The 56,574-nt window shown below is 72.1% G+C and carries 49 protein-coding genes and 1 riboswitch (2 of these 50 running past the window's edge); of the genes, 33 read left to right on the top strand and 16 right to left on the bottom strand.

From position 1 onward, the window contains the following. Positions 1–1,894: the 5' portion of a DNA gyrase/topoisomerase IV subunit A gene (locus ACZ6ZI_RS11445; protein ID WP_469518822.1), read on the bottom strand. 563 nt of this gene lie to the left of the window's left edge; the window shows 1,894 of its 2,457 coding nt (coding positions 1–1,894); it begins with the start codon at positions 1,892–1,894; its stop codon lies off the left edge, out of view. A gap of 236 nt (positions 1,895–2,130) precedes the next feature. Here ACZ6ZI_RS11445 and ACZ6ZI_RS11450 point away from each other — a divergent pair, with 236 nt between their 5' ends. The 4 genes from ACZ6ZI_RS11450 (at position 2,131) to ACZ6ZI_RS11465 (ending at position 7,061) form a co-directional block, all read left to right on the top strand. Then, a complete protein-coding gene (locus ACZ6ZI_RS11450; RefSeq protein WP_363052574.1) occupies positions 2,131–3,486 on the top strand; it encodes a M16 family metallopeptidase in 1,356 nt (451 codons plus the stop codon). Between the two features lie 20 nt (positions 3,487–3,506). Then, a complete protein-coding gene (locus tag ACZ6ZI_RS11455; protein ID WP_363053036.1) occupies positions 3,507–4,874 on the top strand; it encodes a M16 family metallopeptidase in 1,368 nt (455 codons plus the stop codon). 285 nt (positions 4,875–5,159) lie between these two features. After that, positions 5,160–5,316, top strand: a riboswitch (cyclic di-AMP (ydaO/yuaA leader). 13 nt (positions 5,317–5,329) lie between these two features. Next, complete coding sequence (locus tag ACZ6ZI_RS11460; protein WP_469518824.1) at positions 5,330–6,130, top strand: M23 family metallopeptidase; 801 nt, start codon at positions 5,330–5,332, stop codon at positions 6,128–6,130. Between the two features lie 265 nt (positions 6,131–6,395). Then, a complete protein-coding gene (locus ACZ6ZI_RS11465; protein WP_469518826.1) occupies positions 6,396–7,061 on the top strand; it encodes a GntR family transcriptional regulator in 666 nt (221 codons plus the stop codon). A 333-nt stretch (positions 7,062–7,394) separates the two neighbouring features. On the opposite strand, the gene ACZ6ZI_RS11470 is transcribed toward ACZ6ZI_RS11465, so the two are convergent. Further along, positions 7,395–7,676, bottom strand: a complete 282-nt coding sequence (locus ACZ6ZI_RS11470) for an HPr family phosphocarrier protein (protein WP_351815341.1) — start codon at positions 7,674–7,676, stop codon at positions 7,395–7,397. 210 nt (positions 7,677–7,886) lie between these two features. Here ACZ6ZI_RS11470 and ACZ6ZI_RS11475 point away from each other — a divergent pair, with 210 nt between their 5' ends. The 8 genes from ACZ6ZI_RS11475 (at position 7,887) to ACZ6ZI_RS11510 (ending at position 19,452) form a co-directional block, all read left to right on the top strand. Continuing rightward, on the top strand, positions 7,887–10,697 hold the full coding sequence (locus ACZ6ZI_RS11475; RefSeq protein ID WP_469518829.1) for a bifunctional acetate--CoA ligase family protein/GNAT family N-acetyltransferase: 2,811 nt from the start codon (positions 7,887–7,889) through the stop codon (positions 10,695–10,697). A 38-nt stretch (positions 10,698–10,735) separates the two neighbouring features. Then, the gene (locus ACZ6ZI_RS11480; RefSeq protein WP_363052582.1) at positions 10,736–11,341 is read left to right on the top strand and encodes a DUF5998 family protein; all 606 of its coding nucleotides are present in this window, start codon (positions 10,736–10,738) and stop codon (positions 11,339–11,341) included. Beyond that, entirely contained in the window at positions 11,341–12,546 is a 1,206-nt protein-coding gene (locus tag ACZ6ZI_RS11485; RefSeq protein ID WP_469518831.1) for an alkaline phosphatase family protein, read from the top strand. The genes ACZ6ZI_RS11480 and ACZ6ZI_RS11485 overlap by 1 nt, the downstream gene beginning before the upstream one ends. A 101-nt stretch (positions 12,547–12,647) precedes the next feature. Further along, entirely contained in the window at positions 12,648–13,298 is a 651-nt protein-coding gene (locus tag ACZ6ZI_RS11490; protein ID WP_469518833.1) for a thymidine kinase, read from the top strand. 82 nt (positions 13,299–13,380) lie between these two features. Next, positions 13,381–14,535, top strand: a complete 1,155-nt coding sequence (locus tag ACZ6ZI_RS11495) for a hypothetical protein (protein WP_469518835.1) — start codon at positions 13,381–13,383, stop codon at positions 14,533–14,535. Next, positions 14,532–17,339: an ATP-binding protein gene (locus tag ACZ6ZI_RS11500; RefSeq protein ID WP_469518836.1), complete on the top strand. Its 2,808-nt coding sequence runs from the start codon at positions 14,532–14,534 to the stop codon at positions 17,337–17,339. The genes ACZ6ZI_RS11495 and ACZ6ZI_RS11500 overlap by 4 nt, the downstream gene beginning before the upstream one ends. Positions 17,340–18,142: 803 nt before the next feature. Further along, positions 18,143–18,673, top strand: a complete 531-nt coding sequence (locus tag ACZ6ZI_RS11505) for a hypothetical protein (protein WP_469518837.1) — start codon at positions 18,143–18,145, stop codon at positions 18,671–18,673. 14 nt (positions 18,674–18,687) lie between these two features. Further along, positions 18,688–19,452: a hypothetical protein gene (locus ACZ6ZI_RS11510; protein ID WP_469518838.1), complete on the top strand. Its 765-nt coding sequence runs from the start codon at positions 18,688–18,690 to the stop codon at positions 19,450–19,452. Between the two features lie 46 nt (positions 19,453–19,498). Here ACZ6ZI_RS11510 and ACZ6ZI_RS11515 read toward each other — a convergent pair whose 3' ends face one another. Next, a complete protein-coding gene (locus ACZ6ZI_RS11515) occupies positions 19,499–20,713 on the bottom strand; it encodes a serine hydrolase domain-containing protein (protein ID WP_469518840.1) in 1,215 nt (404 codons plus the stop codon). Between the two features lie 316 nt (positions 20,714–21,029). Between ACZ6ZI_RS11515 and ACZ6ZI_RS11520 the strand changes: the two genes are divergently transcribed. Next, a complete protein-coding gene (locus ACZ6ZI_RS11520) occupies positions 21,030–21,713 on the top strand; it encodes a hypothetical protein (RefSeq protein WP_469518842.1) in 684 nt (227 codons plus the stop codon). Positions 21,714–21,740: 27 nt separating this feature from the next. On the opposite strand, the gene ACZ6ZI_RS11525 is transcribed toward ACZ6ZI_RS11520, so the two are convergent. After that, entirely contained in the window at positions 21,741–22,181 is a 441-nt protein-coding gene (locus ACZ6ZI_RS11525; RefSeq protein WP_469518844.1) for a nuclear transport factor 2 family protein, read from the bottom strand. Positions 22,182–22,271: 90 nt separating this feature from the next. Here ACZ6ZI_RS11525 and ACZ6ZI_RS11530 point away from each other — a divergent pair, with 90 nt between their 5' ends. Then, positions 22,272–22,841, top strand: coding sequence for a PadR family transcriptional regulator (locus tag ACZ6ZI_RS11530; protein WP_469518846.1), 570 nt, complete (start codon positions 22,272–22,274; stop codon positions 22,839–22,841). After that, on the top strand, positions 22,828–23,607 hold the full coding sequence (locus ACZ6ZI_RS11535; protein WP_469518848.1) for an SGNH/GDSL hydrolase family protein: 780 nt from the start codon (positions 22,828–22,830) through the stop codon (positions 23,605–23,607). Before ACZ6ZI_RS11530 ends, ACZ6ZI_RS11535 begins: the two co-directional genes overlap by 14 nt. Here ACZ6ZI_RS11535 and ACZ6ZI_RS11540 read toward each other — a convergent pair. Next, entirely contained in the window at positions 23,604–24,431 is an 828-nt protein-coding gene (locus ACZ6ZI_RS11540) for a VOC family protein (RefSeq protein ID WP_469518850.1), read from the bottom strand. The two genes, ACZ6ZI_RS11535 and ACZ6ZI_RS11540, sit on opposite strands and share 4 nt — an antisense overlap. Positions 24,432–24,608: 177 nt before the next feature. Between ACZ6ZI_RS11540 and ACZ6ZI_RS11545 the strand changes: the two genes are divergently transcribed. Further along, positions 24,609–25,463, top strand: a complete 855-nt coding sequence (locus tag ACZ6ZI_RS11545) for a sulfurtransferase (RefSeq protein WP_469518852.1) — start codon at positions 24,609–24,611, stop codon at positions 25,461–25,463. 191 nt (positions 25,464–25,654) lie between these two features. Here the strand turns inward: ACZ6ZI_RS11545 and sepH are convergent, their stop codons facing one another. Next, positions 25,655–26,674: a septation protein SepH gene (gene sepH, locus ACZ6ZI_RS11550; RefSeq protein ID WP_469518854.1), complete on the bottom strand. Its 1,020-nt coding sequence runs from the start codon at positions 26,672–26,674 to the stop codon at positions 25,655–25,657. Between the two features lie 532 nt (positions 26,675–27,206). On the opposite strand from sepH, the gene ACZ6ZI_RS11555 reads away from it, so the two are divergent. Further along, positions 27,207–28,103, top strand: coding sequence for a hypothetical protein (locus tag ACZ6ZI_RS11555; RefSeq protein ID WP_469518856.1), 897 nt, complete (start codon positions 27,207–27,209; stop codon positions 28,101–28,103). Between the two features lie 7 nt (positions 28,104–28,110). Here ACZ6ZI_RS11555 and ACZ6ZI_RS11560 read toward each other — a convergent pair whose 3' ends face one another. Together ACZ6ZI_RS11560 and ACZ6ZI_RS11565 are read right to left on the bottom strand one after the other, a co-directional pair. After that, positions 28,111–29,448 carry a D-arabinono-1,4-lactone oxidase gene (locus ACZ6ZI_RS11560; RefSeq protein WP_469518858.1) on the bottom strand — a complete coding sequence of 446 codons (1,338 nt, stop codon included), beginning with the start codon at positions 29,446–29,448 and terminating at the stop codon, positions 28,111–28,113. Further along, positions 29,390–30,655 (bottom strand): MFS transporter, encoded by a 1,266-nt coding sequence (locus ACZ6ZI_RS11565; RefSeq protein WP_363052616.1) that lies wholly within the window; start codon positions 30,653–30,655, stop codon positions 29,390–29,392. The genes ACZ6ZI_RS11560 and ACZ6ZI_RS11565 overlap by 59 nt, the downstream gene beginning before the upstream one ends. Positions 30,656–30,838: 183 nt before the next feature. Here ACZ6ZI_RS11565 and ACZ6ZI_RS11570 point away from each other — a divergent pair, with 183 nt between their 5' ends. Next, positions 30,839–31,999: a ferrochelatase gene (locus ACZ6ZI_RS11570; RefSeq protein WP_469518861.1), complete on the top strand. Its 1,161-nt coding sequence runs from the start codon at positions 30,839–30,841 to the stop codon at positions 31,997–31,999. Positions 32,000–32,010: 11 nt separating this feature from the next. Beyond that, on the top strand, positions 32,011–32,829 hold the full coding sequence (locus ACZ6ZI_RS11575; protein WP_469518863.1) for an inositol monophosphatase family protein: 819 nt from the start codon (positions 32,011–32,013) through the stop codon (positions 32,827–32,829). A gap of 184 nt (positions 32,830–33,013) precedes the next feature. Here ACZ6ZI_RS11575 and ACZ6ZI_RS11580 read toward each other — a convergent pair whose 3' ends face one another. Next, positions 33,014–33,181 carry a hypothetical protein gene (locus ACZ6ZI_RS11580; protein ID WP_363052620.1) on the bottom strand — a complete coding sequence of 56 codons (168 nt, stop codon included), beginning with the start codon at positions 33,179–33,181 and terminating at the stop codon, positions 33,014–33,016. A 271-nt stretch (positions 33,182–33,452) separates the two neighbouring features. On the opposite strand from ACZ6ZI_RS11580, the gene ACZ6ZI_RS11585 reads away from it, so the two are divergent. From ACZ6ZI_RS11585 to ACZ6ZI_RS11600, 4 genes are all read left to right on the top strand, one after another. Continuing rightward, positions 33,453–34,106: a response regulator transcription factor gene (locus tag ACZ6ZI_RS11585; RefSeq protein WP_030036265.1), complete on the top strand. Its 654-nt coding sequence runs from the start codon at positions 33,453–33,455 to the stop codon at positions 34,104–34,106. Between the two features lie 5 nt (positions 34,107–34,111). Further along, positions 34,112–35,359 carry a sensor histidine kinase gene (locus ACZ6ZI_RS11590; protein ID WP_469518865.1) on the top strand — a complete coding sequence of 416 codons (1,248 nt, stop codon included), beginning with the start codon at positions 34,112–34,114 and terminating at the stop codon, positions 35,357–35,359. Positions 35,360–35,754: 395 nt separating this feature from the next. Next, positions 35,755–36,051, top strand: coding sequence for a DUF4193 domain-containing protein (locus ACZ6ZI_RS11595; protein ID WP_249768165.1), 297 nt, complete (start codon positions 35,755–35,757; stop codon positions 36,049–36,051). A gap of 10 nt (positions 36,052–36,061) precedes the next feature. Beyond that, positions 36,062–37,000, top strand: coding sequence for a hypothetical protein (locus tag ACZ6ZI_RS11600; RefSeq protein ID WP_469518868.1), 939 nt, complete (start codon positions 36,062–36,064; stop codon positions 36,998–37,000). Positions 37,001–37,096: 96 nt separating this feature from the next. Here the strand turns inward: ACZ6ZI_RS11600 and ACZ6ZI_RS11605 are convergent, their stop codons facing one another. Beyond that, a complete protein-coding gene (locus ACZ6ZI_RS11605) occupies positions 37,097–37,567 on the bottom strand; it encodes a DUF3093 domain-containing protein (protein ID WP_469518870.1) in 471 nt (156 codons plus the stop codon). 57 nt (positions 37,568–37,624) lie between these two features. Here ACZ6ZI_RS11605 and ACZ6ZI_RS11610 point away from each other — a divergent pair, with 57 nt between their 5' ends. The 7 genes from ACZ6ZI_RS11610 (at position 37,625) to ACZ6ZI_RS11640 (ending at position 44,335) form a co-directional block, all read left to right on the top strand. Beyond that, complete coding sequence (locus ACZ6ZI_RS11610; protein ID WP_469518871.1) at positions 37,625–38,209, top strand: PaaI family thioesterase; 585 nt, start codon at positions 37,625–37,627, stop codon at positions 38,207–38,209. Beyond that, entirely contained in the window at positions 38,209–38,745 is a 537-nt protein-coding gene (gene dut, locus ACZ6ZI_RS11615) for a dUTP diphosphatase (protein ID WP_363052631.1), read from the top strand. The genes ACZ6ZI_RS11610 and dut overlap by 1 nt, the downstream gene beginning before the upstream one ends. A 1-nt stretch (position 38,746) precedes the next feature. Continuing rightward, positions 38,747–39,529, top strand: a complete 783-nt coding sequence (locus ACZ6ZI_RS11620; RefSeq protein ID WP_469518874.1) for a DUF3710 domain-containing protein — start codon at positions 38,747–38,749, stop codon at positions 39,527–39,529. Positions 39,530–39,730: 201 nt separating this feature from the next. Continuing rightward, positions 39,731–42,373 carry a DUF4118 domain-containing protein gene (locus tag ACZ6ZI_RS11625; RefSeq protein WP_469518876.1) on the top strand — a complete coding sequence of 881 codons (2,643 nt, stop codon included), beginning with the start codon at positions 39,731–39,733 and terminating at the stop codon, positions 42,371–42,373. Next, the gene (locus tag ACZ6ZI_RS11630; protein ID WP_363052637.1) at positions 42,370–43,056 is read left to right on the top strand and encodes a response regulator; all 687 of its coding nucleotides are present in this window, start codon (positions 42,370–42,372) and stop codon (positions 43,054–43,056) included. The genes ACZ6ZI_RS11625 and ACZ6ZI_RS11630 overlap by 4 nt, the downstream gene beginning before the upstream one ends. A gap of 25 nt (positions 43,057–43,081) precedes the next feature. Further along, positions 43,082–43,501: an OB-fold nucleic acid binding domain-containing protein gene (locus ACZ6ZI_RS11635; protein WP_125816976.1), complete on the top strand. Its 420-nt coding sequence runs from the start codon at positions 43,082–43,084 to the stop codon at positions 43,499–43,501. A gap of 3 nt (positions 43,502–43,504) precedes the next feature. After that, positions 43,505–44,335, top strand: coding sequence for a DUF3159 domain-containing protein (locus ACZ6ZI_RS11640; protein WP_469518878.1), 831 nt, complete (start codon positions 43,505–43,507; stop codon positions 44,333–44,335). A 160-nt stretch (positions 44,336–44,495) separates the two neighbouring features. Here the strand turns inward: ACZ6ZI_RS11640 and ACZ6ZI_RS11645 are convergent, their stop codons facing one another. Both ACZ6ZI_RS11645 and ACZ6ZI_RS11650 read right to left on the bottom strand, forming a co-directional pair. Then, complete coding sequence (locus ACZ6ZI_RS11645) at positions 44,496–45,158, bottom strand: potassium channel family protein (RefSeq protein WP_363052641.1); 663 nt, start codon at positions 45,156–45,158, stop codon at positions 44,496–44,498. Then, entirely contained in the window at positions 45,155–45,823 is a 669-nt protein-coding gene (locus ACZ6ZI_RS11650; RefSeq protein WP_363052643.1) for a potassium channel family protein, read from the bottom strand. Before ACZ6ZI_RS11650 ends, ACZ6ZI_RS11645 begins: the two co-directional genes overlap by 4 nt. A gap of 210 nt (positions 45,824–46,033) precedes the next feature. Between ACZ6ZI_RS11650 and ACZ6ZI_RS11655 the strand changes: the two genes are divergently transcribed. From ACZ6ZI_RS11655 to ACZ6ZI_RS11665, 3 genes are all read left to right on the top strand, one after another. Continuing rightward, on the top strand, positions 46,034–48,088 hold the full coding sequence (locus tag ACZ6ZI_RS11655) for an APC family permease (protein WP_363052645.1): 2,055 nt from the start codon (positions 46,034–46,036) through the stop codon (positions 48,086–48,088). A gap of 111 nt (positions 48,089–48,199) precedes the next feature. Further along, positions 48,200–49,531, top strand: a complete 1,332-nt coding sequence (locus ACZ6ZI_RS11660; RefSeq protein WP_469518881.1) for a class I SAM-dependent RNA methyltransferase — start codon at positions 48,200–48,202, stop codon at positions 49,529–49,531. Positions 49,532–50,111: 580 nt separating this feature from the next. After that, positions 50,112–52,235, top strand: a complete 2,124-nt coding sequence (locus ACZ6ZI_RS11665) for a DUF2075 domain-containing protein (RefSeq protein WP_469519573.1) — start codon at positions 50,112–50,114, stop codon at positions 52,233–52,235. A gap of 56 nt (positions 52,236–52,291) precedes the next feature. Here the strand turns inward: ACZ6ZI_RS11665 and ACZ6ZI_RS11670 are convergent, their stop codons facing one another. From ACZ6ZI_RS11670 to ACZ6ZI_RS11685, 4 genes are all read right to left on the bottom strand, one after another. Next, on the bottom strand, positions 52,292–52,420 hold the full coding sequence (locus ACZ6ZI_RS11670; RefSeq protein ID WP_469518883.1) for a DUF6408 family protein: 129 nt from the start codon (positions 52,418–52,420) through the stop codon (positions 52,292–52,294). 198 nt (positions 52,421–52,618) lie between these two features. After that, the gene (locus ACZ6ZI_RS11675) at positions 52,619–54,481 is read right to left on the bottom strand and encodes a DNA/RNA helicase domain-containing protein (RefSeq protein ID WP_469518886.1); all 1,863 of its coding nucleotides are present in this window, start codon (positions 54,479–54,481) and stop codon (positions 52,619–52,621) included. A 363-nt stretch (positions 54,482–54,844) separates the two neighbouring features. Beyond that, positions 54,845–56,071: a metal-dependent hydrolase family protein gene (locus ACZ6ZI_RS11680; protein WP_469518888.1), complete on the bottom strand. Its 1,227-nt coding sequence runs from the start codon at positions 56,069–56,071 to the stop codon at positions 54,845–54,847. A gap of 290 nt (positions 56,072–56,361) precedes the next feature. After that, positions 56,362–56,574, bottom strand: partial view of a cytochrome P450 family protein gene (locus ACZ6ZI_RS11685; protein WP_469518890.1) — the 3' end only. The gene runs 957 nt beyond the window's last position; only the last 213 of its 1,170 coding nucleotides appear in the window; the start codon falls outside the window, past its right edge; its stop codon occupies positions 56,362–56,364.

The raw sequence follows: 56,574 nt of genomic DNA on the forward strand, positions 1-56,574 counted from the left end.
CGCCCTGCTCGGTGCCGAGGGCCAACCCCTGAGAGGACTCGTCGAGGGAGGTCAGGCAGATCACCGTCTCGTCGGCCTCCAGCCCGGAGACGAACTCCGAGACGGGCGCCCCGCCCGCCAGGTTCGGCGCGGCGTGGGTGTCCGGCAGCTGCGGCAGGTCGATCACCGACAGCCGCAGCAGCCGGCCGTACGAGGTCACCACGCCCACGTCCGCCCGGGCCGTCGCCGCCACCTGCGAGACGATCACGTCGTGCTTCGCGCGGCCCGCGCCCTCCTCCTGCGGCAGCGGCTCGCCGTTCGCGGTGCGGGCCAGCAGGCCCGTCGAGGACAGCAGCACGCGGCACGGGTCGTCCGCGACCTCCAGCGGAACCGCCGCGATCGAGGTGCCCGCCGACTCCAGCAGCACCGTGCGGCGCGGGGTGCCGAACTTCTTCGCGACCGAGGCCAGTTCCGAGGAGACCAGCTTGCGCAGCTCACTGTCGGAGTCGAGGATGCCCGTCAGCTCGTCGATCTCGCCGGTGAGGCGGTCGCGCTCGGACTCCAGCTCGATCCGGTCGAAGCGGGTCAGTCGGCGCAGCGGCGTGTCCAGGATGTACTGGGTCTGGATCTCGCTCAGCGAGAAGCGCTCCATCAGGCGCTCCTTGGCCTGCGCGGAGTTGTCGCTGTCGCGGATGATCCGGATGACCTCGTCGATGTCGAGCAGGGCCACGAGCAGGCCCTCGACCAGGTGCAGCCGGTCGCGGCGCTTGCCCCGACGGAACTCGCTGCGCCGGCGCACGACCTCGAAGCGGTGGTCGAGGTAGACCTCCAGCAGTTCCTTGAGGCCGAGGGTCAGCGGCTGCCCGTCGACCAGCGCCACGTTGTTGATGCCGAAGGACTCCTCCATCGGCGTCAGCTTGTAGAGCTGCTCCAGGACGGCCTCCGGGTGGAAACCGTTCTTGATCTCGATGACCAGGCGCAGGCCGTGCGAGCGGTCGGTGAGGTCCTTGACGTCCGCGATGCCCTGGAGCTTCTTCGAACCGACCAGGTCCTTGATCTTCCCGATGACCTTCTCGGGGCCGACCGTGAAGGGCAGTTCGGTGACGACCAGGCCCTTGCGGCGCGGGGTCACGTCCTCGACGGCCACGGTGGCACGGATCTTGAAGGTGCCTCGACCGTTCTCGTAGGCGTCCTTGATCCCGGACAGACCGACGATGCGACCGCCGGTCGGCAGGTCGGGACCCGGGACGAAGCGCATCAGCGCCTCCAGGTCCGCCTCCGGGTGACGGATCAGGTGGCGGGCCGCCGCGATGACCTCGCCCAGGTTGTGCGGGGCCATGTTGGTGGCCATGCCCACCGCGATGCCGGAGGCGCCGTTGACGAGGAGGTTCGGGTAGGCGGCGGGCAGCGCGACGGGCTCGCGCTCCTGGCCGTCGTAGTTGGCGGTGAAGTCGACGGTGTCCTCGTCGATCGACTCCGTCATCAACGACGTGGCGTCGGCCATCCGGCACTCGGTGTAACGCATGGCGGCCGGCGGGTCGTCGTTGCCGAGCGAACCGAAGTTGCCGTGGCCGTCGACCAGGGGCAGCCGCATCGAGAAGGGCTGGGCCATGCGCACGAGGGCGTCGTAGATCGACGCGTCACCGTGCGGGTGCAGCTTGCCCATCACCTCGCCGACGACGCGCGCGCACTTCACGTAGCCGCGGTCGGGGCGCAGGCCCATCTCGTTCATCTGGTAGACGATGCGCCGGTGCACCGGCTTCATGCCGTCGCGGGCGTCGGGCAGGGCGCGGGAGTAGATCACCGAGTACGCGTACTCGAGGAAGGAGCCCTGCATTTCGTCGACGACGTCGATGTCGAGGATCTTCTCCTCGAAATCCTCCGGCGGCGGGGTCTTCGTGCTGCGGCGGGCCATCGCTGCGCGGCTCCTTAACCAAGAATCGGGGTGTACGGGGGTTCGTACGATCCGGACGGTCTGTCCGAACGGGCCGTCCGAACGGGGGCGACGCGGACCATTGTGGCCCGAGGCGCCGACAACGCCGACTCCGACCCAGGCGGGAGCCCGGGAACTTCTCCGGTGGTCGGCGCGCTTGCATACAGTGGCAGGTCGATACGAAATCTCTGCATCGCGAGCGAAGGGACCACATGCCCATGGGTCACACGGCAACGGCTCAGGCGGGCTCCGGCGGCCTGACAGCGACCGAGCACCGGCTGGCGAACGGCCTGCGCGTGGTGCTGTCCGAGGACCACCTCACCCCGGTCGCCGCCGTCTGCCTCTGGTACGACGTCGGCTCGCGCCACGAAGTCAAGGGGCGGACCGGTCTGGCTCACCTCTTCGAGCACCTGATGTTCCAGGGTTCGGCGAGCGTACCGGGCAACGGGCACTTCGAGCTCGTCCAGGGGGCCGGAGGCTCCCTCAACGGCACGACCAGCTTCGAACGCACCAACTACTTCGAGACCATGCCGGCCCACCAGCTGGAGCTCGCCCTGTGGCTGGAGGCGGACCGCATGGGTTCGCTGCTGGCCGCGCTGGACGAGGAGTCGATGGAGAACCAGCGCGACGTCGTCAAGAACGAGCGCCGGCAGCGCTACGACAACGTCCCGTACGGCACCGCCTTCGAGCGGCTCACCGCCCTCGCCTACCCCGAGGGCCACCCGTACCACCACACCCCGATCGGCTCCATGGCCGACCTGGACGCCGCGTCCCTGGAGGACGCGCGCAACTTCTTCCGTACGTACTACGCCCCCAACAACGCCGTCCTGTCGGTGGTCGGCGACATCGACCCCGAGCAGACCCTGGCCTGGGTCGAGAAGTACTTCGGCAGCATCCCCGCGCACGACGGCAAGCAGCCGCCGCGCGACGGTTCGCTGCCCGAGGTCATGGGCGGGCAGCTGCGCGAGGAGATCGTCGAGGAGGTCCCGGCGCGCGCGCTGATGGCCGCCTACCGGCTGCCGCACGACGGCACCCGCGACTGCGACGCCGCCGACGTCGCCCTGACGATCCTGGGCGGTGGCGAGTCCTCCCGCCTGCACAACCGCCTCGTGCGCCGCGACCAGAGCGCCGTCGCGGCCGGTTTCGGCATGCTGCGCCTCGCCGGCGCGCCCTCGCTGGGCTGGCTGGACGTGAAGACCTCCAGCGGCGTCGAGGTGCCCGCCATCGAGGCGGCCGTGGACGAGGAGCTCGCCCGCTTCGCCGAGGAGGGCCCCACCGCCGAGGAGATGGAGCGCGCCCAGGCACAGCTGGAGCGCGAGTGGCTGGACCGGCTGAGCACGGTGGCCGGCCGGGCCGACGAACTGTGCCGCTTCGCGGTGCTGTTCGGCGACCCGCAGCTGGCGCTGACCGCCGTCGGGCGGGTCCTGGACGTCACCGCGGAGGAGGTGCAGGCCGTGGCCGCCGCCCGACTGCGCCCCGACAACCGCGCGGTGCTCGTCTACGAGCCGGCGGCCGGATCCGCGAACGACGAGTCCGACGAGGACGAGCACGAGAACGAGGGGGCGGACCAGTGAGCGACACCGCAGCCGTGACCATGACCTTCCACCCGCGCCCGGAGGCCGGCGAGGCCAGGCCCTGGGCCTTCCCGGCCCCGGAGCGCTCCACCCTGGCCAACGGCCTGACGCTGCTGCGCTGCCACCGCCCCGGCCAGCAGGTCGTCGCGGTCGAGGTCAACCTCGCCGCGCCGCTCGACGCCGAGCCGGCCGGCCTCGACGGCCTGGCCACGATCATGGCCCGGGCCCTGTCCGAGGGCACCGACAAGCACAGCGCGGAGGAGTTCGCGGCCGAGCTGGAGCGCTGCGGAGCCACCCTCGACGCGCACGCCGACCACCCGGGCCTGCGCGTCTCGCTGGAGGTCCCGGCCTCCCGCCTGGCCAAGGCTCTCGGCCTGCTCACCGAGGCCCTCGCCGCGCCCGCCTTCGCCGACGGCGAGGTCGACCGCCTGGTGCGCAACCGGCTCGACGAGATCCCGCACGAGCTGGCCAACCCGCAGCGGCGGGCCGCCAAGGAGCTCTCCAGGCAGCTCTTCCCGGCCTCCCTGCGCATGTCCCGCCCCCGCCAGGGCACCGAGGAGACGGTCGCGCGGATCGACTCCGGGGCCGTACGCGCCTTCTACGAGGCCCACGTGCGCCCCGCCACCGCCACCGCGGTGGTCGTCGGCGACCTGACCGGCATCGACCTCGACGCCGTGCTGGCCGACACTCTGGGCACCTGGACCGGCGACACCGCCGAGCCCCTCCCGGTGCCGCCCGTGACCGCCGACGACACGGGCCGCGTCGTCATCGTGGACCGGCCCGGAGCGGTCCAGACGCAGCTGCTGATCGGCCGGATCGGGCCGGACCGCCACGACATCGTGTGGGCCCCGCAGGTGCTCGGCACGTACTGCCTGGGCGGCACCCTCACCTCCCGGCTGGACAAGGTGCTGCGCGAGGAGAAGGGCTACACCTACGGCGTGCGCGCCTTCGGCCAGGTGCTGCGCTCCACCGCCGACGGCAAGGGCGCCTCGATGCTGGCCATCAGCGGCTCCGTCGACACCCCCAACACCGGCCCGGCGCTGGCGGACCTGTGGCAGGTGCTGCGCACCCTCGCCGAGGGCGGCCTGACCGACGCCGAGCGGGACGTGGCGGTGCAGAACCTGGTGGGCGTGGCCCCGCTGAAGTTCGAGACGGCGGCCTCCGTCGCCGGCACCCTCGCCGACCAGGTCGAGCAGGAGCTGCCGGACGACTACCAGGCCCGGCTGTACGCGCGGCTGGCCGAAACCGGTACGGCGGAGGCCACTTCCGCGGTCGTGAGCGCCTTCCCGGTCGACCGCCTGGTCACCGTCCTCGTAGGCGACGCGGCGCAGATCGAGGAGCCCGTACGGGCCCTCGGGATCGGCGCCGTCACCGTCGTCACCAACTGATCCGGCGGCGGTCCCGCGAGGCCGCCGGGAGACGCCAACGCGGCGTTTCCCGGGGCGCGTCGAGTCCGATTCGACCGTGATTTCGGGTCGTACACCAGCCGTGTGACAAAGAGCCCCCGCCGGAGCCTCCGGCGGGGGCTTTTTTGTCCGTTTGGTGGCGTGGTTGCGTGTATGCGGTGTGGCGTACGCAACAAAAAGGCTCGTCTGTTTGGTGATTGGCTGATGATCCGCCTAGCGTCGGCCGTGCTGTCCGTCAGTTGATACGCGCCGCACCCCCGCGGCACCGGGCAGCGATCGCCGAGTCCCCGTCAGGCGCGAGCCTGGGGAGCCGGGGACCCATCAGTCCCTGGGGTGAATCGGACCGCCTCGCAAGAGGGGGCCCGTAGGAGACCTTCCTGCTCCGAACCCGTCAGCTAACCCGGTAGGCGAGAAGGAAGGAAAGGATCACCCCCTTCATGGCGATTGGCAGTCGTGCAGCCGGTAAGCACCGTGGTTCCAGCCGTCTGAGCCGCAAGACCGCCGGCATCGCCGGCGTGGCCGCCCTCGCCACCACGGGTGTGGTCGGCAGCATCGCGGCCCCGGCCTTCGCCGCGGACAACTCCGGCCCGTCCATGGAGGACACCGGCCAGAACGCGATCGTCGTCGCCGACGGTCTCCAGGACGACCTCGAGGTCCAGGCCGAGTCCCAGCAGGTCGCCGCCGAGGCCGTCGCCGCCCAGGCGCAGGCCGAGGCCGAGGCCAAGCAGCGGGCCGCCGAGGCCAAGCGCGTCGCCGAGGTCGCCGAGGCCAAGGCCAAGGCCGAGCGCGAGGCCGCCGAGACCAAGGCCAAGGAGGAGGAGCGCAAGCGCTCCAACGCCTTCGTCGCCCCGGTCAACGCCGCGGTCACCACCTCGTACGGCGCGGGCGGCGGCATGTGGTCCTCCGGCAGCCACACCGGCATCGACTTCGCCGTCGGCCAGGGCACCTCCGTGCACGCCGTGGGCGCCGGCACGGTCGTCGAGGCCGGCTGGGGCGGCGCGTACGGCAACAACGTCGTCATCCGCCACAACGACGGCACCTACACCCAGTACGGGCACATGTTCTCGCTGAGCGTCTCCGTCGGCCAGCAGGTCGGCGCCGGCACGGTCATCGGCCTGTCCGGCAACACGGGCAACTCCAGCGGCGCGCACCTGCACTTCGAGGCCCGCACGGGCGCCTCGTACGGCTCGGACATCAACCCGCTGACGTACCTGCGCAACCACGGCGTCGGCATCTGACCCGCACCGCGCACCCACGCACCCGACGGAAGGCCCCGGCTCATCGAGCCGGGGCCTTCCGCGTTCCCGGTCCGTGTTCCCGGCGGCCGGTCGCCGATCCCCGCAGCCGGTGGCCGATTCCCGTCCCGGTCCCGTCCCCGGTCCCGCGGAATGTTTTTCGAATTTCCGGCCCGCCTCGGAAATCCTCGCGCATTGCAATAGAGTCGCAGCACGGTCACGATCCCGGCGAGGGTGCCGGTCGTCGAAATGCAGCGGAGGTCCGGCCTTGCGTATTCCTGCGCACGCGGTATGCACAGCGATCCGCGACGACATCGTCTCCGGTTTCTTCGCGCCCGGCGGCCGGCTCACCGAGGAGGTGCTCGCCCGTCGCTACGGGGTCTCCCGCGTCCCGGTACGCGAGGCACTGCGCACCCTGGAGTCCGAGGGCTTCGTCACCACGCGCCGCCACGCGGGCGCCTGCGTGGCCGAGCCGACCGAACAGGAGGCGGCCGACCTCCTGGAGCTGCGCGTGCTGCTGGAGCCGCTGGCGGCCTCCCGGGCGGCCCGGCGGCGCACCGAGGGCCACCTGAAGGTGCTGCGCGGGCTGGTCAGGCTGGGCCAGGAGCGGGCCAGGCAGGGCCAGGGCGAGGACCTGCGGGCCCTGGGAGGCTGGTTCCACGAGACGCTGGCCCAGGCTTCGGGCAGCCCCGGGCTGATCGCCCTGCTGACCCAGACCCGGCACAAGATCGCCTGGATGTACGCGGTGGAGGCCCCGGCCAGGCCCGTGGACTCCTGGGCCGAGCACGGGGCGATCGTGGACGCCGTGGCGCGCGGCGACGCGGAACGGGCCCGCGCCCTGACCGCGCAGCACGCCGCCACGGTGGTCCGGGCGCACCGGCCGCGGGTGAGGACTTCGCAACGTGCCGTAAACACGGCGAGCGGTCGGAATTAACGCGGGCCGTATACAAAGGGCGGAGCGGGATTCCCGTCGAATTCGACGGTCCGGAATTTCGGGAAGGGCCGGCGGGTATTTCCGCTTTCCGCCTCCCGCCTCCCGCCTCCCGCCTTCCGCCTTCCGTGCTTTCCGTGCGTTCCGCACTTTCCGCGCTCCCGTGTTCTCGGGCTGCCGCGCCTCGGCAATCCGGGTTCCCCGGAGCCGGATCGCCGGATCCCCGGATCGGGGGCGCCCCCGCGCGGTCGTGGAACGCGAAGGCCGCAGCCCCCGCCGTCACGGCGGGGGCTGCGGCCTTCATGCTCGTGGTGGCGGACCACCGGACCCGAAGGGTCAGACGGTCTCCGGGAGCTCCTCGAGGCCCTCGGCGACCAGCTTCGCGAGACGGTCCAGGGCCGCGTCCGCGCCCTCGGCCTCGGAAGCGAGGACGATCTCCTCGCCGCCCTGGGCGCCCAGGCCCAGGACCGCCAGCATGGAAGCGGCGTTGACGGGGTCGCCGCCCGCCTTCGCGATGGTCACCGGGACGCCGGAAGCGGTCGTCGCCCGGACGAAGATCGAGGCGGGACGAGCGTGCAGGCCCTCGGCCCAGCCGACGTTGACGCGGCGCTCTGCCATGGTGATGCCCTTCAGGTTCTTACGGTTGTCTAGACCAGTCTCTCACGACACCCGGAATGCTCGGACCGACCTTCGGCCCGGATCCACCGCCGTTCGACCCTCCCCAGCTTGCCCTGGTTCGCCCCGGGTCGCCGGGTTCGCCGCGCGCGCCGACCGGGCCCCGCCCGTCGTACTCGTACACACGGTCGCCCCGCCCCTTAGGGTGACCCCATGACCATGCCGTCGGACCCCTCGTACCCGGCCCACTGGGAAGCGGACGTCGTGCTGCGCGACGGCGGCACGGCCCGGATCCGCCCCATCACCACCGAGGACGCGGGGCGGCTGGTCAGCTTCTACGAGCAGGTCTCGGACGAGTCGAAGTACTACCGCTTCTTCGCCCCCTACCCCCGGCTCTCCGACCGCGACGTGCACCGCTTCACGCACCACGACCACGTGGACCGGGTGGGGCTCGCCGCGACCATCGGCGGCGAGTTCATCGGCACGGTCCGCTTCGACCGCATCGGCCCCGACGGCCGGCCCGCCTCCGCCCCCGCCGACGAGGCCGAGGTCGCCTTCCTCGTCCAGGACGCCCATCAGGGCCGCGGGGTGGCCTCCGCCCTCCTCGAACACATCGGCGCCGTCGCGCGCGAGCGGGGCATCCGCCGCTTCGCCGCCGAGGTGCTGCCCGCCAACACCAAGATGATCAAGGTGTTCACGGACGTCGGCTACCAGCAGAAGCGCAGCTTCGAGGACGGCTCCGTCCACCTCACCCTCGACCTCGAACCCACCGCCGAGTCGCTCGCCGTCCAGCGCGCCCGCGAACAGCGCGCCGAGGCCCGCTCCGTGCAGCGGCTGCTCGCCCCCGGATCCGTCGCGGTGATCGGCGTCAGCCGCTCCGGCTCCGGCGTCGGCTCCGCCGCCCTGCGCAACCTGCGCGATGGCGGCTTCCACGGCCACCTCTACGCCGTCAACGAGGCCCGCGCCCCCGGCATGGAGGGCGACCTCCTCGACGGCGTACGGGCCTACCGCACGCTCGCCGACATCGCGTCCCCCGTCGACCTCGCCGTGGTCGCCGTCCCCGCCGACCGCGTCCCCGACGCGGTGGCCGCCTGCGGGGAACACGGGGTGCAGGGCCTCGTCGTCCTGTCCGCCGGATACGGGGAGAGCGGCCCCGCCGGACTGGAGCGCCAGCGCCGACTCGTACGCCAGGTCCGCTCGTACGGCATGCGCCTGATCGGGCCCAACGCCTTCGGGGTGATCAACACCGCCCCGGACGTGGAGCTGAACGCCTCCCTCGCCCCGGTCCCCGCCACCGCGCGCGGCCGCATCGGCCTGTTCACCCAGTCCGGCGCCATCGGCATCGCCCTCCTGTCGGGCCTGCTCAGACGCGGCGAGGGACTGTCGTCCTTCGTCTCGGCCGGCAACCGGGCCGACGTCTCGGGCAACGACATCCTCCAGTACTGGTACGACGACGAGGCCACCGACGTGGCCCTCATGTACCTGGAGACCCTCGGCAACCCCCGCAAGTTCACCCGCCTCGCGCGCCGCACCGGCGCCGTCAAGCCCGTGGTCGTCGCCCGCGGCGGCCGGCACACCCCGGCCGGCCACGTCGTCCCCGGCACCCGCCTCCCCGAGGCCACCGTCTCCGAACTGCTGCGCCAGGCCGGCGTCATCCGCGTCGACACCGTGACGCAACTGGTCGACGTCGGGCTGCTGCTGGCCGGGCAACCCCTGCCGGCGGGCCCGCGCGTGGCGATCCTCGGCAACTCCGAGTCCCTCGGCGTCCTCACCTACGACGCCTGCCTGACGGAAGGGCTGCGCCCGCTGCCCCCGCTCGACCTGACCACCGCCGCCTCCCCGGCCGACTTCCGCGCCGCCCTCTCGGCGGCCCTGGCCTCGCCGGACTGCGACGCGGTCGTCGTCACCGCCATCCCCTGGGTCGGCGAGCGCGCCCTCGCGGACGACCTGGCCGAGGCCCTGCGCCAGGCCGTGGCCGAGGTCCCGGGCAAGCCGGTGGCCGTCGTGCACGTGGAACTCGCCGCCCTGGTCGAGGCCCTGTCCGCCGCCGGAGCACCCGCGCCGGCACGCCCCGCCCCGAGCCCCGCCCCGACGCCGCGGACCCCCGAGCCCGCGTCCCCCGAGCCCGCCCCCCCGACGGACCGCGCCCCCGCCGGGCGGATCCCCGCCTACCCCGCCGCCGAGCGGGCCGTGAAGGCCCTCGCCGAGGCCGTCCGCTACGGGGCCTGGCGCCGCGCCACCGCCGAGGCCGGCCAGGTCCCCGAGTACGAGGACATCGACGAGAGCGGCGCCGCCGCCCGGCTCGCCGCCCTCCTGGCCGGGGTCGAGGAGGGGGCCGTCCTCACCCTGGACGACGCCGACGCCCGCGAGCTGCTCGCCCGCTACGGCATCCGCGTCCGCGCCACCCTGCCCGCCCCGAGCCCCGACGCCGCCGTCCGCGCGGCACGCGTCCTCGGGTACCCGGTCGCCCTCAAGACCACCGCCCCGCACCTGCGCCACCGCGCCGACCTGGGCGGCGTACGCCTGGACCTGGCCACCGAAGCCGACCTGCGGCGGTCCTACGAGGAACTCACCGAGGCCCTCGGCACCCCGGCCGAGCTGCTCCCGGTGGTCCAGGCGATGGTGCCGCGCGGGGTGGACACCGTCGTCCGGGCCGTCATGGACCCCGCGGCGGGCGCCGTCCTCTCCTTCGGCCTCGCCGGGGTCGCCTCCGAACTGCTCGGCGACACCGCGCACCGCCTCGTCCCCGCCACCGACCGCGACGCGGCCGCCCTGATCCGCTCCATCCGCACCGCGCCGCTGCTGTTCGGGTGGCGCGGCAGCGACCCCGTCGACACCCCGGCCCTGGAGGAACTGCTGCTGCGGTTGTCCCGCCTCGTCGACGACCACCCCGAGGTGACCGGGATCTCCCTGGAGCCCGTCGTCGTCGCCACGGAAGGACTCTCCGTGCTCAGCGCCACCGTGCGCATCGCCCACCCGCCCGCCCGGACCGACCTCGGCCCGCGCACCCTCCCCAGCTACTGAGCACGGGGCAGGTCGGGGGACCCCGTACGGGCCTTAGGATGGACCCCATGGCGAAATCCGGTACGACGACCCAGGGGCTGCGCGCGGCGATCGAGCGCAGCGGCTACTACCCGGCCCTCGTGGCCGAGGCGGTGGAGGCCGCGGTGGGCGGCGAGCCGATCTCGTCGTACCTGGTCCACCAGGAGACCACGTTCGACTCCAACGAGGTGCGCCGGCACGTCACCGTCCTGGTCCTGACCGGCAACCGCTTCATCGTGAGCCACACCGACGAGCAGGCCGCCGACGCCGGCTCCCCGTCGCCGTACGCGACGACCTCGACCGAGTCGGTCAAGCTCTCCAGCATCTCCTCCGTGGTGCTAAGCCGCGTCGTGGCGAACCCGGAGTCCTACACGCCGGGCCGGCTGCCCCGCGAGGTCGTCCTCACCATCGGCTGGGGCGCGGTCTCGCGCATCGACCTGGAGCCCGCCGCCTGCGGCGACCCGAACTGTGACTCCGACCACGGCTACACCGGCAACTCCACCGCCGACGACCTGAGCCTGCGCGTCAGCGAGGCAGGCGACGGCCCCGAGACGGTCCGCCAGACGCTCGTCTTCGCGCAGGCCCTCTCCGAAGCCACCGCCGCCACCTCGGGCCCCACCCGCTGATGTCGTACTCCGCGCCGCCGAACTGGCAGGACGAACCGGAACTCCTCGACCTCGCCGGCGCCCCGGTCCCGCACTACGGGACCGGCTCGCTCGCCGACCTGCTGCCGACCCTGGCGGCCGGTCAGGGCGTACCCGGTCTCGCGGCCGGCATCGCCGAGCTGACCCCCGCGGACCGCAACTGCGTGTTCCTGGTCGACGGCATGGGCTGGGAGCAGATCAAGGCCCACCCCGACGAGGCCCCGTATCTGACCTCGCTCCTCGCCGGCTCGCGCGGCGGCACCGGTCGCCCGATCACCTCCGGCTTCCCGGCGACCACCGCGACCTCGCTGGCCTCCGTCGGCACCGGGCTGCCCCCGGCCCGGCACGGTCTGCCCGGCTACGCCGTGCGCAACCCGGCCTCCGGCGAGCTGATGAACCAGCTCCGCTGGCAGCCGTGGACCCAGCCGAAGCCCTGGCAGCCGTACCCGACCGTCTTCCAGCTCGCCGACGCGGCCGGGGTGCACACCGCCCAGGTGTCCTCGCCCGCCTTCCAGACCACCCCGCTCACGAAGATCGCCCTCAGCGGCGGGACCTTCCACGGCCGGATGACCGGCGAGGAGCGGATGGACCTCGCGGCGATCCAGCTCGCCGCCGGCGAGCGCTCGCTCGTGTACACGTACTACAGCGAACTCGACGGGGCCGGCCACCGGCACGGCGTCGACTCGGACGCCTGGCGCGGCCAGCTCATGTACGTGGACCGGCTCGTGCAGCGGCTCGCCGAGCAACTCCCGCCGCGCACGGCCCTGTACGTGACGGCCGACCACGGCATGGTCGACGTCCCCTTCGACGAGGACTCCCGGATCGACTTCGACGAGGACTGGGAGCTGGGCGCGGGCGTGGCCCTGCTCGGCGGCGAGGGCCGGGCCCGGCACGTCTACGCGGTACCGGGCGCCGAGGCCGACGTCCTGACCGTGTGGCGCGAGGTGCTCGGTGACCGGTTCTGGGTCGCGAGCCGCGAAGAGGCCCTGGAGCTGGGCTGGTTCGGCGCGCCGGGCGAATGCGACGAGCGGGTGCTCGGCCGGATCGGCGACGTGATCGCGGCGGCCCAGGCGGACGTGGCGATCACCGCCTCCCGCAACGAGCCGAACGAGTCGGCCCTCGTCGGCATGCACGGGTCGATGACCCCCGCCGAGCAGCTGGTCCCGCTGCTCGAAGTCCGCACCTGACCGGCACCGGACTCCCGACCCGCCCCGTTCCCTCCGCCCGTTCCTCCCGTTCCCCGCGTTCCCGCCCCGCGTACCGCGCCCCCGAAAGGTCCGTACTTCCCATGCCCGAGCTGGTGTTCTTCTCCGGAACCATGGACTGCGGAAAGAGCACGTTGGCTCTACAGATCACCCACAACCGCTCCGCGCGGGGCCTGGTCGGCGTGATCTTCACCCGCCAGGACCGGGCGGGCGAGGGCAAGCTCTCCTCGCGCCTGGGCCTGGTGACGGACGCGGTCGAGGTCACCGACACCATGGACGTGTACGCGTACCTGGTGGGGGAGTTGTCGCGGGGCGGCAAGGCGGACTACGTGATCGTGGACGAGGCGCAGTTCCTCGCGCCGGACCAGATCGACCAGTTGGCCCGGATCGTGGACGAGCTGGACATGGACGTCTTCGCCTTCGGCATCACGACCGACTTCCGCACCAAGCTGTTCCCCGGCTCGCAGCGGCTGATCGAGCTGGCCGACCGCCTCGAACAGCTCCAGGTGGAGGCCCTGTGCTGGTGCGGGGCGCGCGCCACGCACAACGCCCGCACGGTGGGCGGCGTCATGGTGGTCGAGGGCGAGCAGGTCGTCGTCGGGGACGTGAACCGCCCGGCGGAGGAGATCGGTTACGAGGTGCTGTGCCGGCGCCACCACCGCCGTCACATGACCTCCGAGACCGCGCATGCCGCGTCCCTCTCCCCGGACGTCCTTCCCGTGAACCATTCCTGACGGTCCATCGGAGGCCGCCGTCGGCGTCGTCCGACCCGTGGGCTAGGGTGATCAACCGGTTTCGACACGGGGGATGGTCCGCATGGACGGTACACAGGGCGGCGGCGCCGGCCGCTGGGCGGCGATGGGGGCGACGGGGCCGAACGCGTCCTACCGCAACCAGACGCTGAAGTACGAGAACGTCGAGCTGAACTTCGACGAGTCGGTGGCCTTCCGCACCGTCTTCCAGCTCTGGTTCCAGGCCACCGTGGCCTCCTTCATGGCCTTCATGATCTTCGGCCTGCTGCCCGCGCTCTTCGCCGACTCCGGTCCCTTCGACTCGGGGGACGAGCTCGGGCTCGGCTGGATCTTCTCGTTCATCGTCTTCTGGGTCGTCCTCCTCGCCTCGCGCATCAACGAGCCGATCTCGGAGTGGAAGTCCCTCCTGGAGGACAAGCACGCCGCGTCCTCCTCCGCGTACGCGGCGATCTACGCGGCGCTCGCCCGCCGCCGGATACCCGTCTCCGCCGTGCCGGTGCGGATCCGCAGCGACCTCCTCCCGGAGGTCGTGAACAACCGCCTGGTCATCAGGAGCGGTCGCTACGTCGCCTACGTGACGGTCTTCGGCTACGGCACCAGCCTCTACGTCGGGTGGACGATGTGGCGCAGCCGCAGCGGCGCCGTGATCATCGGCCACTTCGTCAAGGACATCATCGGCGGCATGTTCAACCGCGCCGGTGACATCAACCAGATGCTGCGCACCGAGCGGGCCCGCGCCATGCGCGAGGCCGTGCACTCCGCGGCCCGCGAGGGCGTGGAGGCGGCCGTCGAGGGCGTCGAGGTGCCCCTGGCGACGGCCTTCGGGCAGGAGCCGCCCATCCAGTCCGGTGCCAACGCGACCGAGCCGGGTCCGGGTGCGGCGCCGGGGCACGGGCCGGGTGCCGCGCCGGTACCGGGTGCCGCGCCGGTGCCGCCGGCCGGGCCGGGCTTCGCGGCCGGTCCCGTTCCGGGTCCCGCGTCCGCCCCGCCCGCCGGGCCCTTCGCCCCGCCCGCCCCGCCGACCGGGCCCTCCGCCCCGCCGACCGGGGGCCACCCGCACCCGGCGCCGCCCGTGGCCGGGCACCCGCACCCGGCGCCGCCCGCCGCGGGCGCCGTCCCGCCCGGCTACGCCCCGTACGCCCCCGGCACCCCGCCGACCCCGCCCGCACCGCCCGCCCCGGGCACCCCGCCGCACGGCACCGCGTGGGGCGGGAATTGAGCGCAGCCGACCCGGCCGGCGTCCTGACCGTCTCCGACGGCACCACCACCTGGGCGTGGTCGGCCGTGCGCATCGACGCCGCGGCCGACCTGACGGAAACCCAGGAGTACGCCGACCTGCCGGAAACGGAACGCCGCGCCAAGGCCGTGGCCGCCGAGGCCGCCTGGCTGGCGGGGCAGTGGAACACCGCGCACGGCGAGCGGATCGAGCTGCGCTACCTCAGTGACCCGGTCGGGCGGCGCCTCTCCTGCGCCCTGCTCGGCCGGGTCGCGGCCCCCACCGCGGAGCTCGCCGTGGCCGCCGCCCGCGCGCTCCGCGACCGGATGGCGGCGCTGCCCCGCCACGTCCACGCCACGCCCGTCGAGGACCCCGACGAGACGGCGCGCCTGCTGACCCCCTTCACGCCCGACGCCGCGGCGGGCGTCGCGGAGATCCGCAAGCGCTACCACAGCGGGCTGCCCAACCGGCCCGACGCCGGGGTGCGCTACTACCTCGCCCCGCAGCCGTTCACCGCCGCCGCCCCGCCCTGGGACGCGCTGTGGCAGGCCCTGGCGACGCACCCGCACCCCGTCGCGCTGACCGTCGGTCTGGAGCCGTACGTCGTCCCCTCCGACTTCGGGCCGCTCGTCCAGCGCATCGCCACCCAGTACGGGCGCCTGGGCACCCCGGGCCAACTCCCCGACGGCCTCTGGTCCCCCGGGACCCAGCTCGCCGCCGACTCCTTCGCCGTGGACGCCGCCCGCGTCTACTCCGACGCCGCCCGCCGCTACACCGACCGCGTCTACCGCATGCGCGTCGCGCTCGCCTCGCCGGCGCCGCTGCCGGAGTCCCTGGCCGAACTCGTCGGAGCCACCGTCTCCCCGCGCGAGCAGGCCCGCGAGGGCGGCGCGCTCACCGAGACCCTCACCGGCCCCGCGCACACCGTGGCCTGGCCCGCGCCCGGCGAACTGCCGGCCGCCTGGCGGCAGCTGACCACCCTGGAACTGGCGCGCTGGGGCGGCGACCACAGCTGGCGGCTGCCCGAACCGCTCTCCCCGCCGTTGCGCCTGCTCGCGGAACTCGTCGACACCCGCGAGGCCGGCGCGGCCTTCCGGCTGCCCCTGGCCGTCAGCGGACACATGACGGGCTTCCCCGTACGCCGCCCCGGCATGGCCGGCGAGACCGAATACCGCAGCGACGGCCCCGCCGTCACCCTCGGTCGGCAGCTCGTCCACGACACCCCCGCCGGCCCGCTCGGCATCGGCCTCGACGACCTCACGCGACACGCGCTCATCGTGGGCACCACCGGCTCCGGCAAGACCAACACCACCCTCGCGTTCTGCGAGCAGCTGTGGCGCGACCACCGCACGCCGTTCCTCGTGATCGAGCCGGTCAACTCCACCCTGGACGACTACCGCTGGCTCGCCACCCGCCCCGGCTTCGAGGACCTCCTGGTCCTCACCGTCGGAGACGAGTCCACCGCCCCGCTGCGCCTGAACCCCTTCGAGGTGCCGCAGGGCGTGCGCGTCGGCACGCACGTCGCCGGCCTCATGGCCTGCTTCGACGCGGCCTTCGGCCTCTGGGACCCGCTGCCCGGCATCTACAACCGGGCCCTGCGCGCCACGTACGCCCGCAAGGGCATCACCCCCACCGACATCGCCGGTCCCGCGAGCACGGCGGACTGGCCCACGCTGCGCGACTTCATCACGGAGATGCGCAAGGTGTGCGAGCAGCTCGACTACTCGGGCGAGGTGCGGGACAACATCGTCGCCGCGGCCCGGTTGCGCGCCGAATCCCTCGCCGAGGGGGCCTGCGGCACCACGCTGGACGTCGCCCGTTCCTATCCGATCGAGGAACTGCTGCGACGCCCGGTGGTCGTCGAGCTCGCCGGCGTCGGGGACAACGAGAAGGAGCAGTCCCTCGTCACCGCGATGCTCCTCCAGACCATGACCGAGTACTACAAGGCCAACCGCTCCGGCGGCTCCCTCAGCCACGTCACCGTGATCGAGGAGGCGCACCGGCTGCTGGGACGACCGGCCCCGCAGGGCGGGGACGCGAAGGAGGGCAACGCCCAGGCGCGGGCCGCCCAGGCCTTCGCCAACACCCTGGCGGAGAACCGCAAGTACGGCGAGGGCGTCGTCATCGTCGAGCAGGTCCCGGGCAAGCTCGTCGAGGACGCGTACAAGAACACCAACCTCAAGGTCATGCACCGGCTGCCGGCCGAGGAGGACCGCCGACTCGTCGGCGCGACGATGAGGTTCTCGCCCGACCAGGAGCGTTACGCCGCCGCCCTGGAGCCGTTCCAGGCCTTCGCCTACCACGACCGGATCGACCGCCCGGCGCTGCTGAAGGCCCCGGACGTGCGCGCGCTGGCCGCCGCGGAGGCCGGCGTCGCCCGCGCCCCCCTGGCCACGGACGCGGAACTCGGCGCGCGGTTCCGCGGGTTCGCGGCCGCCCACGAGGAGGTCGACGCCGCGCTGGCCCCCTTCCCCGACTGCGCGGGCTGCCGTCACCGCTGCGAGTTCCGCACCCGGGCCGCCACGGCGGTGTGGCCCGAGCACGGCACGAAGCTGAAGGAACGCGTGGCGACGTACCCGAAGTCGAGCGGCGAACAGGCCGTCTGGTGGCGCGAGACGGCCGAGTGGGTCACGGCGGTGGCCGACGCCGTCCCGCTCCCGGCCCCCCGCCGCGCCGACCCCGCCGCGGCGGAGGACTACCGGGCCTGCGTCTTCATCCACGTCGCGCGCGCGGCCTGGCAGCGCAACACCCTGCCCTGGGTCCGCCTCTACCGCACGCACACCCTCCCGGAGGGCGCCTCCCGATGACCGACCGCCCCACGGAACACCCCCCACTCCCGGAAGCCGCACCGCCTCCGGAAGCCACGGACGCCCCGGACCCCACCCCGCCCACGGACGCCGCCCCGCCCCCAGAGACGGCCCCGACCCCCGAGACCCCGCATTCGGACGAGGCTCCGGATCCCGAGGCTCCGTCCCCGGAGTCGGCGCCGAGCCCCGAGACCCCGTCTCCGGACGAGGCTCCGGATCCGGCGACCCCGTCTCCGGAGTCGGCTCAGGATTCCGAGGATCCGTCCTCGGACGAGGCCCCCCAGCCCGAGACCCCGGCGACGGACGAGGCTCCGAGCCCCGAGGCTCCCTCTCCGGAGGAGGCCCTGGCACGCCCGGAGGGTCCGGCCGATGCGGACGAGGCCCCCGACCCCGCGCCGCCGGAGACGGAGGCCCCGCCCCCGGCCGGTCCCGAATCCGAGGGAGCCTCGGAGGCCCCGGAGGAGCCCATACCCGCCGGGGACGGCACCGAGGCCCCCGACCCGGACGATGCCGCCACCGACGACGGGGCCACCCATGCCCCGGAAGCCCGGGACACCCCGCCCGAGCCGGAGCGCCACGACCCCGACGAGGCCCCGGACCCCACCGAGCCCCGAGACCCGGACGAGGCCCCGGACCCCTTTAACGCAGGCCATTCCGAGACGGATCAAACGGCTGCCGCCGATGCTTCCGGGACTGCCACCTCGGACCAGAACGAGGCGCCCGTCCCCCTGGACGCATACGACGCGCGCGATGCGCCGCCCCCGGCGGACGGTGATCTCAGGGGCGGCGACCATCCCCATTTGATGCGCAAGGACGACGACTTCGGCGCCGAGTACAACCGGTATGGGCAACGCAAGTCCCACCTCGATGCGGACGGCAATCTGGTGCCGGCCAACCCTGATGGACGGTCGAGCATCGTCGACCACGTCGTCGGACGAGGTTCCGAAAAATCGGACAGTCCGTATACGTCGCTGAGCACGGACGGGGCCGATTCCAAGGAGTTCGGCGGGCAGAGGATCAAAGTCGACTTGCCCCGCTTGCAACGGGACATCGATGCCGGACTGGTGGAGGGCGTTGTCGTCCACCCACCGCATGAGGTCCAGAAGGCGATTCAGGACAGTGCCGACGAGATCGCAGGGAGACCTGTCGATCTCACCGTCAAGCCGGGAACCTCACGCCGTAAAATCGCTGCTAAGGCAGCAGAGCTGGGCCTCGACTCAGACGCGACGGGGGAAATCGTCCAACGTATGGTGGACATGATGAACACCCGACGCGATGATGAGTGGCTCATCAAGGGCATCGTGCCGCGTGAGTACATAACCGGGCCCCATTGAGAAAAGGTATGAGCGTGACCCGTTTCGACGTGCTCCTCGGGACTGACTTCGATGGAAGTCGCACCGATGACGTCTATTCCGTCATCTATGGCGGATACGACCATCCCGAGCACCGCGAGCGCGTGCCCGATCTGATCGCGCTGATGCGAGATGCCTCAATGCCGGCACTGGAGCGTTACTTCGCTTGCCTCGCCCTCGTGGCCTGGGGCGAACCCGCAGGCTACCGAACGGTCGAGGAGGCGACCCGTGACCCGCGGTCCGCGTTCTGGTACGACCTCGTCATCGATCGAAAGTTCTCTGTCGACCGCAGCTACGGCCTGTTCTCCGAGGCCGTCGCGGACAGTTGGGAACTCGCCGAGGAGAAGGGCTCGTCCGAACTCTTCCTGGAGGTTTCCAGGTCGCTCGTGCGGATCGGGGACCGCGAATACTTCGAGGAGAAGCTGGGTGACTGCCTGGACGAGTCGGTGGTGCTCCCCTGTCTTTCGGACATTCGTGAAGTCATCGCGCGCGGCCTGGACTCCATCGAGGCCGGCGTTCGCCACGCCTTCGACCTGCCCACCCAACTCGTCGATCTGGCCAACGCGGTCGTGACGGTCGACGAGGACCTGGGCGTGGAGCTGATCACCCGCATCCTCCACGTCGCGCCCGGCAACCGGACCATGGCCCACGCCGTCACCGGGGTCTATCGGGCCAAGGGCCCGGCGGGGCGGGGCCTGGCCGAATACCTCGCCGCCGAGGGGAGCGAGCACGTTCGGTCGCTTCTCGCGGAGGGAGCCTGACGGTCGTCGGGGGCGCCGACAGGCGGCCCCGACCGCCAGGGCGCCGTCACTTCGCGCACAGGGCCTTGTCGATCAGGGCGTCCGCGCGGTCCATGGCCTCCAGGCTGGGCGGCATGTTGGCCGTGAGCGCGATCGTCGCCGCGCGGCCGTCCTCGGTGGCGCCCGGGAAGGAGTGGTAGCCCGGGAGGTTGCCCCCGTGGCCCCACGCCAGGCCGCCGCAGCTCAGCGGGGTGCTCGCCAGGCCCAGGCCGTACCGGGTGCCGGGGCGCCAGCCGCGGGTGTCGATCTCGACGGTGCGGCGCATCTCCGCGAGCTGCGCCGGCTTCAGGAGTCCGCCCCCGATCAGGGTGGAGAAGAAGCGGTTCAGGTCGCCCGGGGTGGAGACCAGTTGGCCCGCCGACCAGCCCCACGACGGGTCGATCTCCGTGATGTCCTCCAACGGGACCCCGGGCCCGGGCGCGTGGTAGCCGCGCGGGTGGGCCCCGCGCAGGGTCTGCTCGCCGACGGCGGGGAAGTAGGTGCTCCGCAGCCCGATCCGCTCGATGACCCGCTGGGTGATCTGCTCGGCCAACGGACGCCCGGTGACCTTCTCGATGATCAGGCCGGCGAGGACGTAGTTGGTGTTGTTGTACGCCCAGCTCGTCCCCGGCGCGAACAGCGCCTTGTGGGCGAGCGCGATGTCGACCAGCTCGCGCGGCTGGTAGTAGGTGTGCCGCTTCTCGCCGAAGACCGCTTCCCGCAGGTGGTCGGTGTAGTTGGGCAGTCCGCTGGTGTGCTGGAGGAGCTGGCGGACGGTGATGGCGCGCCCGTCGATGCCGTCGCCCCGCAGCAGGTTCGGCAGGTAGGTCTCCACGGGGGAGTCCAGCGCGATCTTCCCCTCGCCGACGAGTTGCAGGACCACCGTCGCCGTGAACGTCTTGGTGTTGCTGCCCACCCGTATCCGCCCGTCGGCCGGCGCCTTGGCCCGGGTGCGCAGGTCGGCGACTCCGGCGGCCTCGTGGCGTACGCGCCCGTCGCGGCCGAGCGTGGAGGCCAGGGCGGCCGGGAAGCCGTCCTCGGTCACGAGCCGCCGCAGGTCCCCGCGTACGTCGTACCGCGCGCCGCGCGCCGTGGGTTCGGGCTCGGACGGGGCGGCGGACGCCGTCGCGGGCAGGGCCGTCGCCAGGCTCAGCGCGGCGACGGCGGTCGCGACCACCGAGAGGGCCCGTCGGCTGGCCGACGGGGCGCAGGGGAGCGGGCGGACGGAAGGGCGATCGGTCATGGAAGGACGCTCCTGAAGGGAGGGGGAGGAGTGCCGCGGTGATCCGGCGGCACGCCTTCGACCCTAGGAAGCGGGGCCGGTGGCGGGCATCGGGCGCGGGCACGAGGGACCCGGGTCCGGCCCGCCCCACGACCGGGACCCCGGTCCTCCCCCTCACAGTTGACCCACCGTCAACCCGCGTTGCGGCGCGGCCCTATCATGCGGTGATCGTCAACGACTCGGGGGAGCCGATCCAATGAGCACACGCGTACGCGGACGGGTCGCACCGTCCCTCGGGCCGGCAAGACGGCGCCGCCCGGGGTGGAAGGGCGTCGCGATGATGCCCTTCGTCCTCGCCGCCCGCATCCACCGGCCGATCCGGCCGGACCGGCTCCGGGACCCGGCCATCGAGTCGGCCCAGATCGCCCGTACGGCGATCGGCGTCCTGGCCACCCTCTGGCTGGTCTTCGCGTACCCGTTGCGCGAGTCCGCCGGGGCCGTGGTGGAGGGGAAGATCGTCGAACTCGTGGTGAGCGCGGGCATGCTGCTCGTCCTCGGGCCGATCGCGTTGACCGCCTTCGTGATGGGTGCCCGGCCGCCGGGTCCCGCCTTCTACCGGCCGAGGCTGAGCGGACCCATGACCTCCCTCGGGGCGCTCTTCGCCACGGCGCTGCTGCTGTGGCTGAACGTCATGTTCGGCTCCGTGCTGCTCGGGCCGCTGGCCGGGTTGGTCGTGCTGGTCCTGCTGCCGTTCGCGCTCGCCTCGGCCGTGCTCTGCGTCCACCACACCTTCCGGGCGGCGGACGTCCACGAGGTGCTCCCACCGCTGATATCCCCGGTGTTGGTGTGGTCGATGTGCGTGGTGCAGCTCTTCGACGCGCCGCCCGTGGCCGCCCCGGCGTGGGTGCGGGTGCTCTTCCTGGTCGGGCCGCCCGTGTCGGTGACCGCGCTGTCGGCGTGGGAGCTGCGCCGACTGCGCGTGCGCCACGGGATCACCGTCCGGCTGGCCCTGGGCCGGTAGGGCGCGGGCCCGGGCCCGCGCCCGGGGTCAGGGCGCCAGGCCGTCGGCGACCAGTCCGGCCAGGACGGCCTGGCCCAGGGCGTGCACGGCGGACTGGGGGCGGACCATCACCGTGAACTCCTTGATCCGGCCCGCCTCGTCGAACTGGAGCAGGTCGATCCCGTGGATCTGCCGCCCGTCCACCGTGGCCCGGAAGGGCAGGATCACCGACGGGGCCCGCTCGCCGTCCGCGCTCGTCTCGGCCTCGCCCTCCAGGCGGCCCAGGTAGCGCAGGTCCTCGAAGACCCGCAGCAGCACTCCGAAGAGGCCGAGGACCATCTCCTTGCCCTCGAAGGGGACGAACTTCACCGGGCTGTAGAGGCGGACGTCGGGCGCGAACAGCTCGTCCAGCGCGGCCCGGTCCCGCTTCTCCACGGCCTCCCGGAAGCGTTCCGCGGTCTTCGGTCCCGGTTCGGTGTTCGGCTGCACGGCGATCCCTTCCCCTACTCAACAATATGACTAGTAAGTTTTTTGAGTATGATGCCGAGGACGGCGACGGAAGGGAAGGGGCGACCCGCGATGGCCCTGCGACACGCGGTACTGGCCGCGCTGCTCGACGGCGAGTACAGCGGCTACCAGTTGGCGAAGGGTTTCGACATCGGCGTCGCGAACTTCTGGCACGCCGTCCCCCAACAGCTCTACGCCGAGCTGGCCAAGCTGGAGAAGGACGGCCTCGTCACGGGCCGCGAGGTGGTCCAGGAGGGGCGCCCCAACAAGCGCGTCTTCCGCGTCACCGAGGCCGGCCACGCCGAGCTGGAACGGTTCGCCGAGGCCCCCTGCAAGCCCTCCTTCATCCGCGACGACCTCCTGGTCAAGGTGCAGAGCGCCGACCGCATCGGCACCGCCGAGGTCATCGCGCAGTTGGAGGAACGGGCCACCGCGGCCGAGGCCAAGATCGAGATCCTCACCCGGCTGCTGCGCACCCTGCGCGGCCCGCTGGACGAGGACGCGTACCTCCTGCGGGGCGAGCGCATCGGCGGGTACCTCACCTGCCTGCGCGGCCTCGCCTTCGAAGAAGGTCACCGCGACTGGTGCGTACGCGCCGCCGGTGTCCTGAGGGAAAGGCAGCGAGCCCATGCACAGCGGTGAGTACCTGCGCTACGTCGCCCTGGGCGACAGCCAGACCGAGGGAGTCGGCGACGGGGACGACACCGTCGGCCTGCGCGGCTTCGCCGACCGGTTCGCCGAACGGCTGGCGGTCGTCAACCCCTCGCTCCTCTACGCCAACCTCGCCGTCCGGGGTCGACTCGCCCACCAGGTCCGCGCGGGGCAACTCGCCCCCGCGCTCGCCCTGCGCCCCGACATCGCCACCGTCGTCGCCGGCGTCAACGACCTGCTGCGGCCCGGGTTCGACGCCGCCCGGGTGGCCGGCGAACTGGAGGAGATGTTCGCCGCGCTGACCGCCTCGGGGGCCCGCGTGGTGACCGTGACCTTTCCCGACGTGGCGAGGATCGCGCCCCTGGCCCGGCCCCTCGCACCCCGGGTCGTCGCCCTCAACGCGCACATCCGCGCCGCGGCCGCCCGTCACGGGGTGAGCGTCGCCGAGACCGGCGGGGCGGCCGTCTCCACCGACCCCCGCCTGTGGAGCGTCGACCGGCTGCACGCCGCCCCGCTGGGCCACGACCGGATCGCCGCCGCCCTCGCCCACGCCGTGGAGCTGCCCGGCAGCGACGACGCGTGGACCCGCCCGCTGCCGCCCCGACCGACCCCCACCGTGCTGCGGAGCGCCGTGGGCGAGGCCCGCTGGCTGGCCGGCTTCCTCGGTCCCTGGCTGGCCCGACGGCTGCGCGGCGCCTCCTCGGGCGACGGCCGCACCGCCAAGCGCCCCCACCTGGAACCCCTCACACCGCGCTAGGCCGCCCCGGTCGCCCCGGGCGCCGTGCCCGGCCGGTCCGAGGGGGCGGAGCGGATCACCGTGAACGCCGCGCCCTCCGGGTCGGTCACCGTGGCCTGCCGGCCGCCCTGCCCGTCGTGGGGCGGCGTCACGACGCGCCCGCCCAGCGCGCCCACCCGGGCGGCGGCCGCGTCGGGGTCCGCCACCTCGAAGTACGTCATCCAGTGCGGGCCCCGGTCGTGCGGCAGCGCCCGGCCCACGCCGTGCACCGCGGCCACCGGGCGCCCCTCCAACCGCAGCGTCACGTAGTCGAAGTCGGCCCCGGCGCCGGGGTGCGTCACCGCCTCGTGCCCGAAGACGTGCTGGTAGAACTTGCCGACCGTGGTGGTGTCCTGCGTGACCAGCTCGTTCCAGACCGGGCTGCCCGCCGCCCCGTGGCGGTGCGTCTCCCGACGCGGCCCCGTCTGCCAGATGCCGAAGATCGCGCCCAGCGGATCGGAGCAGATCGCCACCCGACCCACCACGCCCGCGTCCAGCGGACCCACCGCGACGGTCCCGCCGCAGGAGCGGATCGCCTCGGCCGTCACGTCCGCGTCGTCCGTGGCGAAGTACGTGGTCCAGGAGACCGGCAGGTGCCGGTCCGGCGGCATCTCGCCGATGCCCGCCACCTCCCGGCCGTCGAGGAACGCCCGTACGTAGGGGCCGAGCTGGGCGGGGCCCGGCTCGTACTCCCAGCCGAACAGGTCGGCGTAGAAGTCCTCGGTGCTTCCCAGACCGTGCACCATCAGGCTCACCCAACACGGTGCGCCGGCCGGGCGACGCACGATCCCCGCTGCCTCCGTCATGTCAGCCGTCTCCTCCGTCGTGGCCCGAATTCCCCCGCAGATGCTTCCACTCCGCGGCGTGCGCCGCGCCCCGACCGGCCGGATCGCAGGGCTCGGGGGAGAGATGACCGAATCACTGCGGCCGGTCGATGTCGGCCTTGTTACGCGGGCTCGGAAGTGGGGAGGAAGATGGGCCCCATGACTGCGATTCTCTCGGCCTCCGCACTGATGACCGAGCTGGCGGGCCCCCGGCCGCCGGTGCTCCTGGACGTCCGCTGGCAGCTGGGCGGGCCCGACCAGCGCCCCGCCTACGAGGCGGGCCACCTGCCCGGCGCCGTGTACGTCGACCTCGACCGCGAACTGGCAGGTCCGCCCGGGTCGGGCGGCCGCCACCCGCTTCCCGAACCGGAGGCGTTCGGCGCCGTCATGCGCAGGGCCGGCGTCCGCGCCGACGAGCCGGTGGTCGTGTACGACGGCGGCCAGGGCTGGGCCGCCGCGCGCGCCTGGTGGCTGCTGCGCTGGACGGGTCACACGGCGGTGCGCGTACTGGACGGTGGCCTGGCCGCGTGGACGGCGGCGGACGGTCCGGTATCGGCCGACACGCCGACCCCCGCCGAAGGCGATTTCAAGCCAAACCCCGGGGCGCTCGGGCTGCTCGACGCGGACGAGGCGGCCGATCTGGCCCGTACGGGGCTCCTGCTCGACGCGCGCGCGGGGGAGCGGTACCGGGGCGAGGTCGAGCCGATCGACCCCGTCGGCGGGCACATCCCGGGCGCGGTGTCGGCTCCGACCACGGAGAACGTGGACGCGGACGGCCGCTTCCTGCCGGCCGAGCGGCTGCGCGACCGCTTCGCCGCACTGGGCGCTTCCGAGGAGGCTCCGGTCGGGGTCTACTGCGGCTCCGGCGTCTCCGGAGCGCACGAGGTGCTGGCACTGGAGGTGGCGGGGATCCCGGCGGCCCTGTACGCGGGCAGCTGGTCGCACTGGTCCTCGGACCCGAGCCGCCCCGTGGCCACGGGGCCGAACCCGGACGGCTCGCCGCGGGAGGCCTGAGGCGCGCGGCGGTTCGGCGGGGCCCGGAGGCATCACGCGTCCGGGCCCGTCGCCGCCCGAGCGCACCCCGACGGGCCGGTGTCCCGTATCCCGAGCGGCCGGGGTATCCCGACGGGCCGGTATCCCGCATCCCGAGCGGCCGGCATCCCGACGGGCCCGGAGCCCGTCGCCCCGTCCCGCCGGTCCGCCCGCTACTCCTGCTTCTTGCGCCGGGTCCCGAAGACGATCTCGTCCCAGCTGGGCACCGCCGCACGGCGCCCCGGACGGACCCCGTCGGCCTCGGCCTGGCGGTCCGTCGTCCCGGTGAGCCGGTCGCGGTGGCCCGCGACCGTGCGCGGCATCAGCACGTCGGCGTACGCCGCTCCGGCCCCGGCCGAGGCCGCCGCGGCGGGCGGCTCCTCGCTCTCCGCCTCGTCCGCGGGCGGATCGGAGCGGTCCGGCACCACCAGGTCCCCGCGGAAGCTCGGCACCGCCTCCAGCAGGCTGGTCAGCGTGTCCCGTTCCTCCTCCGGCTCCGGCGGGGCCGGGGCGACGGGGCGTTCCATGGCGCGGTCGAGCGTCCGGTCCAGCGGCCGGTCGCGCGGCAGTCGGGCGATCCTCGGGACGAAGGGGAAGCTCGGCTCGGGGGTCGAGGGCAGGTCGTCGGACTCGCCGATCAGCGAGCGGGCCTCGTCGTCCACGGCGACGACCAGCCGGCGCGGCGGGTCGTACGTCCAGCTCGCGGAGTGGGGTTCGGTGGCGACCCGGTAGACGAGCAGCACCTCCCAGGTGCCGTCGTCGCGGCGCCAGGAGTCCCACTGGACGGAGTCCTTGTCGGCCCCGCGCAGGGTGAGGCGCTCCTGCACGGCCTCGCCCAGCTGGGGTCCGGTGTTCTCGCCGGGGCGGCGTACGGGCGTCTTACGGGCCCGCTCCGCCATGAAGGCGCGCTCGGCCAGCACCGGGCCCTCGAAGCGGCGCACCCGGTCGACGGGGATGCCGGCGAGCTGCGCGACCTCCTCGGCGGAGGCACCGGCTCGTATGCGGGCCTGGATGTCGCGCGGGCGGAGGTGGCTCTCCACCTCGATCTCGATCTGGTTCAGGCGCGCGCGGTCATTGCGCACGGCAGCCCGCAGCCGCTCGTCGATCGGAAGCGTGTACTCCGTGCTGTCCGCAGCCTTGAGCACCAGTCGTGTTCCGTCATTCGAGACGGCCACGACACGCAGTTCGGGCATGGGGACCTCCCGGGTGGTGCCTGCCGACGTCACGTGCGTCGCTGCTTCCGCTAGTCGAGTGTGGCCTGCCCGGGTGCAGCCTGCCACAACCTTGCCGAGTTAAACCGGCGTGTCGGGCATGCGCCCTTGATCGACGTTATGGCACGGTTACCTGTTGGGCACGCACAGTGACCGGTTGGTTACTGTGCGCAGCAGGAGCCCGTGCGATACCGCGGCATCACCGGTCTTGAGCGCCGTTTCTCCATCAGTCGGCCCCCTCTCCCGAGTCCGGACATCCGTAAGGAAGGACGGCCCCAGGGCTCGCCACAGTACTCCATTCGGGCCACCTGGGTGGACCGCCGCGCCGCCGAACTTGTCCCGGGCGGCGGGAGTTGGCGTGCCCGGAATCGGGCCCGCGTCCGGGCCGACCTGCGCACGCGTCCGAATTCGGGTGTCCTGCTTCACAGAATCCCCAGATCCGGAACCATCCGTTTCGCTCGGCGGTCAGTAACTCCAGGAAGAGGAGAAGCGCGAGAGGCGGGACACACCGGGGATGACGAAGGTTCGCAAGACGGGACAGGAAGCCGAGAGCGGCGAATCCGAGGGCCGGGGGCTCGATCTGAGCGTGGCCCAGGTCGCGGGCAGCTCCCTCGCCACCGTCGCGGCGGCCCTGCTCGCCTCGAAGCTCGGCGTCTACGGAACCATCCTGGGCGCCGGCGTGGTGAGCGTGGTCGCCACCGCGGGCGGGCCCGTCATCCAGCACGTCTTCCGGCGCACCGGCGACCAGTTGCGCGAGAGCGCCCGCCCCCGGTCCCGCCGGGCGGGGGAGCCTGCGGTTCCGGAGCCGGTCCCGGTCGGGGCCGAGGGCCCGCCGCCCTCGGGGGAGTTCGGGGCGGCCACCGTGCACGGAACCCGCGTACGGGGCTGGAAGCGGACGGCGGTGGCCTCCGCGGCGGCCTTCGCCGTGGCCATCGGCGGTCTCGGGACCTACGAGGCCGTCGCCGGCACCTCGATCAGCAGCGGCGGCGACACCCTCCTGTCGGGCGGCACCCGCAAGGCCCCCGACCACCGACCCTCCCCGCGCGAGGACGGCCGGGACGGGTCCCGCGAGGGCGGCAAGGAGGGCGGACGCGGGAGCGAGGACGGCGCGGGCACGCGGCCCGGCCCCTCCCCGAGCCCCTCGCACCCGCACTCCGGCGAAGGCACCGGAGGCACGGGCGGCACCGGGGGCGCCGGCGGATCCCCCTCGCCGGACACGGGAGCCTCGAACACCCCGGACCCGGCGAAGCCCTCGCCGGACCCGTCGCCCTCGAAGCAGACCCCGAAGCCCGATCCGGCCACCGGCGGCTCGACCGGCGCGGGGACCGGCGGCGGCCAGGGCGCCGGCACCGGATCCGGCACGGGGTCCGGCACCGGTACCGGCGCGAACGGTTCCCCGGCCGCGCCCTGACCCGGGCTCAGCTCCCCAGGACCCGCCGCAGGTAGTCGTTGCCGAACACCCGGTCCGGGTCGAGGCGGTCGCGCAGCGCGGTGAACTCGCCGAAGCGCGGGTAGGCCTCGGCGAGGTAGGCCGCGTCCCGGGTGTGCACCTTGCCCCAGTGCGGCCGGCCGCCGTGGGCGGTGAAGATCCGCTCGGCGGCGGTGAAGTAGGCCTGGTACGGGGTGCCCCTGTACATGTGCACCGCGATGTACGCCGTCTCCCGGCCCGAGGCCGTGGACAGCGTGATGTCGTCGGCCGGGGCCGTCCGGACCTCCACCGGGAAGCTGATCCGCAGGGGGGAACGGTCCACGGCCGCCTTCAGTTCCCGCAGTGCCTCGACCACGCGCTCGCGCGGAAGGGCGTACTCCATCTCCACGAACCGCACCCGGCGCGGGCTGGTGAACACCTTGTAGGGGATGTCGGTGTAGGTGCGCGCGGACAGGGCGCGGCTGGCGATCCGGGCGATGGAGGGGACGGTCGCCGGGAAGGCCCGCCCGACCGAGTTGACGGCCTGGAAGAGGCCGTTGGACAGCAGCTCGTCCTCGATCCAGGCGCTGACGGCGCCGGGCGGGGCGGCGGGGCCCTGGCTGCGGTTGTTGCGCTTGGTGTTGCAGTTGCCGGTGTGCGGGAACCAGTAGAACTCGAAGTGCTCGTTCTCCGCGACGTGCCGGTCGAACTCCGCGAGCACCCGCTCGAAGGGCATCGGCTCCTCGCGGGCGGTGAGGAGGAAGATCGGCTCCACCGCGAAGGTCAGCGAGGTGACGATGCCCAGGGCCCCGATGCCGAGCCGGGCCGAGGCGAAGACCTCGGGGTTCTCCTTCTCCGAACAGTTCAGCAGGGATCCGTCGGCGGTGACCAGCTCCAGGGCGCGGATCTGGGCGGCTATGGAGGCCGAGTCGCGGCCGGTGCCGTGGGTGCCCGTCGAGGTCGCGCCGGAGACCGTCTGCTCCATGATGTCGCCCATGTTGGCGAGCGAGAGGCCCTCGCGCGCCAGGGCCCGGTTGAGGTCCTCCAGGACCGTGCCGGCCGCCACCGTCACGGTGCCGGCGGCCCGGTCGAGGGACAGGATCCCGGTGAGCGCCTGGGGGCGTACCAGCACTCCGTCGGTGGCCGCGGCCGCCGTGAAGGAGTGCCCGGTCCCCACCGCCTTGACCCGCAGTCCGTCCGAGGCGGCCCGGCGGACCTCCTCCCGGAGCTCGTCCACCGTGCGCGGGGCGACCACGCGCGCGGGGGTGGACGAGACGTTCCCCGCCCAGTTACGCCACGTGGCCGGCCCGGTCGTCCCCGCTGTCCGTGCTCTCGCTGTCCGCACCATCGCCCGCTGTCTCCTCCCCTAGCGCCGGCCTCGTCAGCCGGCGGTAACCCGCGAACGCCACCGCCGCCGCGGCCGCCCCCGCCGAGAGGGAGACGACGTACCCGCGGCTCGCGCCGGCGGCGTCGATGACCAGGCCGGTCACCGAGGAGCCGAGCGCGACGCCGACCGCGAGGCCGGTGCTGATCCAGGTCATGCCCTCGGTCAGCTTCGCGCGTGGTACGTGCGCCTCGATCAGGGCCATCGTGGTGATCATCGTGGGAGCGATGGCGAGGCCCGAGACGAAGAGCGCCACGGCCAGAAACGGAAGGTTCCCGGCCAGTAGGAGGGGGATCATACTCACGGCCATCGCACAGATGCCCAGTACCCAACGGGGTTCGGCCCGACCCTTGAGGTGCAGCAGGCCGAAGACGATTCCGGCGATACAGGACCCCGCCGCCCAGATCGCCAGGATGAAGCTGGCCGAGGACTTGCTGCCCTGCTCCTCGGCGAAGGCCAGGGTGGACACGTCGATGGAGCCGAAGATCGCGCCGGTGGCCACGAAGGTGGCGGTCAGCACCTGGAGGCCGGGGGAGCGCAGCGCCGAGGTGCGGTCGCCGCCCTCGACGCGCGGGTGCGGTGCCGGTTCGGTGGAGCGCTGGGCCGTGAGCAGCCAGACGCCGACCATCAGGCAGACGGCGGCGATGAGCGGGCCGGCCTCGGGGAACCAGGTGGTGGAGAGTCCGATGGCCAGGATCGGGCCGAAGATGAAGCAGACCTCGTCGACCACGGACTCGAAGGAGTACGCGGTGTGCAGCTCGCGCGGGGAGTCCCGGTAGATCACGGTCCAGCGGGCGCGGACCATGGAGCCGACGCTGGGCACGCAGCCGGCGACGGCGGCGCACACGAACAGGGTCCAGTCGGGCCAGCCCCGCGCGGCGGCCACGAGCAGGACCGCGACGGCGGCGACCGAGATCAGCGTGGCGGGGCGCAGGACCCGGCGCTGGCCGTACTGGTCGACCAGGCGGGAGACCTGGGGGCCGATGAAGGCGGCGGCGAGGGCGAGGGTGCCGGTCAGCGCGCTGGCCATGGCGTAGCGGCCGGTGATCTCGGAGATCATCGTGAGGATGCCGACGCCCACCATGGAGATCGGCAGCCGTCCTATGAGGCCGGCGGCGCTGAACGCCGTGGTTCCGGGGGCCGCGAATATCGCGCGGTAGGGACTGGGCAAGGTGTCTCCGTAAGGGACGTCGGTGGCCCGAACAGATTACGACCGCCGGCCGACAGCCGCACGGGGCCGGCCGTTCGGAACAGGCGGCGGAACAAGAACTTAGGGTCACCTTACCTTTCGGCGCGTCCGCGATGCGGACCGGGCGGTTCTCCCGGGCGAACGCCTGGTGGCAGGATTCGAGACATGTCAGACCAGCTCCGTGCCCCCGAAGCGGTTGCGGCCCACGGCCTCGCCGCCCCCTACGACGCCCTCCTGCTGCTGTCCTTCGGCGGCCCCGAGGGACCCGACGACGTCGTGCCGTTCCTGGAGAACGTCACGCGCGGGCGCGGCATCCCGCGCGAGCGGCTCAAGGAGGTCGGGCAGCACTACTTCGGCTTCGGCGGCGTCAGCCCCATCAACGGGCAGAACCGCGAACTCCTCGACGCGCTGCGCAAGGACTTCGCCGAGCACGGGCTGGACCTGCCCGTCTACTGGGGCAACCGGAACTGGGCCCCGTACCTCACCGACACCCTGCGCGAGATGGCAGCCGACGGCCGCCGCCGCATCGCGGTCCTCGCCACCAGCGCCTACGCCTCCTACTCGGGCTGTCGCCAGTACCGGGAGAACCTCGCCGACGCGCTGGCCGCCCTGGAGGCGGAAGGCGTGGCCGAGCTGCCCCGCGTCGACAAGCTGCGCCACTACTTCAACCACCCCGGCTTCGTCCAGCCCATGATCGACGGAGTGCTCGCCTCGCTGGCCGGCCTCCCCGACGCGGTCCGCGACGGCGCCCACCTGGTCTTCACCACCCACTCCATCCCGACGGCCGCCGCCGACACCTCCGGGCCCGTCCCGGAGCACGGCGAGGGCGGCGCGTACGTCCGCCAGCACCTGGACGTCGCCCGGGTCATCGCCGACGCCGTCCGCGCGGAGACGGGCGTCGAGCGCCCCTGGGAGCTCGTCTACCAGTCGCGCAGCGGCGCCCCGCACATCCCGTGGCTGGAGCCCGACATCTGCGACCACCTGGAGGCCCTGCACGGCGCCGGCGCCCCGGCCGCCGTCATGGTCCCGATCGGCTTCGTCTCCGACCACATGGAGGTCCTCTACGACCTCGACACCGAGGCCACCGCGAAGGCCGCCGAGCTGGGCCTGCCCATCGCCCGATCCGCCACCGTCGGCGCGGACCCGCGCTTCGCCGAGGCGGTGCGCGACCTGCTGCTGGAGCGGGCCGCCGCCGAACGCGGGGAGGACGCGCGGCGCTGCGCCCTCGGTCTGCTCGGAGCGAGCCCCGACCGGTGCGCCGTGGGCTGCTGTCCGACCCGGGCGCCGCGTCCCGCCGCGGCCGGGGTCGACAGCCCGTACGCGTAGGCTGCGCGACCGTGACGACCGAAGACACGCTGACCGAAGACCTGAAGGCCGAACTCCTCGACGTGGGGCTGGAGGCCGCCCGGCGGGCCGGTGAACTCCTGCGCGACGGACGGCCCGCCGACCTGTCGGTGGCCGCCACCAAGTCGAGCGCCGTCGACGTGGTGACCGAGATGGACCTCGCCGCGGAGAAGCTGATCACCGGCGTCCTCGCCGCCCGCCGCCCCGACGACGGGCTGCTCGGCGAGGAGGGCGCCGACGTCCCCGGCACCAGCGGGATCCGCTGGATCGTCGACCCCCTCGACGGCACCGTCAACTACCTCTACGGGCTGCCGAGCTGGGGCGTGTCCATCGCCGCCGAGTACCGGGGCGAGACGGTGGTCGGCGTGGTGGCGGCCCCGATGCGCGGGGAGACGTACCGCGCGGTGCTCGGCGGCGGGGCCTGGTCCGGCGACACCCGGTTGGCCTGCCGGCCGGCCGCGCCGCTGGACCGGGCGCTCCTGGGCACCGGCTTCGCCTACGTGCAGGCCCGTCGCGCCCACCAGGCCCAGGTCGTCGCGGGGATCATCCCCCTGGTCCGGGACATCCGGCGCGGCGGCTCGGCGGCGCTGGACCTGTGCGACGTCGCGGCCGGGCGCCTGGACGGCTACTACGAGCGCGGGCTCAACCCCTGGGACCTGGCGGCGGGCGACCTGATCGCCCGTGAGGCGGGCGCCCTCACCGGAGGCCGGCCGGGCCTGCCGGCCTCGGGGGAGCTGACCCTGGCCGCCACGCCGGCGGTCTTCGCCTCGCTCCAGCCCCTGCTGGAGGACGCCGGGGCCTGGCACGACTGACCGCGCGCGGGGTCCCGTACCCCCGCGCCCCCCACCCCCGCGCTCCCCGCGTCGGGGAACGACGGACCCCGGCCGCCCGTGGGGCGACCGGGGTCCGGTCCGTGCGCGTGCTCGGGTCGTGCGGAACCGCCTGGGCGCCGCGGGGGGTCGGGGTCGGGTGAACTGTCGTGCGGACGCGGCCGGTTCAGGCCGCGGAGACCGGTACGCCGTGTTCGGCGGCGAGCCGCTGGAGGTCCTCCAGCTCGGCCTGTTCCACATCGGCGAGGTGGTCGTCGCCCGTCTCACGGGCCTTGCTGAGGTCCGACTGCGTGGTCTTGATGCGCTGCAGGAGACCCGCGGTAAATGCGTCCATGGTGGGTGCGCCCCCTCTTCGTGGGTCGGCGGCGGGCGAGCACGTGGCTGTCCGCCGTCAGGGAGTGGCCGGGGTGTTCTGTCGTCCTCCCCGGCACCCGGGTCCCAGAAACCTCGTGAGGCGAGGGAATCCTCGGTTCCTCCCGCGAACACCCCGCACATCCGTGCCGGAAGGGCCCTCAGGGGCGCCTTACAGCCGGTTTACGGCCGAAACCGGCAGGATGGACGCGCAATACACGTGTGCCCTTCTGGGCTCGAGGGAAGGAAACGACGTGCGCGTACTCGTCGTCGAGGACGAGCAGCTGCTCGCCGATGCGGTGGCCACCGGCCTGCGGCGGGAGGCCATGGCCGTGGACGTCGTGTACGACGGCGCCGCGGCCCTGGAGCGCGTCGGGGTGAACGACTACGACGTGGTGGTGCTCGACCGTGACCTTCCGCTGGTGCACGGGGACGACGTCTGCCGGAAGATCGTCGAGCTGGGCATGCCCACGCGGGTCCTCATGCTGACCGCCTCCGGCGATGTCAGCGACCGGGTCGAGGGCCTGGAGCTGGGCGCGGACGACTACCTGCCCAAGCCCTTCGCCTTCACCGAGCTGACCGCCCGCGTCCGGGCGCTCGGACGGCGTACGACCGTCGCCCTGCCGCCGGTCCTGGAGCGGGCCGGCATCAAGCTGGACCCGAACCGGCGCGAGGTGTTCCGCGAGGGCCGCGAGGTACAGCTCGCACCGAAGGAGTTCGCGGTGCTGGAGGTGCTGATGCGTAGCGAGGGGACGGTGGTCTCCGCCGAGCAGCTCCTGGAGAAGGCCTGGGACGAGAACACCGACCCGTTCACCAACGTGGTCCGCGTGACCGTCATGACCCTGCGCCGCAAGCTCGGCGAGCCGCCGGTCATCGTCACCGTGCCCGGTTCCGGATACCGGATCTGACGAGGATGGCCGCGACCCCGGCGCCACCGACGGCGCCACCGAAACCGACCTGGGACCCCGGCCCGCCCGAGGGTCCCTTCCCTTGGCTGCGGCCGACCATCCGCATACGGCTCACGCTGCTGTACGGCGGGATGTTCCTCATCGCGGGGATCCTGCTGCTGTCGATCATCTACCTGCTGGCCGCGCAGGCCCTGCGCCAGGGCAACGCGCTCCCGTTCCAGATCGTCGGGGGACAGCAGGTCAAGGTCTCCAGCAGCACCTGTCCCGGCGTGGTGGGCATCGACCAGTCGTTCGACCAGTTCAACAACGCCATCGGCCAGTGCATCCTGGAACAGCGCCGGCACGCCCTGGACGACCTGCTCAGCCGGTCGCTGATGGCCCTGCTGGGCCTCAGCGTCATCGCCTTCGCCTTCGGGTACGCGATGGCCGGCCGGGTGCTCTCGCCGCTGGGCAAGATCACCCGCACGGCGCGCCGGGTGGTCGGCTCCGACCTCACCCGACGGATCGAGCTGGACGGACCGGACGACGAGCTCAAGGAGCTCGCCGACACCTTCGACGAGATGCTCGACCGTCTGGAGCGGGCCTTCACGGCGCAGCAACGCTTCGTGGCCAACGCCTCGCACGAGTTGCGGACCCCGCTCGCGATCAACCGGACGCTGCTGGAGGTCCACCTGTCGGACCCCGGCGCCCCGGTCGAGCTCCAACAGCTGGGCAAGACGCTGCTGGCCACCAACGAGCGCAGCGAACAGCTCGTGGAGGGCCTGCTGCTGCTGGCCCGCAGCGAGAACCAGATCGTCGAGCGCAAGCCGGTGGACCTGGCGGAGGTGGCCTCGCGCGCCCTCGACCAGGCCCGCGGGGAGGCGCTCGCCAAGGGCGTGGAGATCCGCGGCGAACGCGGTCTGGCCGTGGTGCAGGGCAACGGCGTGCTGCTGGAGCGGATCGCCCTCAACCTGGTGCAGAACGCGGTCCGGTACAACGTGCCGGAGGGCGGCTGGGTGGAGGTGACCACCGAGGTCCAGCACGGCCAGGCGGTGCTCCTCGTATCGAACACGGGTCCCGTGGTTCCCGCGTACGAGGTGGACAACCTCTTCGAGCCCTTCAGGCGGCTGCGTACGGAGCGAACGGGCAGTGACAAGGGTGTGGGGCTGGGCCTGTCGATCGCGCGCTCCGTGGCGCGCGCACACGGCGGACGCATCCTCGCGACGCCCCGCGAGGGCGGTGGCCTCGTGATGCGTGTCACGTTGCCCCTCTGATCGCCCTCCGACCGACCCGCCGGTCTGTTCGCTGTCGGCGGAATGGTCGGGTGCCGCCGTGGACGGTATCTGTGTGATCGATCACATTGTCGAGTGTCGGGTCATGTGCGTTCTGTGACCCCGGGGAGGCCGGAAAGCCCGGGAAGTCCGGGTTTCCGGCCCCCCGAACGGCGGGAAATACACGGGGTGGCGTTTGTGCAAGACGGCCCCCGGACCGTGTACGGTCCCGGTCGTCATCCCAGCTACAGGCTCCTTCGGGCGTGCGGCTGGGTGTCGATTGAGTAACAGACCTTGATGTGAGGCAAAATCTCCGCCTCAGGTCGGGCACAAGTCCGGCCTCTCGCGCGTTACGTGCGCTGAGACACCGCTAAATCCCAGAGGGGGAGAGCGAAAAAATGGCAACGGACTACGACACCCCACGCAAGACCGACGACGACGTCGACAACGACAGCATCGAAGAGCTGAAGGCTCGACGGAGCGAGAAGTCGTCCTCCAGCGTCGACGTCGACGACTTCGACGGCGCCGAGAGCCTGGAACTGCCCGGCGCGGACCTCTCCAACGAGGAACTGGCCGTCCGGGTCCTCCCCAAGCAGGCGGACGAGTTCACCTGCATGAGCTGCTTCCTGGTGCACCACCGCAGCCAGCTGGCACGTGAGAAGAACGGTCAGCCGATCTGTCGCGACTGCGACTGAGGGCTCGGCCGTGACAGGTTCGACGCCCTTCCGGAAGCGACGTTTCCGGAAGGCGGAAGGATCGGACGGACAGCCGGAGGCGGCAGCCACGGGCCCGGAAACGGGCCCCGGCCGCACGGCCCCCGGCGCATTCGGCTCCGGTACGACCGTCGTGCCCTCCGACACCGCGCGAGCGGTGCCACCGGCCCTCACGGCCGAGGAGGGGTCCCGGGGCAGGCCCGGGGCGCGTCGGCTGCAAGCGGTGAAGAACGGTGTGCGCAGGGGCGGCGATACGGCGAAGGCCGCCGCCCTGTACATCGCCGACCGCGTCATCGAGAACGCCCCGCGCGTTCCCGTGCGGGACCTCGCGACCCTGCGCGCGCAGTTCCCCGGGCTGGACGCGGACCGGCTCGCGGACAAACTGATCTACGGCGCGGCCAACGCCACGTCCACCGTCGGCGCCGGCATCGGAGCCGCCGCGATGCTCCCCGTGCCGCCCGCCATGCCGGCGGAGCTGGCCGCCGAGATCACGGCCGTCGCCGCGATCGAGCTGAAGCTCGTCGCGGAACTCCACGAGGTCTACGGACAGCGCCCTCCGGGCACGCTGAAGGACCGCAGCTTCGCCTACCTCACGGCCTGGACCGAGGAGCGGGGCATCGACCTGACCAAACCGACGACGCTCAACGCGGCGCTCGGCGGTCAGATGAAGCGCGAACTGCGCCAACAGATCATGAAGCGGATGTTCCGCAACCTGCCCAACCTCATGCCGTTCATGGTGGGCGCCGCCGTCGGGGCCGTCATGAACCGCCGCGACACCCGCAAACTCGCCGAGAAGGTCCGTACGGACCTGCGCGAGCGCGCCGTGCCCTGGGAGTCGCTCGCGGCCCTGCCGCCCCTTGAGCAGCCCTCCCAGCCCCTTCCCGAGGCCACCAGGGCCGCACTCGAAGGTCCGCGGGACCCGCGGCTCTGAGTTCGGGCCCGCCCGGCGCCGACATCGGACGCCACCCCGGGGGCTCCACCGGGCGTCACCCCGGCGCCGCCACCGGGCGTCACCCGGCCCGCCGGCTCAGGCGCCGGTCGAGGCGCCCTTCGCCGCGCGGATCGCGCCGGCCAGGGCCTCGGGCTCGCGCGTGGAGACGTACACGTAGGGCGTCGGGTCCGCCGGGTCGGTCACCTCGACGCGCACCGCCGTCGGGACGTAGCTGCGCATCAGCATGAAGGCGCGGGTGTCCGCCTTGTACGTCCGCCAGGCGCGGGCCTCCTCCGGGTCCAGCACCTCGGGCTCGCCCAGTGCCGCCACCGGGATGCGGGCGTCGCCCGCGGCCAGCGAACCGTTCACCACGCGCACGCGCGCGGAACCGTACGAGCTCACCAGCATCCCCGTCAGCGCGGCGCCGCCGACCAACCCCACCAACAGCGGCAGGGTGCCCAGCGGCAACAGCATCAGCGCGCACGCCACCCCGACGAGCGCGCAGATGCCCCACCAGGAGCGAGGGGCGGACAGGCGTTCGTCGTGGTGCGCGGAGGAGAGCTGCATACGGCAAGCCTGCCACGAGGCGACCGGCGGGTAGCCGCGCGGGTAAGGTCAGCGGCTGTGAGTGGACGAAACACAGCGTTGACGCCCCCGGCCGACGCCACCGCGCCGGTACGCCATCCCGACGCCCCGGCACCCGGGGAACTCCTCGGCGCGCACTACGAGCACTGTTTCGGCTGCGGCGAGGGCCAGCCCCACGGGCTGCACCTCGAAGCACGCGCGGGCGAGGGCGTCCGCGTCAGCGCCGAGTTCACCGTCAAGCCCGCTCATCAGGGTGCGCCCGGCCTCGCCCACGGCGGCGTCCTGGCCACCGCGCTCGACGAGACGCTGGGTTCCCTGAACTGGCTGCTGCGCGTCATCGCGGTGACCGGCCGGCTGGAGACGGACTTCGTGCGGCCCGTGCCGGTCGACACGGTGCTGTACCTGGAGGCCGAGGTCACCGCCGTCGCCGGACGGAAGATCTACTCCACGGCGGTGGGCCGGATAGGCGGCCCCGAGGGCCCGGTCGCGGTCCGTGCCGACGCCCTTTTCATCGAGGTGAAGGTCGACCACTTCATCGACAACGGCCGTCCCGAGGAGATCCGGGCGGCGATGGCCGACCCGGACCAGGTCAGGCGCGCACGCGCCTTCGAGGTGAACCCCTGATGCCCCAGAACCCCAACGCACCGGTGGACGTACTGATCCGCCGCGTCGACCCCGAGGTGCCCCTGCCCTCCTACGGTCACCCCGGCGACGCGGGCTGTGACCTCGTCACCACCGTGGCCGCCGAGCTGGAACCCGGAGAGCGGGCCGTGCTGCCCACCGGGGTCTCCATCGCCCTGCCCGACGGGTACGCCGCCTTCGTGCACCCGCGCTCCGGTCTGGCCGCCCGCTGCGGGCTCGCGCTCGTGAATGCCCCGGGGACGGTGGATGCCGGGTACCGTGGGGAAATCAAGGTGATCGTGGTCAATCTCGACCCCCGCGAGAGCGTCAGGTTCGAGCGTTTCGACCGCATTGCCCAGCTGGTTGTCCAGCGGGTCGAGAAGGTGCGCTTCCACGAGGTGGCGGAACTTCCCGGCTCGGCCCGGGCCGAGGGGGGTTTCGGCTCCACCGGCGGTCATGCGGCCGTGGCCGGATCCGGAGCTGGTCAGCAGGGTGGGAATGGCTACGCTTCGGTCGTAACCGACCGGGAAGGACAGTGACGTGTTCGGACGTCGCAAGAAGAACGACTCCGCCCAGGACGGCGGCGCGGCCGAGCAGGTCGACGGCGTGCGCGCCGATGAGCCGTCCGAGACCGATGAGCCGGGCGGCGACCGGCCGCGCCGGCTGAACCTGCCTCCGGCGCCGCGCCCCGACGGCCCGTGGGACGTCTCCGAGGTGCTCGGCAACCCGGCCGACGGCCGGGTCGACCTGGGCGGCATCCTCGTGCCCGGCGTCGAGGGCATGGAACTGCGCGTCGAGGTCGCGGGCGACGCGATCGTGGCCGCCACCGTGGTCCTCGGCGACAGCGCCGTGCAGCTCCAGGCCTTCGCCGCCCCCAAGAAGGAGGGCATCTGGGGCGAGGTCCGCGACGAGATCGCCTCCGGCATCACCCAGCAGGGCGGCATCATCGACGAGGTCGACGGCACGCTCGGCTGGGAGCTGCGCGCGCAGGTCCCCGTCCCGCTGCCCGACGGGCAGACCGGTGCGCAGCTGGTCCGCTTCGTCGGCGTCGACGGACCGCGCTGGTTCCTGCGCGGCGTCATCTCCGGCCAGGGCGCGGTGCGCCCCGAGTCGGCCGGCGTACTGGAGCAGATCTTCCGGGACACCGTCGTCGTGCGCGGCGACGGCCCGATGGCCCCGCGCGACCCGATCGTCCTGAAGCTGCCCAACGACGCCCAGATGGTGCCGGACGGCGTGCAGACGGCCGAGGACCAGGAGAGCTCCCGCTTCTCCGGTGGCATGGGTCAGCTGGAGCGCGGCCCGGAGATCACCGAGGTCCGCTGACCGGACTCCGGGACCGGGGTCCGACGAGCGCGCGCCGCACGCGGCGCGCGGCGAGGTTCCACGCCGGTGGGCCCGTCCTTCGGGGCGGGCCCACCGGCGTTCGCGCGTCCGGGCGACCGGCGGCGTCAGGGTTGCGTCAGGGATCGGCCCGGCGCCGCGCATCGGTGCGTGAACCGCGGGTACGTCCCGGAGAATGGGCGCATGGGACGCGGCAGACTACGGATCTATCTCGGCGCGGCACCCGGTGTGGGCAAGACGTACGCCATGCTCTCGGAAGGCCACCGCAGGGTGGAGCGGGGCGGGGACTGCGTCGTCGGCTTCGTCGAGCACCACGGGCGGCCGCGCACCGAGGTCATGCTGCACGGCCTGGAGCAGGTGCCGCGCACGGAGCTGACGCACCGGGGCGCCGCCTTCACCGAGATGGACGTGGACGCCGTACTGGCCCGCCGGCCCGCCGTGGCCCTGGTGGACGAACTGGCGCACACCAACGTCCCGGGCTCGCGCAACGGCAAGCGCTGGCAGGACGTCGAGGAGCTGCTGCGGGCGGGCGTCGACGTGGTCACCACCGTGAACATCCAGCACCTGGAGTCCCTCGGGGACGTGGTCGAGTCGATCACCGGGGTGCGGCAGCGGGAGACCGTGCCGGACGAGGTGGTCCGGCGGGCCGACCAGATCGAGCTCGTGGACATGTCCCCGCAGGCCCTGCGCCGCCGGATGGCCCACGGGAACATATACAAGTCCGACAAGGTCGACGCGGCCCTGTCCAACTACTTCCGGCCGGGCAACCTCACCGCCCTGCGCGAGCTCGCGCTGCTGTGGGTGGCCGACCGGGCCGACGAGTACCTCCAGCAGTACCGCGGCGAGCACGGCATCAGCTCGACCTGGCAGGCCCGCGAGCGGATCGTGGTGGGGCTCACCGGCGGTCCGGAGGGGCGCACCCTGATCCGGCGGGCCTCGCGGATGGCGGCCAAGGGCTCCGGCAGCGAGATCCTCGCCGTCTACATCGCCCGCAGCGACGGTCTGACGTCGGCCTCCCCGAAGGAGCTCGCGCTCCAGCGGACCCTGGTCGAAGACCTTGGCGGAACGTTTCACCATGTGATCGGCGACAACGTCCCCGAGGCCCTCCTGGAATTCGCCCGCGGGGTCAACGCCACGCAGATCGTGCTCGGATCCAGCCGGCGCAAGGCCTGGCAGTACGTCCTGGGGCCCGGCGTCGGCGCCACCGTCGCCCGCGACTGCGGCCCCGACCTCGACGTCCACATCGTCACCCACGAACAGGTGGCCAAGGGGCGCGGACTGCCCGTGGTCCGCACGACCGCCCGACTGGGCCGGCCGCGGATCGTGGCCGGCTGGGTGGTGGGCGTGGTCCTCCCCGCCCTGCTGTGCCTGCTGCTGACGCACATCGACGCCGATCCCGGCCTCGCCAACGACATGCTGCTCTTCCTGGCCCTGACGGTGGCCGCCGCGCTGCTCGGCGGACTGTGGCCGGCCCTCGCCTCGGCCGCCTTCGGCTCGCTGCTGCTGAACTACTTCTTCGCGCCGCCGCTGCACCGGTTCACCGTCTCCGACCCCAAGAACATCATGGCCATCGCGGTCTTCTTCGGGGTCGCGGTCTCGGTCGCCTCGGTGGTGGACCTCGCCGCCCGGCGCACCCACCAGGCCGCGCGGCTGCGCGCCGAGTCGGAGGTCCTCTCCTTCCTGGCGGGGAGCGTGCTGCGCGGGGAGACGGCCCTCGGCGCGCTCCTGGAGCGGGTGCGCGAGACCTTCGCGATGGAGTCGGTGGCCCTCCTGGAGCGCGCCGGCGACACCGAGCCGTGGACGCCCGCCGGCAGCGTCGGACCGCGCCCGGCCGCCCGGCCCGAGGACGCCGACGTCGACATGCCGATCGGCGACCACATGGCCCTGGCCCTCTCCGGGCGGGTGCTTCCCGCCGGCGACCGCCGGGTGCTGGGCGCCTTCGCCGCCCAGGCCGCCGTGGTGCTGGACCGCCAGCGGCTCGTCGGGGAGGCGGAGGAGGCCCGCCGCCTGGCGGAGGGCAACCGGATCCGCACCGCGCTGCTGGCCGCCGTCAGCCACGACCTGCGTACGCCCCTGGCCTCCATCAAGGCCTCCGTCAGCTCGCTGCGCTCCGACGACGTGGAGTGGTCCGAGGCGGACCGGGCCGAACTGCTGGAGGGCATCGAGGCCGGCGCCGATCGGCTCGACCACCTGGTGGGGAACCTGCTGGACATGTCCCGGCTGCAGACCGGCACCGTGACCCCGCTGATCCGGGAGATCGACCTCGACGAGGTGGTGCCGATGGCGCTGGGCGGCGTACCGGAGGACAGCGTGGTGCTGGACGTGCCCGAGACCCTGCCCATGGTGGCGGTCGACCCCGGCCTGCTGGAGCGCGGCGTGGCCAACGTGGTCGAGAACGCCGTCAAGTACAGCCCGCGCGGCGAGCCCGTCCTCGTGGCCGCCAGCGCCCTCGGGGACCGGGTCGAGGTGCGCGTCGTCGACCGGGGTCCCGGGGTGCCGGACGAGGCCAAGGACCGGATCTTCGCCCCCTTCCAGCGCCACGGGGACGCCCCGCGCGGCGCGGGGGTGGGGCTGGGGCTGGCCGTGGCCCGGGGGTTCGCCGAGGCCATGGGCGGCACCCTCGCGGCGGAGGACACCCCCGGGGGCGGGCTGACCATGGTCCTCACCCTGCGCGCGGCGGCCCCGGCGGCCGGGGGACCCGCAGGGGCCGGGGCGATCCCGGGAACCGGGGGAGCGGCGGCGCGCGTAGAGACGGTGGAGCCCGTGGAGCCCGGGCCGGACGTGGAGCCGGCCGGACCCGCACGACAGAAAGCAGGACCCCAATGACCCGGGTGCTCGTGGTGGACGACGAACCCCAGATCGTCCGAGCCCTCGTGATCAACCTCAAGGCGCGCAGGTACGAGGTCGACGCGGCGTCCGACGGGGCGGGAGCCCTGGAGATGGCCGCCGCGCGCCACCCCGACGTGGTCGTCCTCGACCTCGGCCTGCCCGACATGGACGGGGTCGAGGTGATCAAGGGGCTGCGCGGCTGGACCCGGGTGCCGATCCTGGTCCTCTCCGCCCGGCACAGCTCCGACGAGAAGGTCGAGGCCCTCGACGCGGGCGCCGACGACTACGTCACCAAGCCCTTCGGCATGGACGAGCTGCTGGCCCGGCTGCGCGCGGCCGTCCGGCGCGCCGAGCCCACCGCCGGCGCGGGCGGGGACGAGGTGATCGTCGAGACCGAGGGCTTCAGCGTCGACCTGGCCGCCAAGAAGGCCGTCCGCGCGGGGCGCGACGTACGCCTGACGCCCACCGAATGGCACCTGTTGGAGGTGCTGGTGCGCAACGGCGGCAAGCTCGTCAGCCAGAAGCAGCTCCTCCAGGAGGTGTGGGGACCCTCGTACGGGACGGAGACCAACTACCTGCGGGTCTACATGGCGCAATTGCGCCGCAAACTGGAGGCGGACCCCTCGCACCCCCGGCACTTCATCACCGAACCGGGCATGGGATACCGCTTCGAGAGGTAGTGGGGGCGCCGGTACGCTTCCTGTTATGAGTGCTGAACCGCGTCCCGAGAAGCCCGCGAAGCCGGCCCGGCCGGCGGGCCGGTTCCGCCGGATGATCGAACGGCTTTCCACCTCCCAGGAGGAGCTGCATTCGGCGGAGCTGCAGGAGGACGCAGAAGCCGCGGGGTGCACGCGGATCTGCGACTGCCACGACCGCCAGATAGTCAAGGTGACCGGGACCCTGCGTACGGTCACCCTGCGGCCGCGTGCGGGAGTGCCCGCGCTGGAGGCCGAGCTGTTCGACGGCTCGGCCGCGCTGGACGTGGTGTGGCTCGGGCGTCGCTCGATCGTGGGAATCGAGCCCGGCCGGCGCATGATCGCCTCCGGGCGGATCTCGATGAGTCACGGTCGCCGGGTCCTCTTCAACCCGAAGTACGAACTCCGACCGCTCGGACAGGAGCACTGACCGGTGACGTCACTCGACAGACCGACCACACCACCCGAGCAGCCCGGGCCGGCCGGCGGCGGGTCCGCGGCCGCGGACGCGGCCGACCGGGCCGACCAGGCCGCCGGGGCCGACCAGAAGGCCGTCACGCAGGCCGCCCTCTTCGACGCCTTCGGGGGCATCCGCGGCACGGTGGAGACGATGCTCCCCGGCCTGCTGTTCGTGATGATCTACACGATCAACAAGAACGTGCAGATGTCCGCCATCGCGGCGGGCGTGGTCGCGGTCCTGCTGGTACTCGTGCGCCTGCTGCGCAAGGACACCGTCAAGCACGCCTTCAGCGGGGTGTTCGGCGTGGGCGTGGGCGTGGCCTTCGCCCTGTTCACGGGCGACGCCAAGGGCTTCTACCTGCCGGGGATGATCTACGGCGTGGGCCTCGGCGTGGCCTTCACCGTCTCCGCGCTGGTCGGCTTCCCGCTCCTGGGGGTGATCCTGGGGCCGGTCTTCAAGGAGAACCTCTCCTGGCGCACCCGCAACCCCGGGCGCAAGAAGGCGTACGTCAAGGCCAGCCTCGCGTGGGGGCTCGTCTTCCTGGCGAAGTACGCGATCCTCTTCCCGCTGTACTGGTGGGGCGACGAGACGCAGCTCGGCTGGGTCCTGATCGCGCTGAAGCTCCCGCCGATGGTGATCGCCGTGTACTTCACCTGGGTCTTCCTCGCGAAGGCGCCGCCGCCGATCGACGTCATCGCGGAGTACGAGGCCGAGGAGGCCGCCGAGAAGGCGGCGAAGGAGAAGGCGCGGGCGGCGCGGCCCGACGGAACGCCCAAGGGCGAGGCCCGGCACCGCAAGGTCTGACGCGCGGGGCGTGACGCGCGGGGCCTGGCGCACGAGCGTGACGCGCGGGGCCCGAAGCGCTCGCCGCGGGCGAAGACGAAGGGGCGGGGCGGCTCATCGGCCGCCCCGCCCCTTCGTCGTCCGTCCGTATCCGTCCGTGTCCGTCGTCGTCCGTCCGGACTCAGTGACGGGCCTGGAGGAGTTCCTCCAGCTGCTCCTCACGGGCCTGCGCGGCCACGAACAGCAGCTCGTCGCCCGGCTCCAGGGTCTCCTCCCCGTGCGGGGTCAGGACCCGGTTGCCGCGGATGATCGTGACGAGCGAGGTGTCCTCGGGCCAGGCGATCTCGCCGATCTGCGTCCCCGCGACCGAGGAGTCGGCCGGCAGGGTCAGCTCCACGAGGTTGGCGTCGCCGTGGCTGAAGCGCAGCAGGCGCACCAGATCGCCGACGCTGACGGCCTCCTCGACGAGGGCCGACATCAGGCGCGGCGTGGAGACCGCGACGTCGACGCCCCAGGACTCGTTGAAGAGCCACTCGTTCTTCGGGTTGTTGACGCGCGCCACGACCCGGGGGACCCCGTACTCGGTCTTGGCGAGCAGGGAGACGACGAGGTTGACCTTGTCGTCACCGGTGGCGGCGATGACCACGTTGCAGCGCTGGAGCGCCGCCTCGTCGAGCGAGGTGATCTCGCAGGCGTCGGCCAGCAGCCACTCGGCCTGCGGTACGCGCTCCACCGAGATGGCGGTGGGCGCCTTGTCCACGAGGAGCACCTCGTGGCCGTTCTCCAGCAGCTCGCCCGCGATGGAACGGCCGACGGCTCCGGCTCCGGCGATCGCGACCCTCATGCGTGTGCCTCCTCGGGGCCCTCGGCGAAGGCCGCCTCGACCTTGTCGATCTCGTCCGTGCGCATCATCACGTGGACGAGGTCGCCCTCCTGGAGGACGGTCGCCGACGTCGGCAGCATGGCTTCGCCCAGACGGGTGAGGAACGCCACGCGCACGCCCGTCTCCTCCTGGAGCCGGCTGACCTTGTGGCCGATCCAGGCAGGGGAGGTGTGCACCTCGGCGAGCTGGACGCCACCGCTCGGGTCGCGCCACAGGGGCTCGGCCCCGGAAGGCAGCAGCCGGCGCAGCATCTGGTCGGCGGTCCACCGTACGGTCGCGACGGTGGGGATGCCCAGGCGCTGGTAGACCTCGGCGCGCTTGGGGTCGTAGATGCGGGCGGCGACGTTCTCGACACCGAACATCTCGCGCGCCACGCGGGCGGCGATGATGTTGGAATTGTCACCACTGCTGACGGCTGCGAAGGCTCCCGCCTCCTCGATGCCGGCCTCGCGCAGGGTGTCCTGGTCGAAGCCGACGCCGGTGACGCGGCGGCCGCCGAACGCCGCCCCCAGCCGGCGGAATGCGGTGGGGTCCTGGTCGACCACGGCGACCGTATGCCCCTGCTGCTCCAGGGTCTGGGCGAGGGCGGAACCCACTCTTCCGCAGCCCATAATGACGATGTGCACGGCCGTCCTTCCGGCTGTCAGCGGCTCGCTGGTTTCCAGCCTCATTGCATGCTCTGGCTAAACAGGGTCTCAGACCATGGCCCAAGCTACACACGGGCGGTCACCAGTGTGCCGCTTTGGGGCTCCGGCGGGCCCTCATTGGAGGCTCATTGCCCCGGACAAGGGGCGGGGGGTTCGTCAGTCTGATTTCGAACGCTTACGATCCTCTGCGTGTCCAAACTGACCGACGTGCCCAAACGGATCCTGATCGGCCGGGCGCTACGCAGCGACCGCCTCGGGGAAACGCTCCTCCCCAAGCGGATCGCCCTTCCTGTGTTCGCATCCGACCCCCTCTCCTCAGTGGCATATGCCCCCGGCGAGGTGTTGCTGGTCCTGTCGATCGCGGGTGTGTCGGCGTACCACTTCAGCCCCTGGATCGCGCTCGCGGTCGTCGTGCTGATGTTCACCGTGGTCGCCTCATACCGGCAGAACGTCCACGCCTACCCCAGCGGCGGCGGCGACTACGAGGTGGCCAACACCAACCTCGGCCCCAAGGCCGGACTGACCGTCGCGAGCGCCCTGCTCGTCGACTACGTCCTCACCGTCGCCGTGTCCATCTCCTCCGGCGTCGAGAATCTCGGCTCCGCCGTCGATTTCGTCATCGAGCACAAGGTGCTCTCGGCGATCGTCATGATTCTGCTGCTCACGCTCATGAATCTGCGCGGGGTCAAGGAATCCGGGAAACTCTTCGCCATCCCGACCTACGTGTTCGTCGCCGCCGTCTTCATCATGATCGCGTGGGGCGCCTGGCGCGGTCTGGTCATGGGCGACACCATGGAGGCCCCCACCGCCGGTCTGGAGATCAAGGCCGAACACCAGGGGCTCGCCGGATTCGCCCTCGTCTTCCTGCTGCTGCGCGCCTTCTCCTCCGGCTGCGCGGCGCTGACCGGCGTCGAGGCCATCAGCAACGGCGTACCGGCCTTCCGCAAGCCCAAGAGCAAGAACGCCGCCACCACCCTCGCCCTCATGGGCGGGCTCGCCGTGACGATGTTCTGCGGGATCATCGGCCTGGCCATGGCCACCGACGTCAAGATGGCCGAGGCCCCCTCGACCAACCTGCTGGAGAACGGCGTCCCCGTCGGCGACGGCTTCGTCCAGCACCCGGTGATCTCCCAGGTCGCCGAGGCCGTCTTCGGCAACGGCAGCTTCCTGTTCATCGTGCTCGCGATCGCCACCGCGCTCGTGCTCTTCCTGGCCGCCAACACCGCCTACAACGGCTTCCCGCTCCTGGGCTCGATCCTCGCCCAGGACCGCTACCTGCCGCGCCAGCTGCACACCCGCGGCGACCGCCTCGCCTTCTCCAACGGCATCGTGCTCCTCGCGGGCGCCGCCATGCTGCTGGTGTGGATCTACGACGCCGACTCCACCAAGCTGATCCAGCTCTACATCGTCGGCGTGTTCGTGTCCTTCACCCTCAGCCAGATCGGCATGGTCCGTCACTGGAACCGCCACCTGCGCACCGAGCGGGACCCGGCCGCGCGCCGCCGGATGCACCGCTCGCGGGCGATCAACACCTTCGGCGCCTTCTTCACCGGCATGGTCCTGGTGGTCGTCCTGGCCACCAAGTTCACGCACGGCGCCTGGGTCGCCCTCCTCGGCATGCTGATCTTCTACGGCACCATGTCGGCGATCCGCAAGCACTACGACCGGGTGGCCGACGAGATCGCGGCGGCCGAGGGCCCCAGCGACGACAGCGTGCGCCCCTCCCGGGTCCACTCCATCGTCCTGGTCTCCAAGGTCCACAAGCCCACCCTGCGCGCCCTGGCCTTCGCCAAGCTGACCCGCTCGGACACCCTGGAAGCGCTCAGCATCAGCGTCGACCCGGTCGAGACCAAGGCCCTGCGCACCGAGTGGGACCGGCGCGGGATCAACGTCCCGCTGAAGATCCTCGACTCGCCCTACCGCGAGATCACCCGCCCCGTGGTGGAGTACGTCAAGGGCCTGCGCAGCGAGAACCCGCGCGACGCCGTCAGCGTCTACATCCCCGAGTACGTCGTCGGCCGCTGGTACGAGCACCTGCTCCACAACCAGAGCGCGCTGCGCCTGAAGGGCCGCCTGCTGTTCACGCCCGGCGTGATGGTCACCTCCGTGCCCTACCAGCTGGAGTCCTCGGAGCTCGCCAAGCGGCGGGCCAAGAAGCGCCAGGACTGGAACGCCCCGGGCGCCGTGCGCCGCGGCCCCGTCGACACCCCGCGGTCGCGCCCGAAGGACCCGGCGGCGAAGTAGGCGCCCGCTCGAAGGTCGGTGGTGAACGGCCGGACGAGATCCACGTAAACTGGTGGGTCGGTCGTCCGGCCGTTTTCCTTTTTCTCCCTTGATCCCTGGAGCCACCCCACCATGACCGAGCAGAACGAGAAGCAGTCACTGGTCGGGGAGGAGTACGAGGTCGAGGTCGGTCCCGTCGCGCACGGCGGCCACTGCATCGCCCGTACGTCGGACGGCCGCGTTCTGTTCGTCCGCCACACCCTGCCCGGCGAGAAGGTCGTCGCCAGGGTCACCGAGGGCGAGAGCGACTCCCGCTTCCTGCGCGCCGACGCGATCACCGTGCTGGACGCCTCCAAGGACCGCGTCGAGGCCCCCTGCCCGTACGCTGGCCCCGGCAAGTGCGGCGGCTGCGACTGGCAGCACGCCAAGCCGGGCGCGCAGCGCCGGCTCAAGGGCGAGGTCGTCGCCGAGCAGCTCAAGCGGCTCGCCGGCCTCACCCCCGAGGAAGCCGGCTGGGACGGCACCGTCATGCCGGCCGAGGGCGACAAGCTCCCCGCGGGCCAGGTCCCGCAGTGGCGCACCCGCGTCCAGTTCGCCATCGACGAGGACGGCCGCGCCGGCCTGCGCAAGCACCGCTCGCACGACATCGAGCACGTCGACCACTGCATGATCGCCGCCCCCGGCGTCTCGGAGCTCGGCATCGAGCAGCAGGACTGGCCCCAGATGGCCTCCGTGGAGGCCATCGCCGCCTCCGGCTCGAACGACCGCCAGGTCGTCCTCACCCCGCGCCCCGGCGGCCGGCTGCCCCTGGTGGAGCTGGACAAGCCCGTCTCCGTCCTGCGCGTCGAGGAGAAGGACGGCGGCGTCCACCGCGTCCACGGCCGCCCCTTCGTGCGCGAGCGCGCCGACGGCCGTACGTACCGCGTCGGCATGGGCGGCTTCTGGCAGGTCCACCCCCAGGCGGCCGACACCCTGATCAAGGCCGTCATGCAGGGCCTGATGCCGCGCAAGGGCGAGATGGCCCTCGACCTCTACTGCGGCGTCGGCATCTTCGCGGGCGCCCTGGCCGAACGCCTCGGCGAGACCGGCGCGGTCCTCGGCATCGAGACGACGAAGCGCGCGGTGGAGGACGCCCGGCACAACCTGGCGGACTTCCCCCGGGTCCGCATCGAGCAGGGCAAGGTCGAGCAGATCCTGCCCAAGACCGGCATCACCGAATGCGACCTGGTCGTCCTCGACCCGCCCCGCGCCGGCGCCGGCAAGCAGACGGTCCGCCACATCGCCGGCCTCTCGGCCCGCCGCATCGCCTACGTCGCCTGCGACCCGGCCGCCCTGGCCCGCGACCTGGCCTACTTCGCCGAAGCCGGCTACAAGCCCCGCACGCTCCGCGTCTTCGACCTCTTCCCGATGACCCACCACGTGGAGTGCGTGGCGATCCTGGAGCCGATCCGCGAGGACGCCTGAACTGCCGTCTCCTCCGGGGGCGTGATGGGTGTCGTGTGCGTCACCTGTGCGTCTTCCCGACGCGCGGACGGGGCGGGTTCCGGTGGGGCGTCATGCGCGATCGGTGACCGCCGGACGGAGTCCTCGGCACGTGGTTCGGGATGTCGGGCAGCTGGGGCGATGCGCTCAGGGGGGCGATTCGCCCCGCGCGTGCTGCTGCCCAGCCGATCCGTGCTTCGGCTTCGCTTCTGACCTGACTCGGGTGCGTACGGCGCTCACGTACTCCGCGCGTCGGGCGCCGTGGCGCCCTGATTGGCCGAGCCCGCGCGATTCGTCTCGATCGCGGGCCATGAGGCGCAGTCGTATGCCTTGCCCGAGGAGGACCGAAGGGCTGAGAGGGCGGGCGATGCTGCGTGACTCGTACAGCTTGATCCAGCCACGATCGCTGTAGTTCCGGTCGAGAGGCGTGGTGACGTTTCTCGGCAAGGACGAGCCTTCCCTAAGATCACCACAACCGAATTGCGGCCCGACGGGCTTCCAGAACTGGACATGCCCCCACCCGCACGAGTCACTCGTGCCCTGGGGGAACCACCTCGTGTCCATGCTCCTGCTGAAGTTGTCAGCGAAAGATCTGCTCACCCTGAACGCACGCCGTCGCATGGTGCCGCACCTCGCTGCCCGGTGGAGGCATTTTCGCGGAGCCGAGGCATCGTTGTCGGAGCGGTCCGCCTGGGCGGAGAGCCTGGTCAGTCTCGCGAGCGATCTCGTTGCCGCAGGGCGCGGGAACGTCGAGATGATCGTCGAATGCGCAGCGACGGTCGACGAGAGCCACCGGCCCGGTGACCCCCGGCTCATCGACGTCGTTCTTGTGGGCCGGCATCCGGAGCGGAGCGGCGCGTCCGTGCAATTGGTCGAGCTGAAGCGTTGGTCGACGGTGACCAGGGTGGAGCGGGCAACAGCGGACTTGGTGCATGTGCCGGGCATGGGGGAGAAGAAGCACCCGGCTCTGCAGTTGCGCGAGTACTACCGGGCCTTCACGAGTGAGCGGGGCCCGTTCGGGAACGTCGATTTCACCTGCGGCGGTTTCGCCTACCTGCACAACGCCACGGACGAATCGGTGCGCCCCCTGATCGACGTGGACGCGCCGACGGGTGCCTACGCGCGTGTGTACACGGGTGACCGACGTGATCAGTTGCTGTCCGACCTCCGGAAGAACTTTGCGGAGGACGGGGCGGCGTCCGAGGCTGAGAAGATGTTGCAGCTCATGGGCCTGCGCAACACGCCATTGCTCGATGCGATGATCCGGTCCCGTGGCGAGGACACCGTCTTCACCCTGCGAGGAGACCAGAAGGTGGTTGCCGATCAAGTCCTGGAGACGGCCGCCAAGGTACTGCCGGATCCCGAGCGTCCTGCACTCGTGCCGGACGAGCGACGGGTGATTTTCCTCGTCACGGGCGGAGCCGGCACGGGGAAGAGCGCGATCGGCCTCCAGATCAAGGCGGAACTGGAGGCACAGGGGCGGACGGTCAAGTACGCGAGCGGCAGCCGGGCCTTCAACGGGGCACTCCAGCAGCACGTCGGCTACGGAGACCGGGAGTTCAGGGAGTCCTTCACCTACTTCAGCAACTACGTCACCCCACCGGACCCGCCACTGGATGTGTTGATCTGCGACGAGGCGCACCGTCTTCGTGACCGGTCCACCAACCGGTTCTGGAAGCCCGAGGACTGGGGTACGGGCCCGCAGGTGGACGAACTCCTTGCGGCGTCGCGCCTCACCGTCTTCTTCCTGGACGAGGGCCAGTCGGTCCGGCCGAACGAAGTGGGGACCGTCGCCCTCATCGAGGACGCGGCCATGCGCCATGACGCCCTACTGGTTCCGAGCAACCTCCGGGAGCAGTTCCGCTGTGGTGGCAGCGATGCCTACGTTCGCTGGGTGCAGGCGGTGCTCGGCGTGTCCGGCGGGTCCGTCGAGCAATGGAGGCCGGACGGATTGATGCACATCGAGGTGGCGGACACGCCGGAGGAGCTTGAACAGATCATCCGGACCGAAGCGCTGGCCGGCGCCTCCGCTCGCATGGTCGCGGGCTACTGCTGGCCCTGGACGAAGCCGCTCGGCAAAGAGCGGCGACTGGAGTCTGATGTCCGCATCGGCGAGTGGCACCGCCCTTGGAACGCGGACAGCGACAGCTACTGCGAGGGGGGTCAAGTGCCGCCGTCGAAGACCTGGTCCGTGGAAGCGAATGGTCTCGGCCAGATCGGCTGTGTGTACACGGCGCAGGGCCTCGAGTGGGACTGGTGCGGGGTGATCATGGGGGAGGACATGGTGCGCCGCGGGGACAAGTGGGTCTTCCGCAGGGGCAAAGACCGCAAGGAGGAGGGCTCGGGGATCAAGAGGGTTGACCGGCCCGGCTCCTTCGACCCGAAGGTGAAGCCGGGCAGCGTGGACGACGAGGAATTCGCCCGGCTCGTGCGCCACGCTTACCACGTGCTGATGACCAGGGCCAGCCGTGCGACTGTGCTGTACTCCACAGATGCCGAAACACAGGCGTACCTGAAGAAACTCGTTGGAGACGTCGAGATCCACGACTTGCGCCCCACATGGGCCAACCTGCCCCCAGAAGCGCGCAAGCCACATCTGCCCCGACCTCGTAAGGGGGCGGGCGGTCGAGGCAAGAGGAAGCGGAAGCAGAGTCAGGCGAAGGGATCGGATCTGCTGTTGTTCTGACGGATAGCGCTGAGGGGATGGAGTGGCGGGCTCACCGGGCCCGCCACCTGCCTGCGTCAGAAGAGCAGGCTCGCCATCGTTGCGAGTGCCGCCACCAGAAGATTGGAGACGACTCCCACAGTGATGTCGATCAGGATCGCGCGGATCCGCTCACGACGCGCAGACTTGTACTCGACCGAGGTCATGGCCACTCCAGAGCAGTGAGATGAGGAATGGCAGGGGGAGGCCCTACCGGGCATCCACGCTCACGTCGTGTGTCACCACACGACGGGCACAACCATCTGTCACTCAAAGCCTGTTAGGCCTGATGCATGAACCGCAGCCTCGTACCCTCCGGGAAGGTGCGCAGCGAGATGATGATACCGGCCGAGGGGTCCCGGGACTCAGGAAATGAGCGAGCGCAGCTTCTCGCGCGTCTCGGGGTCCGTCGAGTAGACGACCGTGCCGATCATGCCGCGAGTCAGCAGTACCTTGTAGGTATTGCGGATGAGACGGTCGATGTCTTCGTCGGGCGTCGCCTTGGTGAACGAAGGGTCCTTCGAAGCGGTGCGGTCGATCACCCATCGGTCGGTCCGCCAGACCAGGTCCGGGCCCATGATCACGCCCGACCAGTCGTACTCGAACCCCTGCGCCGTGTAGACGCAGCCGATCTGTCCGAACCCGGCAGGGTCGGTGGCCCAGAGGGGTGCGGGCGGAGCTCCGAGCAGGGCGCGGTCGCCGAAGAGGTTCCACGGCCTGGCCCAGTGGCCGATGACCACGTCGGCGGGCAGGGCGTGCATGCTGGAAGTGACCTTCGTCGTCCACTTCCAGCAGTAGCCGGCGGACATGCGGGCGCTGTAGCCCTGGGACCTTTGAGCGGCCAGGAAGTCCTCCAGTTCCTGCGGGCTGTCGGCAGTCAGGAGCTTCACCTTGCCGTCCGGCTCCCACGCGCCGGGCGTGTTCCCTTCGATCCCCAAGAAGTCGACCACCCAGCGCAGGTAGGCGTCGCTGCCCCCGCATCGGAACTGGCTGTCGAGCTCCACCACGGTGCAGTCCAGGCCCAGTTCGGCCGCGGCATCCTGGATCTGTTCCACGGTTCCCATTTCGCCCGGACGCACCACCTGGTGCTGGTCCAACAGGAACACCGGAACCCGGGCCGCGTCCATCAGCTCGGCGACCTGAGGGCGGCCGGTCCGCAGAGTTGCCTTGGTGTAGCGGTTGGCGGAGGTCTTGCGGAGTCGGTGCGCCTCGTCGCATACGAGCACGTCGAGGTCGTTCGGCTCGGACTCCATGAAGCTGTTGAAGTAGCGGAAGAGCCGTTGGACCTCGGGTTTGCGGGCACCGGCGACCTTGCGCATTGTCTTGGTGAAGGACTGTGAACCGGTGGCGTGCAGGGCCGGCACGCCACGCCGGTAGAGGTCGCCCAACAGGGAGAGAGCAATCACGCTCTTGCCGGAACCCGGCCCGCCGGCCACGATGACGACCTGCTTGCGATTGGACCGACGCGCCTGACGCACTGCCGACATGACTGTTTCGTAAGCCAGTCGCTGTTCGTCCAACAGTACGAACTGTTCCCGATTGCGCACCTCTTCGGCGGCAACGGTCATCAACTGCCGTGACGGCCGGACCTTGCCCTGCAGCAGGGCGTCAGCCGCTTCGGCACCCGGCTTCGCCGCAAGCCTCGAACGGAGGTAACGGAGGAAGGCGCCACGCTGGTCACCAGTGAACATCCGGCCGCGATCGTCTTCCGTGACGGCGCGGAGCCCGGACACCCCGAAGTCCGTTGCGTTGTGCAGATAGGCGACCCCCGCGACCGAGTCGGGAATCTGTTCCAACGCTCCGTTGAACGAGACCAGGTAGTCGCAGTAGCCGCGCACCTGCGCAATCGGGTTGAGAACCGGATTCGGATAGGCATCGATGCGGCACAGCAGCGGGTCGTCCTCCTCGGGATGGGCCTCGCTCCATTGCTTCAGCTCGACCACCACATATGAGGGATCTCCGGTACCAGGGTGAACGCCGGCAAGTATTACGTCCGCACGCTTGCTGGTCAGGGGCAGCGCGTACTCCAACAACATCTCGACTTCGCCGAGCCCGGCTTCGACGAGCGCGTTGGTGAGCGCCGGGATGCTGCGTTCCCAGGAGCGCACTTCGGATGGGTGGGGCCGGTGGCGGTGCCTGTGCAGGAAGTTCTCGCTCAGGAGCTCAGCCAACCGCCCTTCAATATGGGTGCGGCCGGCCAACGACGCTGCGGACTCACGGAACAGCAAGGAAGTGCCCCCAGGCAGCACGAAGTAGCTCGTGCGGGTGGGGGCATGTCCTTCGGTTCCACGGGAGTGGAGCGGAAGCCCGTCGGGCCGCTGAGATGGTCCCGCCATCCTAGAACAGGTTGTGGATCACGCGCCTGAGTCGGTCAGCAGCGTCGTACGTGCGAGACGGTGACGCTTCTTTGGCACACGCAGCCCTCGAGTCGACGAATCGGGAATCTGACCTGCGGCTTTGCCTGGTATGCCAGTCTTCAACACGTTCTCAGGGATGCACCACGTGGGGTGCGTGGCCCCCCTGGAGCCCGCTGACCGGGCCGCTGACTTGCCGTCTTCTCTGGGGGTGCGCGGCCCGTCCGAGGTGCCCTCTTACCGGTCCCGGGCATCGGGCGGGGTGGGGAGTGCGGGCTCGGGGGTGGAGGGGCGGCCTTCGGACAGGGTCAGGCGGGGCGTGCGCAGGGCGCTCAGGTCGGTCAGGGGGTCGCCGTCGACGACGAGGAGGTCGGCGCGGTGGCCGGGGGTGAGCCGGCCGGTGTCGTGGGCGATGCCCAGGGCTTCGGCCGCTCCCGCTGTGGCCAGGTCGATGATCTCGGTCGGTGTCATTCCGATGTGCTCGAAGAACTCCAGGCTGGAGACGAAGCCGTCGAAGACGGCGCGGGTAACGCCGGCGTCGGTTCCGGGCAGGAGTCGTACTCCGTTCTCCGCCATCCACCGGATCCGCCCGAACATCTCCTCGGCCCGTTCCCAGCCGAAGCGTTCCGCGAAGCCGCGCCAGTCAGGACTGGCCGTGGGGCAGACGGGGATGCCCTGGCCGGCGATGGCGGCCACCAGGTCCTCGCGTACGTCGAACCCGTCCTTCGCCATCCACGTGCAGTGCTCGATGCTGTCGACCCCGGCGGCCACGGCGGCGGCGATGCCCTCCGTGCCGTGGGCGTGGGCGGCCACCGGCAGTCCGGCCCCGTGTGCCTCCTCGACGACGATGTTCAACTCGCGCGGGGTGAACTGGGCCTGCCAGACGGGTGGTCCGCCCTTGGTGAGGCCGCCTCCGGTGGCCATCACCTTGATGAGGTCGACGCCGTTCGCCGCGTTGCGGCGGACGGCGGCGCGGATCGCGGCTTCGCCTTCGACCTCTCCGCCGAGGAACCAGCAGTGCCCGCCGGGCGGGGTCAGCGGCGTTCCGGCGGACAGGATGCGCGGGCCGGGCAGTCGGCCGGACGCGATCTCGTCCCGCAGTCGGACCGCCAGCCCTCCCCGGTCGCCGAGGTCCCGTACGGTCGTCACCCCTGTGGCGAGGAGGCGCTCCGCGCGCGTCGCCATTCCCGCGTAGAGCTCGGTGTCGGAGGCGGAGCGCAGGGTCCCCACGGGATCCGACCCGGCGTCGAACGCGAGGTGGACGTGGGCGTCGATGAGCCCCGGCAGCAACGTGCCGTCGGGGAAGTGGAGGCGGGGAACCGCGGGTTCGACCTGAGCGTCGACCTCCGCGCGCGGTCCGGCGGCCACGATCAGGCCCTGCCGGACATGCACGGCCCCGTCGAGGATCACCCTCCCACCGGGGCCCGCGACCATCCGCTCCGCCGAGACAACGGTGTGCATCATGAGCCTTCCTGGTGGTTCCGCAGCGCGTCGCGTCGGCCTCCTGCCGCACCCCGGTGCGCAGCGGTCCGTTCTGTGGAGGACAAGGTCCCACCCCCGTTTCTCCTCGTGTCGACCGCGTGGAAGATCAGGGGCCGACACGAGGAGCATCGTCTCCGGGGGGAGCGACGACCGCCACGGCGCAAAAATGGGCAAGAACCGCAGTTGGGTGTTTCGGTCGGAAAATGACTGGTAATACGCCTCGGGCCGCCGTGGCCGTGCTGTGTCCACGCGGTGTCCGGTCGGGGGTGGGCTCAAGCCAGGGTGAGGGGGAGGGTGGTCAGGCCTCGGGTGAGGCGGGTGGGGCGCCGGGGCAGGGTGGTCGGGGGGACGGTCAGGCGGGTGTTCGGGAAGCGGGTCAGGAGGGTGCGCAGGGCGATCTCCGCTTCGGCGCGGGCCAGGGGGGCGCCCGGGCAGCGGTGGATGCCGTGGCCGAAGGAGAGGTGGGCGGCGGCGTCGCGGTCGAG

This window comes from Streptomyces sp. NPDC103540, from assembly GCF_055584445.1.

Bases quoted from the DNA above. Each gene is read 5' to 3' on its own strand.
- ACZ6ZI_RS11470 (WP_351815341.1), bottom strand. From the start codon at position 7,676: ATGGCAGAGCGCCGCGTCAACGTCGGCTGGGCCGAGGGCCTGCACGCT.
- ACZ6ZI_RS11480 (WP_363052582.1), top strand. From the start codon at position 10,736: ATGGACCCCATGGCGAAATCCGGTACGACGACCCAGGGGCTGCGCGCG.
- ACZ6ZI_RS11490 (WP_469518833.1), top strand. From the start codon at position 12,648: ATGCCCGAGCTGGTGTTCTTCTCCGGAACCATGGACTGCGGAAAGAGC.
- ACZ6ZI_RS11530 (WP_469518846.1), top strand. From the start codon at position 22,272: ATGGCCCTGCGACACGCGGTACTGGCCGCGCTGCTCGACGGCGAGTAC.
- ACZ6ZI_RS11515 (WP_469518840.1), bottom strand. From the start codon at position 20,713: ATGACCGATCGCCCTTCCGTCCGCCCGCTCCCCTGCGCCCCGTCGGCC.
- ACZ6ZI_RS11450 (WP_363052574.1), top strand. From the start codon at position 2,131: ATGGGTCACACGGCAACGGCTCAGGCGGGCTCCGGCGGCCTGACAGCG.
- ACZ6ZI_RS11455 (WP_363053036.1), top strand. From the start codon at position 3,507: ATGACCTTCCACCCGCGCCCGGAGGCCGGCGAGGCCAGGCCCTGGGCC.
- ACZ6ZI_RS11505 (WP_469518837.1), top strand. From the start codon at position 18,143: ATGCGCAAGGACGACGACTTCGGCGCCGAGTACAACCGGTATGGGCAA.
- ACZ6ZI_RS11545 (WP_469518852.1), top strand. From the start codon at position 24,609: ATGACTGCGATTCTCTCGGCCTCCGCACTGATGACCGAGCTGGCGGGC.
- ACZ6ZI_RS11635 (WP_125816976.1), top strand. From the start codon at position 43,082: ATGAGTGCTGAACCGCGTCCCGAGAAGCCCGCGAAGCCGGCCCGGCCG.
- ACZ6ZI_RS11665 (WP_469519573.1), top strand. From the start codon at position 50,112: ATGCTCCTGCTGAAGTTGTCAGCGAAAGATCTGCTCACCCTGAACGCA.
- ACZ6ZI_RS11560 (WP_469518858.1), bottom strand. From the start codon at position 29,448: ATGGTGCGGACAGCGAGAGCACGGACAGCGGGGACGACCGGGCCGGCC.
- ACZ6ZI_RS11630 (WP_363052637.1), top strand. From the start codon at position 42,370: ATGACCCGGGTGCTCGTGGTGGACGACGAACCCCAGATCGTCCGAGCC.
- ACZ6ZI_RS11495 (WP_469518835.1), top strand. From the start codon at position 13,381: ATGGACGGTACACAGGGCGGCGGCGCCGGCCGCTGGGCGGCGATGGGG.
- ACZ6ZI_RS11590 (WP_469518865.1), top strand. From the start codon at position 34,112: ATGGCCGCGACCCCGGCGCCACCGACGGCGCCACCGAAACCGACCTGG.
- sepH (WP_469518854.1), bottom strand. From the start codon at position 26,674: ATGCCCGAACTGCGTGTCGTGGCCGTCTCGAATGACGGAACACGACTG.
- ACZ6ZI_RS11605 (WP_469518870.1), bottom strand. From the start codon at position 37,567: ATGCAGCTCTCCTCCGCGCACCACGACGAACGCCTGTCCGCCCCTCGC.
- ACZ6ZI_RS11670 (WP_469518883.1), bottom strand. From the start codon at position 52,420: ATGACCTCGGTCGAGTACAAGTCTGCGCGTCGTGAGCGGATCCGCGCG.
- ACZ6ZI_RS11595 (WP_249768165.1), top strand. From the start codon at position 35,755: ATGGCAACGGACTACGACACCCCACGCAAGACCGACGACGACGTCGAC.
- ACZ6ZI_RS11570 (WP_469518861.1), top strand. From the start codon at position 30,839: ATGTCAGACCAGCTCCGTGCCCCCGAAGCGGTTGCGGCCCACGGCCTC.
- ACZ6ZI_RS11460 (WP_469518824.1), top strand. From the start codon at position 5,330: ATGGCGATTGGCAGTCGTGCAGCCGGTAAGCACCGTGGTTCCAGCCGT.
- ACZ6ZI_RS11625 (WP_469518876.1), top strand. From the start codon at position 39,731: ATGGGACGCGGCAGACTACGGATCTATCTCGGCGCGGCACCCGGTGTG.
- ACZ6ZI_RS11645 (WP_363052641.1), bottom strand. From the start codon at position 45,158: ATGAGGGTCGCGATCGCCGGAGCCGGAGCCGTCGGCCGTTCCATCGCG.
- ACZ6ZI_RS11485 (WP_469518831.1), top strand. From the start codon at position 11,341: ATGTCGTACTCCGCGCCGCCGAACTGGCAGGACGAACCGGAACTCCTC.
- ACZ6ZI_RS11520 (WP_469518842.1), top strand. From the start codon at position 21,030: ATGATGCCCTTCGTCCTCGCCGCCCGCATCCACCGGCCGATCCGGCCG.
- ACZ6ZI_RS11555 (WP_469518856.1), top strand. From the start codon at position 27,207: ATGACGAAGGTTCGCAAGACGGGACAGGAAGCCGAGAGCGGCGAATCC.
- ACZ6ZI_RS11680 (WP_469518888.1), bottom strand. From the start codon at position 56,071: ATGATGCACACCGTTGTCTCGGCGGAGCGGATGGTCGCGGGCCCCGGT.
- ACZ6ZI_RS11540 (WP_469518850.1), bottom strand. From the start codon at position 24,431: ATGACGGAGGCAGCGGGGATCGTGCGTCGCCCGGCCGGCGCACCGTGT.
- dut (WP_363052631.1), top strand. From the start codon at position 38,209: ATGCCCCAGAACCCCAACGCACCGGTGGACGTACTGATCCGCCGCGTC.
- ACZ6ZI_RS11475 (WP_469518829.1), top strand. From the start codon at position 7,887: ATGACCATGCCGTCGGACCCCTCGTACCCGGCCCACTGGGAAGCGGAC.
- ACZ6ZI_RS11660 (WP_469518881.1), top strand. From the start codon at position 48,200: ATGACCGAGCAGAACGAGAAGCAGTCACTGGTCGGGGAGGAGTACGAG.
- ACZ6ZI_RS11580 (WP_363052620.1), bottom strand. From the start codon at position 33,181: ATGGACGCATTTACCGCGGGTCTCCTGCAGCGCATCAAGACCACGCAG.
- ACZ6ZI_RS11535 (WP_469518848.1), top strand. From the start codon at position 22,828: ATGCACAGCGGTGAGTACCTGCGCTACGTCGCCCTGGGCGACAGCCAG.